Here is a 52,641-nt window from a genome sequence, read left to right on the forward strand (position 1 = left end):
TGACCGTCGCTACGTCCGCAGCGACACGGTCACCCGATCCGTACACCACGCTATTGGACGCAACCGACGGGCTGTGCCGCCCACCGGTTGCTGAGCGAGCGCCAGCGAGCCGAAGCGACCGACATGTGCTGGCCGTCATCTCGACTCGCTCCGCTCGCTCGATAACCGGGGTCGGCTGACGGGCTGTGCCGCCCATCGGTTGCTGAGCGAGCTTGCGAGCCGAAGCGACCGACCTGTGCGGGCCGTCATCTCGACTCGCTCCGCTCGCTCGATAACCGGCGGAGTGGGCACAAGGGCCTGTACCGCCCACCGGTTGCTGAGCGAGCGCCAGCGAGCCGAAGCGACCCACCCGAAGCGGCCCATCCATGCGGGCCGTCATCTCGACTCGCTCCGCTCGCTCGATAACCGGCGGGGTGGGCACAAGGGCCTGTACCGCCCACCGGTTGCTGAGCGAGCGCCAGCGAGCCGAAGCGACCGACCTGTGCGAGTCGGTCATCTCGACTCGCTCCGCTCGCTCGATAACCGGGGCGTGGGCACCGGACCTGCGCCACCCGTGTGTGCGACCAACGCAGCGCGAAGCGCTGCCGCAACGGAGCGTCAGCGACGGTGCCTCGCTCGCGAGGGCGGCCGCTTGCGGCCCCCGAGCGTGCGAGCCGCTGTTTATAAAGACGCCAGCCCGTGCTCGAACGCGAAGACGACGAGCTGCACGCGGTCGCGGAGCGCGAGCTTGGTGAGGATGCGGCTGATGTGCGTCTTGACGGTGGCCTCGCTGAGGAACTCGCGCGCGGCGATCTCCGAGTTGCTGAGCCCGCGGGCGGCGAGCGCGACGATCTCGCGCTCCCGGTCGGTGAGGTCGGCGTAGGCCGGCGGCACGGGCCGGGTTGTCTCGGTGAACTGGGCGAACAGCTCGCGGGTGGCGGACGCGGCGATCACCGACGATCCGGCGTGGACCGTGCGGATCGCGGCGAGCAGGAACTCCGGATCGGCGTCCTTCAGCAGGAACCCGGATGCGCCCTGCCGGATCGCGCGCGCGGCCGCCTCATCCAGGTCGAACGTCGTGAGCATGACGATCTTCGGCGGATCCGGCTGCGTCAGGATCTCGGCGGTCGCGGCGAGGCCGTCCATGACGGGCATCCGGATGTCCATAAGCACGACATCCGGACGGGTCGCGGCGACGACGGCGAGGGCCTCGCGCCCGTCGCCGGCTTCGCCGACGACCTCGAGGTCGGGCTGCGAGGCGACGAGCATGCGGATGCCGGCACGGAAGAGCGACTGGTCGTCTACGAGCGCGACACGGATCATCCTGCGATCCTCGCATCCGCCCGGGGCATGTCCCAGTTGACGCCCGGGGCGCTCATGCCGCGGCCCGGATCGGGATCTCGGCCCGCACGACCCACGCCGGCCCTTCGGCCCGGGCGTCGAGGCGCCCTCCGGTCAGCTGTGCGCGCTCGCGCATGCCGATCAGGCCGTGCCCGCCCGGCTCGGCCGTCCGGCCGTCGCTCCGGATGCCATTGCGCACGTGGAGATCCACGCGATCCGGATGCCACGCGAGGCCCACGTCGACCGGGCCGCCGTCGCCGTGCCGCAGGGCGTTGGTGAGCGCCTCCTGCAGGATCCGGTACACCGCGAGCTGCACGGCGGCGGGAGGCACCCCGGGAGGCGCGGGGTCGACGTCGACGCGCAGGTCGACGCCCGCCGCGCGCACCTGCGCGTAGAGCTGCTCGAGGTCGGCGAGCGTCGGCTGCGGCCCCTCGCTCTGCTGGTGCCGCAGCTGGGTGAGCAGCAGCCGCACGTCGGCGAGCGCGGCGCGGGCGGTCTGGCTGATCGTCCCGAGCGCGGCGGTCGCGGCCTCCGGATCGGCCGCCGCCGCGTAGCGCGCACCGTCCGCCTGCGCGATCACGACGGCGAGCGAGTGGGCGACCACGTCGTGCATGTCGCGGGCGATGCGGCCCCGCTCCTGCTCGGCAGACACCCGCGCCTCGGCCTCGCGCTGCGCACGCCGCGTCTCGCGCCCGCGGCCGATCGAGCGGAACAGCGCGCCGGCCGTCCACGACAGCAGCAGCGCGAACAGCGCCGCGGCGAAGGCGAGCGCTGCCGTGACCGCCGACTCCGACAGGGAGGAGATGCCGAGGCCCATCCACAGCTGCGGCACCACAACGAGGTACGTCGCGATGATCGCCGCGCCGATGAAGGCCGAGGCGAAGCCCGCCCAGAACACGAGCCGCGACCCGTAGGCCGCCGTCGCGAACAGGACGACGAAGATCGCCATGTTCGACGGGCTCGGGGGCTGACCCGTGCCGACCTGCCAGAGGGCCCCCGCCCAGGCGACGGCGAGCCCCAGCGGAGGACTCACGCGGCTGAGCATAAGCGCCGCGATCATGGCGAGCACGGTGATGATGTCGGCCGCCAGCGAGGTCGATCCAGCCGCCCGCATCGAGATGAACGCGAACGCCGTGAACAGCAGTCCGGCGACGGTGTCGATCGCCCACTGCGTCGGGGACACCTCGCGGAACAGCCCGCGAAGGCGCTGCGCCAGGGGGCCGGGTTCGGGGCTGCTGCTGTCGTCCATCCTCTTCACCGTACGGTCCGCGTCGACCGGCCACATCCGCCGACGGATGTATGCGTCCGGCCGACGGATGCACCCGGCGCCCGCCGTAGGCTGATCCGGTGGATCCCCTGCACGATGCGTCCCGCCGTCACTTCGCGTCCGACAACTACGCGGGCGCCCATCCCGAGGTGATCACCGCCCTCGCCGCCGCGAACGGCGGGCACGCGGTCTCGTACGGCGAGGATCCGTACACCGCCCGGCTGCAGCGGCAGTTCGTCGAGCTGCTGGGCGAGGGTGTCGAGGCCTTTCCCGTGTTCAACGGCACCGGCGCCAACGTGGTGGGCCTGCAGGCGATGCTGACGCGGTGGGGCGCGGTGATCACTCCCGCCGTGGCGCACATCAACACCGACGAGGGCGGGGCGCCCGAGAAGGTCGGCGGCTTCAAGCTCGTGGCGGTGCACACGCCGGATGCGAAGCTGACGCCCGACCTCATCCGCTCCGTCGCGGGCTCCCGCGGCGTGCATCAGGCGGTGCCCCAGGTGGTGTCGATCACGCAGTCGACCGAGCTCGGCACGCTGTACTCGGTCGACGAGATCGCCGCCATCGCCGACACCGCGCACGCTCTCGGGCTGACGCTGCACGTGGACGGCGCGCGGATCGCCAACGCCGCGGCCGCGCTCGGCGTGCCGCTGCGCGAGTTCACCCGCGACGCCGGCGTCGACGTCCTGAGCTTCGGCGGCACGAAGAACGGCGCAATCGGGGCCGAGGCGATCGTCGTGCTGAATCCGGATGCCGTGACCGGGATCGACTTCCTCCGCAAGTCGGCGATGCAGCTCGCCTCGAAGATGCGGTTCGTCTCGGCGCAGCTCGTCGCGCTCCTGACCGACGACCTGTGGCTGCGCAGCGGCGCACACGCGAACGCCATGGCGGCCCGCCTGCGCGCGGGCATCGAGGCGGGCCTTGCCGACGGATCCATCACCCGCGTCTCGTTCACGCAGCCGACGCAGACGAACGGCGTGTTCGCCATCCTGCCGCCGGGCGTCGCCGATCGCCTGCGCGAGGACTTCCGCTTCTACGACTGGAACGAGGCGACCGGCGAGGTCCGCTGGCTGACGAGCTGGGACACCACCGAGGCCGACGTCGACGCGTTCATCGCCGCGATCGCCGCGGCGACATCCGCGACCCCTTAACTCCGGCCCCGTCGCGGCACATCCTGCGCCGCGACGGCACAGCGCGGCCGCGACTGCCCATCCCGCACGCAGGGCAGTGACGCCGGAGAGGCACCGCCAAGACGCAGGATGTGCACTCGCCACCCGGATCAGCGCTCTCGCGGCGCGCCCGCGACACGCCCGGGATGCACGATTCCCGCCCGACTCTTGTGCGGAGAACGCTCGTTCCCCTACAGTCATGACCAGACGGAGAACGCACGTTCTCCCCAAGTCGAAGGCAGGGACATCATGGGCTACATCACCGTCGGAACCGAGAACTCCACCCCCATCGAGCTGCACTACAAGGACCAGGGCACCGGCCAGCCGGTCGTGCTGATCCACGGCTACCCCCTCGACGGCGACAGCTGGGAGAAGCAGACCCGCGAGCTGCTCGCCGCCGGCTTCCGCGTCATCACGTACGACCGCCGCGGCTTCGGCGGCTCGTCGAAGGTCGACACCGGCTACGACTACGACACCTTCGCCGCCGACCTGAACACCGTCCTCGAGACGCTCGACCTGCGCGACGTCATCCTCGTCGGCTTCTCGATGGGCACCGGCGAGCTCGCCCGCTACACCCGCCTCTACGGCACCGAGCGCGTGGCGAAGCTCGCGTTCCTCGCCTCGCTCGAGCCCTTCCTCGTCGAGCGCGACGACAACCAGGGCGCCGTGCCGCAGGAGGTGTTCGACGGGATCGTCGCCGCCGCAAAGGGCGACCGCTACGCCTGGTTCACGCAGTTCTACAACGACTTCTACAACCTCGACGAGACGCTCGGATCCCGCATCAGCGAGGAGGTCGTCCGCGCCAACTGGATCACCGCGGTCGGCAGCGCCCCCGTCGCGGCCTACGCGGTCGTCGACGCGTGGCTCGAGGACTTCCGCGAGGACGTCGCGGCGGTGCGGGATGCGGGCCTTCCCACGCTGATCCTTCACGGCACGGCCGACAACATCCTGCCGATCGACGTGACGGGCCGCCGCTTCCACGAGGCCGTCCCCGCCGCCGAGTACGTCGAGATCGAGGGCGCACCCCACGGCCTGCTGTGGACGCACGCCGACGAGGTCAACGCGGCGCTCCTGCCGTTCGTGCAGTCCTGACCCGTTCGCGAAGGACCCGACCGGATCGGAGAACCTCGGTTCTCCGATCCGGTTACGCTGTGGAGGGGAAGGTGGGAGCTGACATGAGCGATACGGATGTGCGCGAGCAGATCGTCCGGGCGGCCGACGGACTGTTCTACAGCCAGGGCATCGGCGCGGTCGGGATGGATGCCGTGCGCGATGCAGCAGGCGTGTCGCTGAAGACCATCTACAAGCAGTTCCCGTCGAAGGAGCAGCTTGTGCTCGGGGTCCTCGCTCACCGCCACCAGCTCTGGACGAGCGGAATCGACGCCGCCGTGGCGCGCGCCGACACCCCGCGCGATCGCCTGCTCGCCGTGTACGACCACCTCGCCAACTGGTTCGACGAGGACGACTTCCGCGGCTGCGGCTTCATCAACACGTTCGGCGAACTCGGCGCGACGAGCCCGGCCGTGGCGCTGGCGGTGCGCGACCACAAGCTCTCGTTCCAGGCCTACGTGGATCGGCTCGTCGCCGACGCCGGCGGGCCGGCCGAGCTCGGGCCGCAGCTGGCCATCCTCGCCGAGGGCGCGCAGACAACGGCCGCCATCCTCGGAACCTCCGAGTCGGCGGGCGTCGCCCGTCAGGCCGCGGCGACCCTCATCGACGCGGCCTTCTAGCGCAGGGCGCCGACGCTGGCCAGGGCGGTGCGGATGAGCGTGCCGCGGCCGCCCTCCATCTCCGCGGCGAGCGCCTCGGACGACGCCTCCTCCGGCGTCAGCCAGGTGACCTCGAGCGCATCCTGACGGGGCTCGCACGTGCCGGTGACGGGCACGACGTACGCGAGCGACACGGCGTGCTGGCGGTCGTCGTGGTACGGGCTCACGCCGGGGATCGGGAAGTACTCGGCGACCGTGAACGGCACGGGCGACGGCGGCAGCAGCGGGAACGCCATGGGGCCGAGGTCGTTCTCAAGGTGGCGGAACAGCGCGTCGCGCACGGTCTCGCCGTATCGCACGCGACCCGACACGATCGTGCGGCTGATCTCGCCGAGCGGCGTCGCGCGCAGCAGGATGCCCACCTGCGTGACCGCGCCGGTCCCATCCGTCCGCACGGGGACCGCCTCGACGTAGATCATCGGCAGGCGGCGCCGGATCTCGGCGAGCTCGATGTCGCTCAGCCACGCGGGGTTCGCCCCGCCCCCGGGAACGCCGCCGAAGCCGGCAGCCCCCACGGCGGAGAAGTCCGCGTCGTCGGAGGGCTGCTCTTCGGGATCCGGATCAGGTGTGCGCACGGCCATGAGTCATTTCTACCGGGCCATGCCCGATCCCTCTGCCCCGTGGAGGAACGTCGCAGGCTCGCGGCAGGATGGACGGGTGTCAGAGAACCCGATCCTCGATCCGGATGTCGTGCTCTGGTCGGACGAGCCGGCCGGCCGTCCGCTGCTTGTGCTGCTGCATGGCTACGGCGCCGACGAGCACGACCTCTTCGCGCTGACGCCGCACCTGCCGGCGGAGTTCGCGGTCGCCGCGGTGCGCGCGCCGCTCGAGCCGCCGTTCCCGACGCCCGGCCGATCCTGGTATCCGATCGAGGGGCTCGAGAGCCGCGATGCGGTGCACACAACGCGCGCCGCGCACGCGCTGCTGACGTGGCTCGACGAGGTGGCGTCCGAGGCGACGAGCATCGGGCTGCTCGGCTTCTCGCAGGGTGCGGCGGTGGCGCTGCAGGCGCTGCGGCTCGATCCCGAGCGCTTCGCGTTCGTCATCAACCTGTCGGGGTACGCCACCCCGGGCGAGCTGCCGGGCGACGCCGACCTCGCGGAGCGCCGCCCGCCGGTGTTCTGGGGGCGCGGCGCGCTCGACGAGGTGATCCCCGCGGCGCTCGTGCTGCACACGACCGACTGGCTTCCCGGTCACAGCGACCTCGTCGGCCGCATCTATCCCGAGCTGCGCCACGCGGTCTCCGAGCACGAGCTCGCCGACGTGCGCGCGTTCCTCGAGAAGCAGCTGGGTCAGCTGGGCTGACCGCCGCTCACGCGATGCGGGCCTGACGCCGCGCGGCGCGCCGCACGAGTTCGTCGGGCGCCGACAGCAGCGTCCGCCGCTCGGGCTTGGCCGCGAGCCACTCGACGAGCATCTCGGTGCGCGCGACGGCGCTCTTCCAGTACGGGCCGAGGTGGTGGCGGCTGACGTCGACCACCTCGACGCCGTCGCGGGTCGCGACCTCCGCCTTGCCGTCGTCGACCGTGACGCCGAGGTCATCCTGCGCGAGCGCGACGGCCGCCGCCCACAGCACTCCCGCGACGGCCCCGGGCCAGGGGAACCACGTCGTCGAGTACCCGAGGCGCACGTTCTCGACGTGCTCCCACGCGAACGTCGCGAGTCGCTTCTCGCCGTCGACGTGATGGATCCCGTCCTCGGCGAGCAGCAGGTGGCGGCGCGTCGGATCGCCGATCCGCACCCCCTGTTCCGTCGCATGCAGCGGGCCGAATCGCTTTCCCATGGGACCATCCTGCCCGCATGTCGGAGGTGCCCGGCAGACTGGACCGGTGGATGTGCTCGATCGGTTCGCGCCCGCGACGCGGGAGTGGTTCCGTGGCGCCTTCAAAGCGCCGACCGATGCGCAGGTGGGCGCGTGGGACGCGATCTCGCAGGGCCGCCACGCGCTTGTCGTGGCGCCGACCGGATCCGGCAAGACCCTGTCGGCGTTCCTCTGGGCGATCGACCGTGTGTTCCGCGAGAAGGATCACGCCGCCCCAGAACGCACGAAGATCCTGTACGTCTCGCCGCTGAAGGCGCTCGGCGTGGATGTCGAGCGCAACCTGCGCTCGCCCCTCGTCGGGATCTCTCAGGCGGCGCGGCGACTCGGCGAGCAGGCGCCCGAGGTGAGCGTGGGCGTGCGGTCGGGCGACACCCCCTCCACCGACCGGCAGCGGCTCGTGCGGCACCCGCCGGACATCCTGATCACGACGCCCGAGTCGCTGTACCTGATGCTCACGAGCCAGGCCCGCGAGACGCTGCGCGAGGTGCACACGGTCATCGTCGACGAGGTGCACGCGGTCGCCGCGACCAAGCGCGGCGCGCACCTGGCCGTGAGTCTCGAGCGCCTCGACGACCTGCTCGAGAAGCCCGCGCAGCGCATCGGCCTGTCGGCCACCGTGCGGCCCATCGACGAGGTCGCCCGGTTCCTGGGCGGCACGGCACCGGTCGACATCGTCGCCCCGCGCGCGTCGAAGACGTTCGAGCTTCGCGTGACGGTGCCGATCGCCGACATGCAGAACCCGCCTCCCGCGGCCGGCGCCACCCCCGCGGCCGAGACGGGCGACGACGGCGAGTGGTTCCAGCCCGAAGCCACCGAGATGACCGGATCGATCTGGCCGCATGTCGAGGAGGCGATCGTCGATCGCATCCTTGCGCACCGGTCGACCATCGTGTTCGCGAACTCGCGGCGCCTCGCCGAGCGGCTGACCGCGCGGCTGAACGAGATCTACAGCGAGCGGCTCGGGCTCGATCTGCCGGAGCCCGCCGTTCCCGCGGCGATGATGGCGCAGGCGGGGTCCACGGCGGGGGCGGATCCCGTGCTCGCGAAGGCGCACCACGGCTCGGTGTCGAAGGAGCAGCGGGCGATCGTCGAGGAGCAGCTGAAGTCGGGCGAGCTGCGCTGCGTCGTGGCGACCAGCAGCCTCGAGCTCGGCATCGACATGGGCGCGGTCGACCTGGTGATCCAGGTCGAGGCTCCGCCCAGCGCGGCGAGCGGCCTGCAGCGCGTCGGCCGCGCCGGGCACCAGGTCGGCGAGATCTCGAAGGCGGCGCTGTTCCCCAAGCACCGCAGCGACGTCCTCCACACCGCGATCGTCACCGAGCGGATGCTCGCCGGCCAGATCGAGTCGATCGCCGTGCCGCAGAACCCGCTCGACATCCTCGCCCAGCAGACGGTCGCGGCGACCGCGCTCGGATCCATCGAGGTCGAGCACTGGTTCGAGACCGTGCGCCGCAGCGCGCCGTTCCGCTCCCTGCCGCGCAGTGCGTACGAGGCGACCCTCGACCTGCTGGCGGGCCGCTATCCGTCCGACGAGTTCGCCGAGCTGCGCCCGCGCCTCGTCTGGGATCGCGATGCCGGCACGATCGAGGGGCGACCGGGCGCGCAGCGGCTCGCGGTCACCAGCGGCGGCACGATCCCCGACCGCGGGCTGTTCGGCGTCTTCATCGCCGGCGAGACCCGCAACGCCCGCGTCGGCGAGCTCGACGAGGAGATGGTCTACGAGTCGCGCGTGAACGACGTCTTCACGCTCGGCACCACCAGCTGGAAGATCGTCGAGATCACGCACGACCGCGTCAACGTGGTGCCGGCGTTCGGCCAGCCGGGCAAGGTGCCGTTCTGGCACGGCGACGGCCTCGGCCGTCCCGCCGAGCTCGGAGAGGCCCTCGGCAGGTTCGCGCGCGAGCTGAGCTCGACCGCGCCCGAGAAGGCCGAGCAACGGCTGATCGAGGCGGGCCTGGATGAGTTCGCGCGCCAGAACCTGCTCGGCTATCTCGCCGAGCAGAAGGAGGCGACGGGCACCCTTCCCACCGACCGCACGCTCACTGTCGAGCGCGGGCGGGACGAGGTCGGCGACTGGCGCATCATCCTGCATTCCCCGTACGGCATGCACGTGCACTCGCCGTGGGCGCTGGCGGTCAACGCCCGCATCCGCGAGCGCCTCGGCGTCGAGGGATCGGCGGTCGCGAGCGACGACGGCATCATCGCCCGCATCCCCGACGCCGAGTCGGAGCCGCCGGGCGCCGAGCTGTTCGTGTTCGATCCGGATGAGCTCGAGCGGATCGTCACCGACGAGGTCGGCGGATCGGCGCTGTTCGCCTCACGGTTCCGCGAGTGCGCCGCGCGCGCCCTGCTCATGCCGCGGCAGAACCCCGGCAAGCGCAGCCCGCTGTGGCAGCAGCGGCAGCGCTCGGCACAGCTGCTGGAGGTCGCACGCCGGCATCCGACCTTCCCGATCATCCTCGAGACGCTGCGCGAGGTGCTGCAGGACGTCTACGACCTCCCCGCGCTGCTGCGCATCGTCCGCAGCATCGGCGAGCGGCGCATCCGGCTCGTCGAGACCGAGCCCTCGCAGCCATCGCCCTACGCGCGCGACCTGCTGTTCGGATACGTCGGTGCGTTCATGTACGAGGGCGACTCGCCCCTCGCCGAGCGTCGCGCCGCGGCCCTGTCGGTCGATCCGTCGCTGCTTTCCGAGCTGCTCGGCAAGGTCGAGATGCGCGAGCTGCTCGACCCCGACGTCATCGCGCAGTTCGAGGCCGAGGCCCAGCGTCTCGCCCCGGATCGCCGCGCCCGCGGCGTCGAGGGCGTGGCCGACCTGCTGCGCGTGCTCGGCCCGCTGTCGGTCGACGAGGTGGCGGAGCGGCTGGAGCCGTCCTCGGGAGTCGAGCGAGGGAGGGACGACCGAGTCGACACGGCCGAAACCGCCGAGGCCTCCACCCCCGGAGACGGTTCCACCGTTTCGACTCGCTCCGCTCGCTCAACGAGCGAGGGGTACCTCGAGGCCCTGGTCGACGCACGCCGTGCGATCCCCGTGAACGTCGCGGGCACTCAGCGGTACGCCGCGATCGAGGACGCGGGGCGGCTGCGCGACGCGCTCGGTGCCGCCCTGCCGGTCGGTGTGCCCGTCGCCTTCCTCGAGCCGCTTCCCGATCCGCTGGGCGACGTCGTCTCGCGCTACGCCCGCACGCACGGCCCGTTCACGACCGCCGCGGTCGCCGAGCGGCTCGGCATCGGCCCGGCCGTCGCTCGCCATGCGCTGCAGCGCCTCGAGGGCCAGGGGCGCCTCGTCAGCGGGTTCTTCCTCGCCGACGCGGGAGTGTCCGACGAGCCGGAGTGGTGCGACGCCGAGGCGCTGCGGCGCATCCGGATGCGTTCGCTCGCGGCGCTGCGGGGAAGCGTCGAACCCGTCTCCCCCGACGCCTACGCGCGGTTCCTTCCCGACTGGCAGCACATCACGCGTCCGCTCGAGGGCATCGACGGCGTGCTGGCGGCGATCGACCAGCTCGCCGGCGTGCCGATCCCCGCGAGCGCCTGGGAGTCGCTCGTGCTGCCCTCCCGCGTGCGCGATTACACCCCGGCGATGCTCGACGAGCTGACGGCGACCGGCGAGGTGGTCTGGTCGGGGCACGGATCGCTGCCCGGCCGCGACGGCTGGATCGCCCTTCACCCGGCGGATGGGGCGCCGCTCACGATCGCGCCGTCCGACATCGAGGTCGCGCCCGACTCGCTCGAGGCGCGCCTCGTGCGCGCCCTCGCCGGGGGCGGGGCGTACTTCGCCGCGCAGCTGCGCGAGCTGGCGCAGGGCGAGACCGAGATCGGCACCGTCGAGGCGCTGTGGAACCTTGTCTGGGCCGGGCGCGTGACGAACGACACGTTCGCGCCGGTCCGGTCGCTCCTCGGTGCCGGATCGCAGGCGCACCGCTCCGCGCGACGCACGCCCCGCGCACGCCTGTACCGCGGCGCCTCGCTCTCGCGGCCGAGCTTCGGCGGCACCTCCCCGACCCCGCCGCGCCCCCAGGCCTCGGGCGGACGCTGGTCGCTGCTCCCCGACGCGGAACCCGACGCCGCCGTGCGGCACACGGCGACCGCGTCGCTGCTGCTCGACCGCTACGGCGTCGTCACGCGCGGGGCCGTGCAGAACGAGGGCGTCCCCGGCGGGTTCGCCCAGGCGTACCGCGTGCTGGCGAGCCTCGAGCAGGCGGGGCACTGCCGCCGCGGCTACCTGATCGAGAAGCTCGGCGCCGCGCAGTTCGCCACCTCCCCCACCATCGACCGGCTGCGGCAGTTCTCGGCCCTGCCCGATCCGGTTCCCCTGCGCGCAGTCACGCTCGCTGCGACGGATCCGGCGAACCCGTACGGTGCCGCGCTCGCCTGGCCGGCGCTCGACGCGGTCAAGCACCGCCCCGGCCGCAAGGCCGGCGGCCTCGTCGTGCTCGTCGACGGCGCGCTCGTGCTGTACCTCGAGCGCGGCGGACGCACCGCCCTCGCGTTCACCGACGACGAGCAGGTGCTGACCGCGGCGGCCGCCGACCTCGCCCGCACCGCCCGCGAGCGGCGCCTCGAGACCCTCACGGTCGAGCAGGTCAACGGCGAGTTCGTCTACGGCACCGCGGTCGGCCGGGCGCTGCGCGAGGCCGGCTTCGTCGAGTCGACGAAGGGCCTCACGTTCCGCAAGGCGACCGCCGGGTCCGCGGCGATCGGCGGGCGACGTGCCTGAGGGCGACACCGTCCACCGGGCGGCGCGGCGGCTGCACGGGGCGCTCGCCGGCCACGAGGTGACGCGCTTCGAGGTGCGGGTGCCCGGCAGCGCCAACGCCGATGTCACGGGGCAGGTGGTGCGCGAGGTCGTCGCCCGCGGCAAGCACCTGCTTCACCGGTTCGACGAGCTGACGCTTCACTCGCACCTCAAGATGGAGGGCGAGTGGCGCGTGTACCGCGCCGGCGAGCGCTGGCGGAAGCCCGCCTACAAGGCCCGAGCGGTGGTCGGCACGCGCGCGTGGGAGACGGTCGGGTTCGAGCTCGCAATGGTCGAGGTGCTCCCCACGCGTGACGAGGCGAGGGTCGTGGGCCATCTCGGTCCCGATCCACTGTCGGACGACTGGGATCCGGCGGAGGCCGCGCGCCGCGTCTCATCCGATCCGCGCGCGATCCACGTCGCCATCCAGGATCAGCGCCACGTCGCCGGCTTCGGCAACGAGTACGCGAGCGAGCTGCTGTTCCTGCGCGGCGTGCACCCCGAGCGCCCGGCGACCAAGGTGGATGTCGCCGCGCTGCTGGATCTGGGGGTGCGGACGATCCGGCGCAACGTCGAGCTGCCCGTGCGGATCTTCACCGGCGACAGCCGCCGCGGGCAGGGCCGCTGGGTCTATGGGCGCGAGCACCGCCCGTGCCGTCGCTGCGGCACGCCCATCCGGCGATCGGCGCTCGGCGCGGATCCGACGAAGGAGCGCGTCGTCTACTGGTGCCCGCGCTGCCAGCCCGCCTGACGCGCTGCCGGCGGAACCGCCTCAGCCGAGGTCGATCTCCACGAAGTGCTCGACGACCGGGAACGGGTCGTAGAACGAGTGCAGCAGCCGCTTCCACTCGAGGTACTCGGGCGAGCCGCGGAAGCCCTCCTCGTGATCGGCGATCGAGTCCCACTCGACGAGCAGCAGGTAGGTGCTCGGCGACTCGGCCGACCGCGAGAGCGAGATCGACCGGAAGCCCGGCTGGCCGGCGATGAGCGGACGCGCCGTGCGGAACGCCGCCTCGAAGTCGTCCTCGCGCCCCGGGCGGACGGGCAGCAGCGCGTGCTCGGTGATCACGCGTCCATCCTGGCATCCGCTGTGTCGGGCTCGAGGACGCGACGCCCGTTTCCGACGGCGGCTGATCGACCCCGCACAGGCTGGGCCGCCCCGGCACAGGCTCGCGCGCCCCAGGCCTTCACTCGCGTCACAGCGAGCCTGTACGCGGGCGCGCTCGCGGCGACCTCGCGCACCGGGGAGGGGTGCCCGGCCCGCGGTCTGTGGCGCCGCGGCATTGCGGGTAGCGTCGAGGCGGGGGGCCGCGCGCACACGCGGGATGGCCCGATTCATCACACGAAAGAGGAGCCATCATGCGCATCCGCAGCAGCAAGCTCATGCTCACCGCCGTCGGAACCGCCGTGCTGACGCTCGGCCTCGCCGGCTGCAGCGCCGGCCAGTCGGTCGCCGACGCGTGCAAGCTCGTGACCGACGGCACCGCCGAGGTCCAGACCACCGCGAACGAGCTGATGACCGGCGCGACCAGCGGCGACACCGCGGCGATCGAAGAGGGCATCGCGACGATCTCGGCGAAGCTCGACGAGATCGGCGGCACGATCACGAACGACGAGGTCAAGCCCGTCTTCGACGACTTCTCCACCGCCTACGCCGGCCTGACCGACCAGATCACCGCGATCAGCGAGATCGACCCGGCGACCGCCGACGCCGAGACCGTCCAGGGCGCGCTCGACGACATGGAGACCGCGACCACGGCGCTGACCGACGCTCAGGCCGAGCTCACCACGGTCTGCACCGCCTGACCCGCAGATCGACGGCAGCGGCGTCGCCGCGGGTGGACACCCGCGCGGCGCCGCTTCGTCGTGTCAGCGGCCGATGTAGCGCCCCTCGCGGTGATTCATCGCGAGGACGACGCTCATCACCACGGCACCGGCGGCGCTCAGGAGCACCGTGGGCCAGGGCAGCACGAGCAGCGAGAAGAGCACAACGAGCACGTCGAGCGTCATCTGGGTCCAGCCGGCGCGGAAGCCGGTGCGCTCCTGCAGCAGAAGCGCGACGATGTTCACGCCGCCGACGCTCGCACCGTGGCGGAACAGGATGAGCAGGCCGACGCCCGCGAGCAGGTTGCCGGCGAAGACGCCGTAGATCGGGTCGAGGTCGTGCATCGGCAGCAGCTGCGCGTTCACGACGGTGAGGCCGGCGACCCCGGCGATGCAGATGCACGTCAGGATCGTGAACCGCACGCCCTTCTTCCACAGGGCGAGCACGGCGAACGGCAGGTTGACGAGCGTGAAGATCAGCCAGAACGGCAGCTCGGTCGCCTGGTCGAGCAGCAGCGCGAGGCCCGCGGTTCCGCCCGTGACTGCGCCGGCGGCCTTCAGCAGCGACAGGCCGAGCGCCGCGACGAAGGTGCCGACGACGATCCCCTGCACGTCCTCGGCCACGGAGTGCCGGGTCTGCTCCCAGTCGAAGACGAGGGATCGTTCGGCGGTGTCGTTCGTCACTCCTCAACGATACGAGAACCGGATGGACCTTTCCTGAAGCACTCTGCTCATCCGATCACGAAACACGCCCGACATCTGGTGCCCCGATCCCGGGAATACTGCTCCTCACCGGGCCGTTGTCGATATTGTCCGGCCTCAACCGGGGCCGCGGAAAGGCATCGTGGGCAAGAACTACGTCGACATCGAGAACGAGCACGGCGAGACACTGCGTTATCGCAAGCACGTGAACGGGCGCGGCCTGGTCGCGCACGGATCGAAGGTGCATCCGGATGCGCGCGTCGAGGTGGGCGCATACGTCGAACCCGGCGCGCAGGTCGCCGCCGGCGCGACGGTGGCGCGCGGCGCGTGGATCGAATCGGATGCTCTGATCGGACCGGGCGCGTACATCGACGCGAACGCGCACGTCGGCCCGAAGGCCGCGATCGGGGCGCGCGCCCACATCGGCGTGCGCACGCGCGTGGGCGCCGGAGCCCGTGTCGCCAAGGACTCGAAGATCGGCGACGACGAGGCGATCCCGCCGGGCGGCACCGTGGTCACGGACGCCCGCGGCGCCCTCCACCTCGCCGCGTAGCTGTCGCTCACGCCGCCTGTCGCTCCGCTCCTTCGAGAGCGTGAGCTGACGGCGCACGAGCGCCTGCACGCTCGCTTCGCTCGCACGGACCACAACCACAGACGCCCAGGCCTCCCGCCTGGGCATCGTGCAGCATGCCGCCGCAATCAGCCGGCCAACGCCCGCTGACCACGACACAACGGCCGATCCCCCACGAGAACCCCACCTTCGCTGTCCCGCACGGCTCAGCGAAGGCGGAGGGGTGCCCTTCGCCGGCGTATCGGGGTGTCCGTCTCAGCGATCCGCTCTGCGGGTCGCTCAGACGGACGGGGCCCCGCTGACGCCGACGAAGGGCGCCCCGCAGCCGAAGCGGACCCCCCCTACCGAAGCCCCTCAGCCACAGCAGCAGTGACTTCGAGCCACGCTTCGCGCGACTCGTCCGACAGCGCCTCGAAGTCGATCACGTCGCCGCGGTCGAGGGCGGTGTCGAACGGCACCGAGACGACCTTGCGCGTGAGCTGGCCCATATGGGCGATCAGGCGGCGCTCGAGGTCGGGGTAGCTCGTCGGCGACGGGTGGCTCATCACGGTGACGGCGTTTCGCAGCTTCGCCTCGTGCCCGTGGGCGACCAGCGTGTCGGCCATGGAGGCGAGCGTGCGGGCGCTGTCCTCCTTGACGATCGTGGTGAGCACGAGCACGTCGGCCTCGGCGACGGCCGACTGCCAGGTGCCGGCCTTCGAGTTGTTGCCGGTGTCGACGATGATGACGCGGTACGAGCGGCTCAGCGTCTCGTGCAGCAGCCCGAACGCCTCCTCGTCGATCACGTCGCTGTCGCCGTCGAGGCTCTGCGAGGCGAGCACGTCGAACTTGTTCTCGCCCTGGGCGCGCACGAAGTCGATGAGGTCGGCCGAGCTGAGCTCGCCGGTGCCGACCGACTGGACGTGGTCGAGCAGGTCGATCGCCGTGTGGTCGTGGTCGGGCGACGGCAGCGAGCGGATGCCGAGCGTGCCCTTGAACTCGTTGTTGTCCCAGGCGAGGACGCTGCCGCCGCGGACGCGGCCGAGGGTGGCGCCGAGCAGGTACGTCGTCGTGGTCTTGCCGACGCCGCCCTTCTCGCCGATGACGGCGATGGTCTTCGTGCCGGAGAACGCGCGCTGGATCGCTTCGCGGCGGTCGCGCTTCGCCTGCTCGGCCTTGCCGGGCTTGAGGCGGAAGCCGAGCTTGTTGACGCCGCCGCGGAAGCCCTCCGTGGCGGGCACGGGCGTGACCGGCTTGGCGGTCTCGGCGAAGTCACGCGCGGTGAGCAGGCGGGCCTCGCGGCGGGTCAGTGCGTCGCCCGTGGGCTCGCCGGGGCGCGACGCGCGGGCCGCGGGGGCCGGCGCGGCAGGCATGGCCGGGGCGGGCGCGGGGGCAGCGGGCGCCGGACGAGCGGGAGCCGCAGGCGCCGGAGCGGCCGGCGCGGCGGCCGCGCGAGCGGGCGCCGCAGGAGCAGGGGCCGCAGGAGCAGGAGCCGCGGGCGCGGGCGCAGCAGGCGCGGGAGCCGACTTGGGCACGCTGGTCACGATCTCGTCCGGGGCGGGGGCCGGAGCCGCGGGGGCCGGAGCAATGGCGGCCGGAGCAATGGCGGCCGGAGCAGCCGAGGCGGGCGGGGCCGGCGTCTCGATTCCCTCTTCGACCGATCCATCCGGTGCGACGATGAGCATCCGGACGCCGTCGCTTCCGCTGGCGGCGACGCGCACGGGGCGGCCGTATTCCATGGCGACCTCGACGACCATCGCCAGCACCGCCTTGCGCGCGCCCGCGGCGTCACGGGCCTTGATCGGTCGGGTGGATCCGTCGACGGTCACCGCGCCGGTGCCGTCCTCGTTCGTCACCGCCGAGATGCGGGGCCGGTCGGGGATGTCTTCGCGATCGGTCACGGTGTCTCCTTGCATGGATGTCGGCTGGTCGATCGTCCACGATCGCCGGTGCCGGTGGAACTCGGTTCAACCGTACCTGCGCGCGCACCCGAGCTCTGCGCGCAGAACGGGGCCGTCCGCCTCGCGGCGCGGCCCCGTCCCGGTCAGCGGATCAGGCGCCGGCCGGAGTCTCCGGCACGACGGACGCGGCCTGCGGCTGGTCGCCGTCGAAGACGTCCTTGACCTTGTCCGTGACGTCGGCGGCGACATCCTGGACCTTCTCGGTCGCGTCCGCGGCGAACTCCTTGACGTTCTCGGTCGCGTCCGCGGCGAACTCCTTGACGTTCTCGGTCGCGTCCGCGGCGAACTCCTTGACGTTGTCGACGGCCTCGGCGGCGACGTCCTTCGCGTTCTCGAACGCGTCCTTCGCCCAGTCAGCGATGCCCATGGTGATCCCTCCCGATCAGTGGTGGAGCGCGGCGCTCCCTGCGGAAACCTTAGCCATCGGCACACCCGAACGGCGGGCTTCCGGGAGGGGAGGATTACCCGCCCGAAGTCGCGTAATAATCTGGCGCCATGGCTCACACCGGACGCGGCGGCGCACGACGCACCGGCACCCGTCAGCGCGCGCCCCGGAAGCAGGCCGCCCCGAAGCGGGATCGGGCCCCTCGGGAGCAGCCTCCGGCGCCCGAACCGCCGCGCACCTTCCGCCTCGGAGTGGTGCCGGGAGCGACGCCCGGCAAGTGGATCGACCGCTGGCGTGAGCGCCTTCCCCACGTGACGCTCGAGCTCGTCCCCCTCGAGGTCGCGACCCAGCGCGTGCCCATCGATGCCGGCGACGTGGACGCGGCGCTCATCCGGCTGCCGATCGACACGCACGACCTGCATGTCATCCGCCTGTACGACGAGACAGCGGTGGTCGTCGCATCGATCGACTCCGCGCTCACGGCGGCCGAGGAGCTGGATCCGGATGACCTCGCCGGCGAGATCGTGATCGTCCCGCGCGACGACGTGCTCGGGCCGATCCCGCTGCCGGGCACCGAGGCTCCGCGCTCCGACCCGCTTGAGACCACCGCCGACGCGATCGCCACGGTCGCCGCCGGCGTGGGAATCGTGGTCGTGCCGATGTCGCTGGCGCGGCTCCATCACCGTCGCGACGTCACGTACCGCCCGCTGCGCGGCGCGCCCGCATCGACCGTCGCGCTCGCGTGGCACGCCGACCGCACGACCCCCGACGTCGACGCATTCGTCGGCATCGTGCGCGGCCGCACGTCGAACTCCTCCCGCTGACCCGGGAGGCCTGCGCCGCAAAGGTGCGGCGAATGCATCCGTGGCGGTACTCAGAGATGCACATGCCGCACCTTTGTCGGGTGCCGCGTCCTAGCCGGTACGCAAAGGTGCGGCGAACGCATGGTCTCCGGCGCTGAGACATGCACACGCCGCACCTTTGCGTCGCGCCCGGGGCGCCGCGCTCAGCCCCCGAGGCGGGTGCGGGCGCGCGCGACCCGCTGCACGATGGCGAGTTCCGCCCCGCGGAGGTCGCGGGCCGTGAAGCGCAGGATCGTCCAGCCCGCCTCCGCCAGGCGCTCAAGCCGGCGCACGTCCTTCTCGAACTGCACCTGCGTGCGGTGCCCGGACCCGTCGTACTCGATCCCGATCCGCAGTTCGGGGCAGGCGAGGTCGAGCGTGGCGATCCACTGCCCCGCGTCATACACGTCGTGATCCTGCGCCGGCTCGGGCAGACCCCCGTCGACGAGGATCAGCCGCAGGGCCGACTCCTTCGGCGAGGAGGATCCGGTGCGAGCGCGCGCGAGCGCTGCCCGCAGCTTCGCGGCCCCGCGCCGCACGCCGATCGCCGCCGCGAGCTGGTCGCGCGTCGCGTACGCGCTCCGGTCCGGGGCCTTGAATCCCCCGGGATGGCGCGGGATCCGGATCAGGTGATCCGCCGCGATGACGAGATCGCGCTCTGACAGCTCCGAGCCCAGCGATGCCCACGTCGCAGGGCCCGCCACCACCGGCAGTCCCTCGGCAGTCGCAAGGGGCGCGAGCTCTGCGCCGATCCTGATCCCGCGGATCCCCGGACGGCGTACAGGCGTGCGCGGCGCGTGCACCCCGACGACGAGCGGGCGCGGCTTGCGAGGTGCGGTGAGAGGCGCGTCGGGGGCGACGGGCTCCCAATAGTGCTCCGGGGGCAGCGGGATCCCCTGGACCACGGCGGACGTGATCCCCGCGAAGAACGCGTGCGACGTCATCACCTGCGCGTACTCGCGCGCGAGCCTCAGCACCCTGGCGCGCTCCCGCGCGGCTTCCGGTTCATCGCCCGGCCCGGGTTCGGCATCCTCTGCGCGCCGCCGCGCTCCGCGGAAGGTGGATCCGAGATCCGCACCGCTCAGCCGCCCACGCCCGACGCCGTGCGCGCGAGCGCGCGCGACCGAGAACACGGGACCGAGCTCCTCCGGCAGGTTCGTATGCCTCATCCCGCCACCCTGCCCCGCCTCGGCGGCCTGCCTTCCGATCTGTCCACAGGCACGCGGCCCGCTGCCGATTTCAAAGGTGCGGCGAATGCATGCCTCGCCGCGTTCAAAGGTGCACTCGCCGCACCTTTAATGAGCCCGGCGCCTGGACCCGGACGCAGAGGTGCGGCGATCGCACCTCAACGCCGGCCGCGAGGTGCACACGCCGCACCTTTGCACGCGGCACCCGGCGCTACGCGCCGCCGGGAGGGTCGAGCAGCAGGTCGATGCGCTCCGACAGGTATGAGGCCAGGGGCATCAAAGCGCCGCCGGGCGCCCAGCGGATCAGCGGCGCGGGCCCGTCGAGCACAAGCGGGCCGTCCGCCGGGAGGTCGAGGTCGAGGCGCCGCCAGCCGATGTGCACCGTCTCCCCCGGGTCGAAGCCGCCGCGCACGGCCATCGCCCGCAGCTCGGCCCGACGCCGCGCCGATTCCGCCGCGTAGCCGCGGCGCCCGGGGTCGACGGCGCGCAGCACCTCGCCCTCCTCGAACACCGCGTCGTCTCCGATGAGCAGCACACCGACGCGCCAGACGGATCCGGCGCGCACGATCCGCGGGCCGGATCCGAGCAGCGCGCGGAGGCGGCCGGGTTCGACGATCTCTCCGAGCGCCTCGCGCGGCGCGCCCGCGAGGCGGGATCGCGCGTCGGCGAGGAGAGCCCGGATGTCGTCCGTCACCCGCTCAACGGTACGCGGAGCAGCTCCGAAAGAAGTTCGGTATTCAGTGTTGCCAAGTACCGGTACTCAGTGATACTTTCTACCGGTAGTCAACATCACTGAGTAGAAGGAGGGAGATCGACATGGGAAATCAGATGACCGAGATGCTCAAGGGCACGCTCGAGGGCATCGTCCTGGCGATCCTGGCCGAACGATCCGCGTACGGCTACGAGATCACCGCCGAGCTCCGCGACCGCGGGTTCTCCGACATCGCGGAGGGCACGATCTACGCCCTCCTCGTGCGCATCGAGCAGAAGGGCCTGGTCGGCGTCGAGAAGGTGCCGTCCGAGAAGGGCCCGCCCCGCAAGGTGTTCTCGCTCAACGCCGCAGGACGCGCGCAGCTCGCCGAGTTCTGGGAGACCTGGAGCGCCCTGGCCGGCCGCATCGAGCAGCTGCCCCACCCCACCACCGACGACACGAACAACAAGTGAGGAACCGACATGGCACTCAAGTGGATCGAGATCCTCACCGGATCGCTCGAGCAGAAGAAGCAGTACAAGCAGAACGTCGCCCGCATGGAGGCGCTGCCGGCGCCCTACGCCGCGGCGGCGAAGGCGATGCACCGGTACTTCCTGTACCAGGGCGGCGTCGAGGACGGCGACACGATGGTCCGGATGCTCGGCGACCTCGTCGACATGTGGGAGCGGGCCGCCGTCGACGGCACGCCGGTGGCCGACATCGTCGGCGACGACCCCGTCGACTTCGCCGAGACCTTCACGCTCGCCTACGGCGGGAAGCGATGGATCGACAAGGAGCGCGCCCGCCTGCAGAAGGCGATGGACGACGCAGCGAAGGAGCAGGGATCATGACCACCGCGACCATCGAACCCGCCATCCGGGTGCAGGGAGTGAAGAAGTCCTTCAAGAACCTGAACGTCCTGCGCGGCGTCGACTTCGACGTGCAGCCCGGCACGATCTTCGCGCTGCTCGGATCGAACGGCGCCGGCAAGACGACGCTCGTGCGCATCCTCTCGACGCTGCTGAAGGCCGACGGCGGCACCGCGACCGTCAGCGGTTTCGACGTCGCCGCCCAGCCCGGCCAGGTGCGCGAGACGATCAGCCTCACCGGGCAGTTCGCCGCGGTCGACGAGGTGCTCACCGGCCGCGAGAACCTCGTGCTCATCGCTCAGCTGCGCCACCTCAAGAACCCCGGCGCGGTCGCGGACGAGCTGCTCGCCCGGTTCTCGCTGACCGAGGCCGGTGGCCGCAAGGCGGGCACCTACTCCGGCGGCATGCGTCGGCGACTCGACATCGCGATGAGCCTGATCGGCAACCCGTCGATCATCTTCCTCGACGAGCCCACCACCGGTCTCGACCCCCAGGCGCGCATCGAGGTGTGGGACACCGTGAAGCAGCTCGCCCAGGGCGGCACCACCGTGCTGCTGACCACGCAGTACCTCGACGAGGCGGAGCAGCTCGCCGACCGGATCGCGATCCTGCACAAGGGGACGATCATCCAGAACGGCACCCTCGCCGAGCTCAAGAAGCTGCTGCCGTCCGGCGGCGAGCCCGTGCTCGTCGAGAAGGAGCCGTCGCTCGAGGACGTCTTCCTCGCCCTCGTCGGGGAGCCCGCCGAGACCGACGCCGCCGAGGCGGCAACGACACGAAAGGCAAGCCGATGACAACCCTCGCCCTCGCCGACACCGGCGTCCTCACCGGCCGCTCCCTGCGGCACATCCTGCGCAGTCCCGACACGATCATCACGACGGCGGTCACGCCCATCGCGCTGATGCTGCTGTTCGTGTACGTGTTCGGCGGCGCGATCAACACGGGAACAGACCAGTCGTACCTCGACTTCATGCTCCCGGGCATCCTGCTCATCACGGTGGCGTCGGGCATCGCCTACACGGCGTACCGGCTCTTCCTCGACATGCAGAGCGGCCTGTTCGAGCGGTTCCAGTCGATGCCGATCTCACGCTCGAGCGTGCTGTGGGCCCACGTGCTCACCTCGCTCGTCGCGAACCTCATCGCCGTGGCCCTGGTGATCGGCGTCGCGCTGCTGATGTGCTTCCGGACGGGCGCCGGTCCGCTCGCCTGGCTCGCCGTGATCGGCATCCTGACGCTGTTCACGCTGGCGCTGACCTGGATCGCCGTGATCGCCGGCCTGTCGGCGAAGACCGTCGACGGGGCGAGCGCGTTCAGCTACCCGCTGATCTTCCTGCCGTTCATCAGCTCCGCGTTCGCGCCGACCGACTCGATGCCGGGCCCGGTGGCCTGGTTCGCCGAGCACCAGCCGGTGACGTCGATCGTGAACACCATCCGCGCGCTGTTCTCGCAGCAGCCCGTCGGCGGTGAGATCTGGATCGCGCTCGCCTGGATGGTCGGCATCCTGATCGCGGCGTACATCGGGGCGATCCTGATCTACCGCACGAAGATCCGCTGAGTTTGGTCCCGCACCATTGCTCGTTGAGCGAGGAGCGAAGCGACGAGTCGAAACGGCCCGGACCCTGACGGCGTAACGCCGCAGGAAGTCCGGGCCGTTTCGACTCGCTTCGCTCGCTCAACGAGCAGGGGGCACTACTTCCACACAGAACCAGCGATCTCCACGACCTCGCGGATCTTCGCCCACTGCTCGTCCTCGGTGAGGACGTTGCCCTCCTCCGTCGACGCGAAGCCGCACTGGGGGCTGAGCGCCAGCTGCTCGAGCGGGGCGAAGGTCGCGGCCTCGTCGATGCGGCGCTTGACCGCGTCGACGTCCTCGAGGGCGCCGCTCTTGGTGGTGACGAGGCCGAGCACAACCGTCTGCTCGCCCTTCGGCAGGAAGCGCAGCGGCTCGAACCCGCCCGAGCGGTCGTCGTCGAACTCGAGGAAGAAGCCGTCGTAGGCGACGCCGAACAGCTGCTCGGCGATCGGCTCGTAGCCGCCCGAGGAGATCCAGGTCGAGCGGAAGTTGCCGCGACAGATGTGCGTCGTCACGGTGAGGTCGTCGGGCTTTCCCTCGAGCACGCGGTTGAGGATCGACGCGTACCGCTCGCCGAGTCCCTCGGTCTGGATGCCGCGCTCGGTGCGGGCCCGCTCCAGCTCCACGTCGCTGCACAGGTACGCCCACGCGGTGTCGTCGAACTGCAGGTAGCGACCCCCGGCGTCGTAGAACGCGCGCACCGCGCCCCGGTACGCCTCGACGAGGTCGTCGACGTACTCGTCGCGGCTGCCGTAGCCGCCGACGATGTTCTGCGGCTCGACGCGGAAGTCGAGCACCGTGGGCGAGGGGATCGTCGCCTTCGCCTGCACGCCCGCCGCTTCGGCCAGCGGCAGCAGCGCGCGGAAGTGGTCGACGTGCGGGTGCTCGCCGAAGCCGATGCGGCCGTTGACCTGCACCGCCTTCTGGCGCGTCTGCACTCCCTGGAACGGCAGGCCGTGGTCGGTGTCGACGATCGACACGCCCTCGAGGCCGTCGAAGAAGTCGAAGTGCCACCACGATCGGCGGAACTCGCCGTCGGTGGCCAGAGCCAGGCCGCTGTCGGCCTGCTTTCGCACGAGCCCGGCGATCTGCGCGTCCTCGACCTCCCGCAGGTCGGTCGCGTCGATGCGGCCCTCGGCGAAGTCGGCGCGTGCGGCCTTGAGGATCTCCGGACGGAGGAAGGAGCCGACGATGTCGGCGCGGTACGGGGGGTTCACGGTCACGGGCGCCAGCCTAGCCGCGGCCCGGTGACCGCCGAAGGGCCGATGTCACACCGCGTTATCCCCGCCGATCGTGGCGACGATCCGGCGCACACTCCCGCCCATTGGGTGTGCCCGGGGCGTATGTGTCAGCCTGTCGCCAGTTATTTTGCGCACGAAAGGTTCCCGGATATCCTCCAGCCATGGGCATCCTTCACTACGGCACCGACTCCACCCCCATCCATATCGCGGATCGCGCACTTGCTCACCTCAAGGTGGTCGTCGTCGCCAAGCTGCGCCGCCAGGAGAGCTTCACCGTCTCGTGGCAGCACCACGCAGAGGACGGCCAGGGCCGCAGCACGATCTGGCTTCACCCGTCGATTCCGGTGCGCTTCGAGTTCGATGAGCCGGTCACGCCCGAGCTCAACCGCGAGTGGATCGAGGAGCTCGCGCACTCCGCCAACGCCCTGGGCGGCATCACGCTCGTCTCCGAGCACGTCGAGTCGTCGGAGGACCGCGGCCAGCAGGTCGAAGAGCCCGCCGCCTGAGCCTGTCCGGCACGAAGAAGTCCCCCTCCACCGCAGCGGAGGGGGACTTCTCCTGCGTCCGGGGTCGTCAGGCGTTCTCGGCCGGCGGCGCCTGCGCGGGGTCCGGCGGCCCCGGCATGACGGTGAGGCCGTTCGGCCCGCTCGCCGCCTTCATGAGCTCATCCAGCCAGGCGCGGTTGATGCGCGGCGCACGCCCACCCGAGAAGTGGAACTGCAGCGGAATCGACGGGTGCAGCCAGAAGCTGCGCCGCCCGATGCCGTCGCCCAGCTTGGTGTCGTACATAAACGGCTCGCCGCGGCGCAGCTTGTTCATCACCACGATGCGCAGATGCGCCAGCGTCCGGTCATCGATGTCGACGGAGTCGGCCGCCGCGCCATAAATGAATCGCCCCACGGTGGCGACGATACCCGAGTCGCGCCACCGTGGAGCACGCCCAGCCCACTCAGAGAGGCGGGCGCCGGACGATCCGATCAAACTGGTGCCGATATCCCCACATATCGACCAGATTGATCTCGATCGTCCCCTTCGCCTCGCGGCGCATCACAGGTCAGGCGACGTCTCCTGCCGTCCGTGGACCTCGCCGCGCCAGTCTCCGGTCTCGATGCCGCGCTCCTCGATGAACTTCTTGAAACGCTGCAGGTCCATCTTCGCCTGCGCGTCGTCGATGCCGACTGCGGCACCCACCTTCTCGATGAAGCCCTCCGGCTCCCACTCCATGCGCAGCTTCACGCGGGTCTGCCCGTCGTGGGGCTCGAACTCGACGCGGCCTGCATGCAGCGCACCGTCCGTGCTCTGCCAAGCGACGTGGCTGTCCGGAACCTGATCCACGATGTCGGCGTAGAAGTCCTCTTCCTTTCCCGCGATGCTGACGGTCCAGTGCGTGCGGACGTCGTCGATCTGCTGCACCGACTTCACTGCGCCCAGATACTCGGGGAACGACTCGAACTGCGTCCACTGGTTGTAGACGGTGGAAACCGGTGCATCCACATCGATCTCAGCGGTCACGGTCGTGGTCATGAGGTCCTCCTCGTCGTCGTTCTCGGCTTGTGTACTTCGACGCTAGGTCGGCACGTCTTCGTCATGAACGGGGTTGACTCGCCGCGAAGCAAGGGTTAGAGCGCGAAGACCCGCCACACGCGACGAGCGAGCGCGTCAAGCCCTTATCCCCCGGCCGGCGCCCTCCCGTATCTTCTCGGCATGGCAGAGACACAGGACAAGACCGAGTCGCAGTCGTTCATCGAGGAGACGGCCGGAATGCGTGCGTCGTTCTGGTCGTGGATGACGATCGTCGTCGGCGGCCTCGCCGTGATGATCGCGATTCCGCTGATGGGAAGGTGACGACGATGCGACGCGCACTCCGAGACAACGGCCTGACGTTCTTCTTCCTGTTCCTGTTCGTCGCCACCGTCGCGCTGCAGGCGGTCGCGGGGCACGCCTACGAGAACGACGAGCTGGTCAGCCACGGCCTCGCCCCGATCTCGTTCGGCGAGTTCGTGACGTCCTCGACGTTCATGGTCGACCTCTCCGAGAACTGGCAGTCGGAGTTCCTGCAGTTCTTCGTGTTCATCCTCGCCACCGTCTGGCTCGTCCAGCGCGGGTCGCCCGAGTCGAAGAAGCCCGGAGACGAGGGACTGGGATCCGACGAGGACCAGATGATCGCCGAGCACTCGCGCAGGGACTCGCCGGCGTGGGCACGCGTGCGCGGCATCCGGCTGTGGCTCTACTCGGACTCGCTGCTGATCGTGATGGGGCTCGTGTTCCTGCTGTCCTGGTTCGCGCAGTCGCTCGCCGGGCACGCCGTGGCGAACGAGGAGGCGGCGCAGCACGGCGAGCTGCCGATCACGTGGGGGGCATACGTGATGGATCCCGAGTTCTGGAACCGGACGCTGCAGAACTGGCAGTCGGAGTTCCTCGCGGTCGGCTGCATGGTCGCGTTCTCGATCTACCTCCGCCAGCGCGGGTCGGCCGAGTCGAAGCCGGTTGGCACCCCGAACGGGGTCTCGGCCCTCGAGTCGGAGTAGGACCCACACGACGAAGGGCTGGTGCGCGATGCACCGGCCCTCCGTCGTGTGGTGGGTCAGACGCCGAGGAGTTCGCGCAGGCGCGTCGAGAGCTCCTCGCTGGTGTGGATCTCCTGGTCGCAGTTGTCCTGGAGGAGCTTGAGCGCATCCGTGGCGCCCATCGCCGTCACCGGCAGGATGAGGCCCTCGTACGCGGCCATCTCGTAGTGCTCGTTGCCGAGCGCCGCCGACAGCGTGATCTGGTCGCGGAGCTCGGGCGCGCTGCGCTGGATGAGCGACTCCGCATGCTTGCTGATGCCCTTGGTGGCGGGCGACGGGGCCGAGGACTCGGGCACCTCGAGCAGCTGGAACACCTTCTTGAGGTTCTCGATCTGCTCACGGGTCTCGTCGGCGTGGTGGCGGAACAGCTTCTTGATGTCGGCCGTCTGCGCGGCCTCGGCGAGCTCGCCGAGCGCTGCCAGCGAGTCCTCCTCCATCGTCATCGCGACGCGCAGCTTGAAGCGCAGCAGGTCTTCGGGAGTCTCGAGGTGGTTCTGACTCATGGGTCCTCCTTGGCTCGGACGTGATCCGACGGTCGGTCGGTGTCCTCGACGCTAGGCAGGGTGCACGTCCGCCGCGAGGGGATTGCGCGGCCCGCTGTTCGCCGCTAATCCGCGCGTCCCGCTCAGCGGCACCACCCGAGAAGCGCTTCTGTCAAGCCGCTCACCCCGCACCTCCGACCTCCTTACTTTTCCGTCAGGGGAGCCACGCGGAGGGAGTGGATCGATGAGACGGATCCGGACAGCGGCTGCCGCGATGATCGCCGGCGGCGCGCTCGTGCTCGGCGGCTGCGCGGTCGGCACGGGCGGTGCCGACGACGGCGGTGCCCAGTACGATCCCGAGGCCGAGCTGGAGGGCGAGCTCAGCGTGATGGGCTTCGGCGGAGTGGACGAGGTGGCCACAACCCGCATGGATCTCGCCAAGGAGGCGCTCGGCGACGGTGTGGACGTGAAGGTCGCCGACGGCGAGCTCGACCTTCAGCAGTTCCTGTCCGCCGCGGCGACGGGCGACCCGCCCGACCTCATCTACGCGAACCGCGACCAGCTCGGCTCGCTGCCGCGCGCGGCGCCATCCTGCCTCTCGAGCGCTGCATCGAGGGAGAAGGGATCGACACCGGCATGTTCGTCGAGTCGGCGCTGGCGCAGGTCACGCTCGACGGCCAGATCTACGGCATCCCCGAGTTCAACGTCGTCCAGGTCACGATGGCGAACTCCGATCTGCTGGATGCGGCGGGGCTGTCCCTGTCGGATGTCGACGGATCGGACTGGGAGGCGATGACCGCCGCGAACGAGGCGCTGACGAAGTCGGAGGGCGGCAAGCTCGGCGTCATCGGCGTCGACAGCAAGCTGCCGGAGTTCTTCCCGCTCTGGGCGAAGGCGAACGGTGTCGACCTGATCAGCGAGGACGGCCGCACGGCGCAGCTCGACGACCCGAAGGCCGTCGAGGCGCTCGAGTGGGCCGTCGGCATCTACGACGCGCAGGGCGGCTTCGGCGACGTGAAGGCGTTCCGCGATTCGGCCGACTTCTTCGGCGAGGGAAACCAGTTCGCGACCGGTGTGCTCGGCGCGATGCCGATGGAGCAGTGGTACATCAACGTGCTCAACGACGTGTCGCCGGATGCGCCGGTCGCGTTCGACACGGTGAAGGATCGCCAGGGCGAGCCGATCGCATTCGCGTCGGGTTCGGCGTGGGCGATCCCGGCCGGCGCGGCGAACCCGGAGGCCGCGTGCCGCTGGGCCCGGGTGATGACCGCCGTCGACTCGTGGGAGGCGGCGGCCAAGGCGCGTGTGGATCTGCGCAACGAGGAGGGGAAGCCCTTCACCGGCCTGCTGACCGGCAACGCCGAGGCCGACGACCTCATCCAGGGAATGGTCACCTCGGGCGGCGAGCCCTGGGACACCGCGGTCGAGGCGATGTACGAGGCGAACGACCACACGTTCGCCCTGCCGGCGAGCCCCGCCGACGCCGAGTTCGAGACCGCGATGCAGGATGCGGTCAACAGCGTCCTGTCGGGCGAGGCGGAGCCGGCCGACGCGCTGGCACAGGCGCAGGAGACCGCGCAGAAGGCGCTGGATGAGGCGTGGCAGAAGATGGGCGAGGAGGGCGAGTGACCGCGCTCGCGTCGACCGGGGAGGCGAGGGGCGTGTCCTCGCCTCCCCCGGTGCCGCGCCGTCGACGCGGGCGCGTGCGGGAGAACCGCGCTGCGGTGCTCTTCCTCGCCCCGTGGCTCATCGGGTTCGCCGTCTTCACCGCGTGGCCGCTCATCTACAGCGCCTACCTCTCGCTCACCGACTACGACGTGATCAACGACCCGTCGTTCGTCGGCTTCGACAACTACGCCGAGCTGTTCGCCGACCCGAAGATCTCGCTCGCGCTCACGAACACGCTGTTCTTCACCGTGGTGCAGGTGCCGCTGTACGTCGCCGTCTCGCTCGCGCTCGCGCTGCTCCTCGCCCGCGCGGGGCGCGCATCCGGGTTCTTCCGCACGGTCTTCTTCCTGCCGAAGATGACGCCCCCGGTCGCCGTGGGCATCCTGTTCCTGCTGCTCTTCAACGGGCAGAGCGGCCTGATCAACTCGGCCCTCGACACCGTCGGCATCGACGGCCCCTCGTGGACGACCGACCCCGCCTGGGTGAAACCGGGACTCGTGATCATGAGCCTGTGGACCGTCGGATCGTCGGTGCTCATCCTGCTCGCCGCCCTCCGCGGGGTGCCGGAGGAGCTGTACGAGTCGGCCACCCTCGACGGCGCGGGCGCCTGGCGCCGGTTCTTCAGCGTGACGCTGCCGATGATCAGCCCGGCGGTGTTCCTCGTCGTGGTGGTCAACACCATCGCGGGCCTGCAGACCTTCGACGAGGCGTACACGGCCTTCTTCGGGGCCGGGAACACGACCTACGGCAACGACGCGGCGCTGTTCTACGTGATCTACCTGTTCCAGCAGGCGTTCCAGTTCCTCAACATGGGGTACGCCTCCGCCATGGCGTGGCTGCTGTTCCTGGTGATCATGGTCGTCACCGCGATCCAGGCGTTCGTGTCGCGGCGCCTCGTGCACTACGAGGGAGGGTCGGGACGATGAGCGCGATGACCGAGCGGCTCACGGGCGTCGTCGAGGCCCCCGCGGTCGCGCGCCAGGAGGCGCCGCTGCCGTCGCGCGGGCGCCGTCGCAGCGTCGGGCGCATCCTGTCGATCGTCGCGCTCTCGCTGATCGCGGTGATCTTCGTCTACCCGTTCGTGTCGCTCGTGAGCGCGTCGTTCAAGCCGCGCGGCGAGGTCTTCGACAACCGGATCATCCCCGAGACGTTCACGCTGGACAACTACGTGCAGGTCTGGCAGGACGCGCCCCTCGCCGTCTGGCTGCTGAACACGGTGGTCGTCACGGCCCTCGCCGCGGGAGCCGTCACGATCTCGAGCGCGATGGTCGCGTGGGCGTTCGCGTTCTACCGCTTCCGCGGCCGCGGGGCGCTGTTCGCCCTGGTACTCGGGTCGATGATGCTGCCGGGCGCGGTCACGATGATCCCGACCTTCCTGATCTGGAACTCCCTCGGGGCGGTGAACACCCTCACCCCGATGTGGGCGCACAACCTGTTCGGCAGCGCGTTCTACATCTTCCTGCTGCGGCAGTTCATGCTGTCGCTGCCCCGCGATCTGTTCGACGCCGCGCGCGTGGACGGCGCCAACCCGTGGCAGGTGTTCTGGCGCGTCACGCTGCCGCTGACGCGGCCGGCTCTCGCCGTGACCGTCGCGTTCGAGGTGCAGGCGGTGTGGACCGACCTGATGCGGGCGCTGATCTACCTGCGGGACTCGGCGACGTTCACGGTGCCCCGCGGGCTGAAGACGCTCGTCGACAACTTCGGCTTCGGCGGCGAGTGGCACTGGGAGATCCTGATCACCGCCAGCGTCATCACGACGATCCCGATGATCATCCTGTTCTTCGTCGCCCAGAAGCACATCATCGAGGGCGTGGTCGCCGGCGGCGTGAAGGGGTGAGGCGGAGGGCTCAGTCCTCCGGCCCGCGCCCGGCCTCGAAGATGGCACGACGAGACGCCTAGTTTTGCCGGAGTTTTGCACTACCCTTACGCGTAAGGCTTACGCAAAACTAGGATGAAACTATGCAGGCAGACGTCCTTGCCGCAATCGACCGGATTGCCGCCGGCGCGAGAGCGGCCGACATCGAGACCTCGACGATCGACTTCAAGGAGCATGGCCGATCTCGTGACGACCTCCTGAAGACCGCCGCCCGTGCGGCCGCGTGCTTCGCAAACGCGAGTGGCGGCGCCGTAGTAGTGGGCGTCGCCGACAAGGTCGCCGGTCCGGAAGCCTTCACGGGTACCGATCTCGACCCTGACGCCACGCGGCTTCGCATTCATCAGTTGACCGAGCCACCATTGCTCGTCGATGTCGAACGATCAGAAACGGCGCACGGCCCTGTCGTAGTCATCAACGTGCCGCGGAGCCTGCAGGTTCACAGCGCGGACGGGAAGGTACCAACCGAGCGCGTGGGCATGAGCTGCGAGCCCATGACCGCCGACCGGATTGCCGTCGTGCTGGATGAGCGCCGCGGCTTGGACTGGAGCGCGGAGAACAGCGGCATCCCCACTTCTGCGGCGGATGCCGTGGCCCTCAGTAACGCAAGGTCCCTCCTCGCTCAGCTTCCCGACGCCACCCGGCGAGCATTCTCCACTGCGACCGATATAGCACTCCTCCGCGCGCTTGGCGTAGTCACTTCCGAGCAAACGCTGACGCGCGGTGGCGCACTGCTCTTCACTGCGGGCGAGACCCCGGCCGAGCGGATCGCTTATACACACCGACGGACACCCTCCGGAGCGATCACCGTGAACGAAATCCTCGGCGGCCCGCTGCTCACAGCGATACTTCGGACGTTCGAGTATGTAGAGGCGCGCAACGACCGCACGCCGGTTTCCCTACGCGGAGGTCAGCAACTCCATATCGCCGATTTGCCCGAGGGCGCACTCCGTGAGGCAATCGTCAACGCGGCGATGCATCGCGAGTATCGGTCCGGCTCGGGAAGGATCTCGGTCGAGCACACCCAGACCCAGCTGGCGGTGACGTCACCCGGGGGTCTGGTGTCGGGCGTGCGGATCGACAATGTCCTCACGACTTCTTCCCGACCGCGCAATAGTAACCTCGCCGGAGCATTGAGATTTCTTGGATTGGCCGAGACAGCCGGAACCGGCGTCGATCGGATGTACGCGGAGATGGCGCGCGTCGGTCATCAGCCCCCGATCTACACGGCCGACCCGGACCACGTCCGAGTGGCGCTTATGGGTGGCGCACCGAATACTGCGCTGACCAAGTATGTGGCAACCCTGCCTGCTCACGAACGTGACGACGCAGACGCGATGCTTGTCCTCTTGACGTTGCTTGCGAAGCGCACCATCAACGCCACGGAAGCCGCCCCGATCCTGCAGAAACCCACGGTGGATGAGGCCCGTGCCGTCCTGGTCCGCCTTGCAACCAGCGATGTCGCAATGCTTGAGCCGACCCGGGAGAGCGCGCGACGGACAGATCAGGTCTTTCGACTCAGAGAAGATGCGCTAGTCGCGTTGGGTGCGGCGGTTTCTTATCGTCGACGCACGACGGACCAGGTGGACCGCAAGATCATCGACTACGTCAAGGAGACCGGCACCATCAACGGGCGGGTCACCCGACTCCTGCTGGACCTCGATACGGTCCAGGCTTCACGTGTCCTCAGCGATCTCGTTGACCGTAATGTCCTCATGAAGACCTCCGAGGCAACGCGCGGACCTAGCGTGACATACGGCCCCGGCACTTCGTTTCCCTCCCAGAAGCACAAGGAGACGGCCGCTTCGCCGCCGGCAACAGAGGAAGCCACACCACTCCCAAGCGAATGGACCCTGTTCGGCGATCATTGGGAGGGCTGACGAGGGGAACGGCTCAGTCCTCCGGCCCGCGCCCGGCCTCGAACCGCTCTTCGTAGCGGGCGATCGCCTCCTCGAGCAGCTCGGGCGAGAGCGCGGCGAGCGGCTCCACCTCCGTCAGCAGCGGCTCGCAGTCGGAGCCGCGCCCGACGGTGCGCCCGTCGAGCACCCAGGCGTAGCGATCCGGGTTCTTCTCTGCCAGCTCGGCGTACTGGCACACCTGGCGTGCGAGCCAGTCCTCGAGGGGCCGCGTCCACCAGGCCTCGGGGTGGAGCGGGTTGACGGACAGACCGGGCAGGTCGAGCCCGCTCTCGGTGTCGCGGCTCTGCTCGGACGCGTCGTGCCGCGGCCCCTCCGAGTACCGCACGTACGACTGCTCGCGCGAGCGGACGAGCTCCGCCAGCTCGGCGAGGGTCGTCAGCGTGCGCAGATCAGTCGACCTGCTCGGACTGGGTCCGGATGAAGTCACGGTCTTCCTCGCTCAGCGACGCGTCGGAGGGGACATCCGATCCGGTGATCTCGGCGATCTCGGCGCGGACGTCGTCGGAGAGCTCGCCACCGCTGTCGCGGAGCGCGTGCTTGCCCCCGATGGAGAGGCGGGGGTACCACTCGTGGATGTCAGGGAGTTCAGCGTTCATACCGGCGACGCTATGCGCGCGGGCACCGCGGTTCAACGGGTTGACACGCGTCGGTCACGGCCGCAGGACGTCGGCGATCCGCTCCAGCGAGCCGGGGACGAGCGCGTAGTACGCCCACGTGCCGCGCTTGCTGCGCGACAGGAACCCGGCCTCGGTCAGGATCTTCAGGTGGTGCGAGACGGTCGGCTGCGCGAGCCCGACCGGCTCGATCAGGTCGCACACGCAGGCCTCCTCGCCCTCCGAGGCGGCGACGATCGACAGCAGCCGCAGCCGGGCCGGGTCGGCGAGCGCCTTCATCACGCGAGCGAGGTCCTCGGCGTCCGAGGCGCCGAGCGGCTCGCGCACGAGCGGGGCGCAGCAGACGGCCGGCTGGATGACCGGAAGGGCGGTGGGCATACATCGATGCTAGTCGATATTGACGAACTTCGATACATGGGGGCAGACTGTCCATCGACGAACATCGATATCCTTCGATGCGATCCGGTTGGAGACACCATGACCCTGCTCGACCTCATGCCCGCGCCCGTCGCGTCGCGGCCCGACGCGCGGCTCACCGCCCTTCCCGTCGCGATCATCGGCGCCGGTCCGATCGGGCTTGCCGCGGCCGCCCACCTCGCCGAGCGCGAGATCCCCTTCGTGATCTACGAGCGCGGCGATGCGGTCGGCGCGGCGATCCGCGAGTGGGGCCACACGCGACTGTTCTCGCCGTGGGAGCACCTCGTCGACGACGCCGCCGCCCGCCTGCTGACCGGCACCGGCTGGAGCGTGCCCCGCCCCACGCGCGCACCGAGCGGCGCCGAGCTCGTCGCCGACTACCTCGAGCCGCTCGCCGCGCACGAGGCGATCGCACCCCACATCCGCCGCGGCGTGGAGGTGCTCGCGGTGACGCGCGAGGGAATGGACCGCACCCGCACCCGCGGCCGCTCGCAGGCGCCGTTCGCCCTGCGCCTGCGCCTCGCCGACGGCACGGTCGTGGATGAGAGCGCGCGCGCGGTCGTCGACGCGTCGGGCACCTGGGGGCAGGCGAATCCGCTCGGCTCCGGCGGGCTCGACCCGCTCGGCTGGGGCGACGTCGCCGACCGCGTGCTGCCGGCGCTGCCCGACGTGCTCGGCCGCGACCGCGCGCGCGTCGCCGGACGCCACGTCACCGTCGTCGGCGCGGGTCACTCCGCGGCGAACACGCTCATCGCCCTGGCGTCGCTCGCCGTCGACGAGCCGGCCACCCGCATCACCTGGCTCATCCGCAACCCGTCGGCGGCGCGGATCTCGTCGGACGGCGACGAGCTCGAGGGCCGCGGCGCGCTGGGGTCGCGTGTGCAGCGCCTCATCGCGGACGGCCGGATCGAGGTCGTCGACCGCTTCGAGACGCTCCGCGCCGAGCGCACCGCCGACGGCCTGCGCCTGCACGGGCGCCGCGGCGGGGAGGCCGCCGCGCACGACACGGACGTCGTCGTCGTCGCGACCGGCTTCCGGCCCGACCTCGGCATGCTGCGCGAGCTGCGCCTGGAGCTCGACGACATCGTCGAGGCACCCCGGCGCCTCGCGCCCCTGATCGACCCGAACGAGCACTCGTGCGGCACCGTCTCGCCCCACGGCTACCGTGAGCTCGCACATCCCGAGTCGGGGTTCTTCCTCGTCGGGATGAAGAGCTACGGCCGCGCGCCGACCTTCCTGCTGAAGACGGGCTACGAGCAGGTGCGGTCGGTCGTCGCCTGGCTCGCGGGCGACGTCGAGTCGGCGGGCCGCGTGGAGCTCGTGCTCCCCGCGACGGGGGCGTGCTCCACCGACGCCGGCGGCTGCGACGCCCCCGCGGGTGCCGCGACGCCGGCGACGGCGGGGAGCTCCTGCTGCGCGTAGCGACCCGGCCCTCCTGGCGCGGGACGCGCACCTCGGGCCCTCCGGTCATAGACTCGGATCTATGGATGCCACCGGATCGCTCGCGACGATCGCGGATCCGACGCGCGCGCGCATCCTGCGACTGATCCTCGGAGCCCCGGGCGGGCGCGCCCGCGTGGGCGAGCTCGCCGAGGAGCTCGGCCTGCGCCAGCCGACCGTGAGCCACCACATGCGGGCGCTCCGGGACGAGGGGCTCGTCGTGCGGGAGCCGGATGGCCGCCGCGCGTGGTTCTCCGTCGCTCCCGATCACATCGACACCGTCGCCTCCCTCGTCGGCGCAACCCCCGCGCGGGCGACGCCCGACCTCGATCGCATCTCGGCGGATCTCGCGCTGCGCTTCCGCGGCACGTTCAGCCCCGAGACGGTCGAGGCGTACGTGCACGAGAGCCACGACCTGCTCTCGCGCGGCGACGCCCCGCTGAAGCAGCTCGCCTCCCGGACCGCCGCGTTCGCCGCCACGCGACTCGAGGCGCTCGCGCGCGCCCAGGGCGAGCGGCCGGAGAAGCCCGAGGTGCTGTTCGTCTGCGTGCAGAACGCGGGGCGTTCGCAGCTGGCCGCGGCCATCCTGCGCCATCTCGCGGGCGATCGGGTCACCGTGCGGACGGCAGGCTCGATGCCCGCCCCCGAGATGCGGTCGACGATCGCGACGGCGCTGGACGAGATCGGCGTTCCCGTGGGGGGCGAGTTCCCGAAGCCGCTCACCGACGAGGCGGTGCGCGCTGCGGACGTCGTGATCACGATGGGCTGCGGCGACGCCTGCCCGATCTACCCTGGTCGCCGCTACCTCGACTGGGAGCTGGACGACCCGGCGGGCCTTCCGCTCGACGGCGTCCGTCCCATCCGCGACGACATCGAGCGCCGCATCCGCGGCCTGCTCGACGAACTGGTCTGACCCGCCCGCTCAGCGTTCCGTGAGCAGGTCGATGGCTGTCGGCCGCTGCGAGATTCACCCCGGAGGATCCATGCCCCCTGTCCTGACGTCGACCGACGGACGGTTCGCGACCTCGGTGCGCGACGCGCTGCGATCGCCGCGGCTGCTGACGCGCGAGGTGCTGGCCGGGCTCGTCGTGGCTCTCGCGCTCATCCCCGAGGCCATCGCGTTCTCGATCATCGCGGGCGTCGACCCCCGCGTCGGGCTGTTCTCGTCGTTCGTGATGGCGGTCGCCATCGCGTTCCTCGGCGGACGGCCGGCGATGATCTCGGCGGCCACGGGCGCCGTCGCGCTCGTGATCGCGCCCGTGATGCGCGACCACGGCCTCGACTACCTGCTCGCGACCGTCATCCTCGGCGGTGTCATCCAGGTCGCGCTCGGCCTGCTCGGCGTCGCGAAGCTGATGCGGTTCATCCCGCGCAGCGTGATGGTCGGCTTCGTGAACGCGCTCGCCGTCCTGATCTTCCTGTCGCAGCTCGAGCAGCTCGTGGACGTTCCCTGGATGGTCTACCCGCTCGTCATCGCCGGCCTGCTGCTGCTGTGGCTGTTCCCCAAGCTGACCCGGGTGATCCCGGCGCCGCTCGTGGCGATCGTCCTGCTCACGGCGGTCGTGGTGGTGTTCGCGATCGACGTGCCGACCGTCGGCGACCAGGGCGCGCTGCCCGAGAGCCTGCCGTTCCTGCTGATCCCGAACGTGCCGCTCACGCTCGAGACGCTCGGGATCATCGGCCCCTACGCGCTCGCGCTCGCCGCCGTCGGTCTGCTCGAGTCGCTCATGACCGCCAAGCTCGTGGACGACATCACCGACACCCGGTCGTCGAAGACGCGCGAGTCGTGGGGGCAGGGAGTGGCGAACGTCCTGTCGGGCCTGTTCGGCGGCATGGGCGGCTGCGCGATGATCGGCCAGACGATGATCAACGTGAAGGCGTCGGGCGCCCGCACCCGCATCTCGACGTTCCTCGCCGGCGTCTTCCTGCTGATCCTGGTCGTCGTGCTGGGAGACGTCGTCGCGATCATCCCGATGGCGGCGCTCGTCGCCGTGATGATCATGGTGTCGGCCCTGACGTTCGACTGGCACAGCATCCTTCCCTCGACGCTCAAGCGGATGCCCAAGAGCGAGACCGCGGTGATGGTCGCCACGGTCGCGCTGACGGTCATCACCCACAACCTCGCGATCGGCGTGATCCTCGGCGTCGTGGTCGCCGCCGTGCTGTTCGCCCGCCGCGTCGCGCACTTCACGACCGTCGAGCGCACCGTCTCAGCGGACGGAACCGAGGCACGCTACACCGTGGTCGGAGAGCTGTTCTTCGCCTCGTCGAACGACCTCACGACGCAGTTCGAGTACGTCGCAGATCCGCCGCGTGTGGTGATCGACATGACGCGCTCCCACGTCTGGGATGCGTCGTCGGTCGCCGCGCTCGACGCGATCACGACGAAGTACGAGCGCCACGGCGCGACCGTCGAGATCATCGGGATGAACGACGCCACCACGCGCTTCCACGGCCGGCTCTCCGGAGGGCTCGGCGCCGGGCACTGACGGGGCCGCCACGGATCGGGATCCGGCATTGCAGAACCCATAGACGGTGGTCTATGCTTTCAGACATGACCAAGCCCACCGTGCTCTTCGTGTGCGTCCACAACGCCGGGCGCTCGCAGATGGCCGCCGGATACCTCGAGGCCCTCGCGGGCGACCGCGTCGAGGTGCTCTCGGCCGGCTCCGAGCCGAAGGACCAGATCAACCCCGTCGCGGTCGAGGTCATGGCCGAGGAGGGCATCGACATCGCGGGGCGCACCCCGAAGGTGCTCACCGTCGACGCCGTGCGCGAGTCGGATGTCGTCATCACGATGGGCTGCGGCGACGCCTGCCCGATCTTCCCCGGCAAGCGGTACGAGGACTGGCAGCTCGACGACCCGGCCGGCCAGGGCACGGAGGCGGTGCGCGCGATCCGCGACGACATCCGCTCCCGCATCGAGGCGCTGATCGCCGAGATCGCGCCCCAGGCCGCCTGAGACCCGGGTCGGGGCCCGATCCCTGACCCGCCTTTGCGGCCCCGCACGGCAACCGTTTCCCGAGTGGCCGTCCGCTGATCTCCCCCCTTTCATCGGACGACCGCTCGCCGTGCGGGGCCCCTTCTTTCCCTCGCGTCATCCCGGGTCGGTACGATCACGTGCCCCCGTACGAAGGAACCGCGATGGATGCCGCCCCCGAGCCCTGGCAGCCGTGGCGCCTCGCCGCGCTCTCGATCGGCCAGGTCATCAGCTGGGGCATCCTCTTCTACGCGATGATCGTCGCCGCGCCCGTCGTGGCGGAGGACACCGGATGGCCGCTGGCCCTCGTCACCTCGCTGTTCTCGGCGGGCCTGATCGCCTCGGCCCTCGCGGGCGTGCCGGTGGGGCGCCGCCTCGACAAGCACGGCCCGCGCGCGATCATGACGCTCGGCAGCGCTGTCGGTTCGGCGGGCCTCGCGATCGTCGCCCTGGCGCCCGACCCCGTGTGGTTCGGGATCGGATGGCTCGTCGCCGGATCGGCGCAGGCGGCAGTGCTGTATCAGGCCGCGTTCACCGTGCTCGCCCGGCGGTATCGCACCCGGCGGCACGGCGCGATGACGGTGCTGACCCTCGCGGGCGGTCTCGCGTCCACCGTGTTCGCACCGATCGTGGCGGCCCTGCTGACGGCGACCGACTGGCGCACCGCCTTTCTCCTCCTCGCCGCGGTGCTCGCGGTCACGACCATCCCGCTTCACTGGTTCACCCTGGAGCCGATCTGGCAGCCGCTGCCGGCGGCCACGGACGACGACCCGGATCATCGGCTCGGCACCGTCGTGCGCACCCGCCGCTTCCTCGCGCTGACCATCTCGACCGTGCTCGTTGCCGCGTCGCTGTACATGGTGACGCTCGCGATCATCCCGCTGTTCCTGGAGAAGGGGCTCGACTACACCCTGTCGGCGTGGGCGCTCGGACTGCTCGGCGCGGGACAGGTGATCGGGCGCCTGATCTACGTCGCGATCCCGCACACCGCGGCGCCGTGGGTGCCGCTGGCCGCGACCGCCGGGCTGTCGGCCGTCGCCCTGGCGCTGCTCGCGGTGATCCCGGGCCCGGCGTGGCTGCTGATCGCCGTCGCGGTCGCCGCCGGCGCGGTGCGCGGCGCGCAGACGCTCGTGCAGGGATCCGCCGTCGCCGAGCGGTGGGGCACCCGCAGCTACGGCGCGATCAACGGCGTCTTCGCCGCCCCGGTCACGGTCGTCGCCGCACTCGGCCCCGCCCTGGGACCCCTCGCCGCGACGGCCGCCGGCGGATACACGGCGATGGCGCTCGCCGCCGCCGTCGTGGCGCTCTGCGCCGCGGGCGCCGCGCGCCTGTCGTGAGCGCGGGGCGCGAGGCCATCCGCTCCCTGTCAATCCCCTCGCGCCGGTCGCGCGGCCGCGCGAGGCTGGATGCACCGAACGGGAGGAGCATCCAATGAACAGCACACCCGAGAACATCGACCCCACGCGCGACGAGCGCGGCCCCGAGGACGACCTCGTCAGCGAGGACCCCGACCTGAGCACGGGCGAGGACCCCACGGTCGACGAAGGCCCCGCGGCCGAGGCACCGGATGAGGACGGCCTCGCCATGGCGGACGCACCCTCCCGCGACCAGGGCGAGCAGAGCGAGCACCCGTCGCAGGCGGAGGGCGAGGATCCGTCCGACCCCGCCGACGCGAGCGTGCTGCCCGACGAGGGCCACCCGTCTCAGGCCGAGGGCTGAGCACCCCACGAGGAGCGCCCGGCGACCCGCGAGGGACGCCGGGCGCCGTCGCGTCCGTCCGGAGGCGTCACTCGATGCGGTGCTCGCCGATCGCCGAACTCAGCGCCGTGCCGTTGAGCTCGAGGTAGAGCTGCCGCTCGGTGACCGAGACCGTCATGGTGTTGCGGCGTGCAAGCGCCGCGACCGCACCGTCGAGGAAACCCGGATCGAACGTGTACAGGACGATGTCGCCGGCGCGGTGGATGCGCTTCCCGGCCCACGACGCCAGCAGCTTCCCCGGCTCGCGGTGCGTGTACACGACCGTCCGGTCGGCGAGCTTGCTGCCGTAGTGGAGGCGCTCGGCGGCGGGCGCCCCGACCTCGATCCACGCCGTGACGCGGCCGGTGCGGTCGCGCACGAGCACGGCGGGCTCATCCGTCGACGAGATCCCCTCGGTGAACGCGATCCCCTCCTCGAACTCGAGGCGGGAGGCGAGCACGCGCAGGATCATGTTCGCGTCGGTCTCCGACGGGTGCCGCGCGACGCGGAGCGTCTCGTCCTCGTACACACCGCGGTCGACATCCGCCAGCTGCACGTCGAACGTGTGGATCACCGCGGAAAGGGCCATGAGGCACGAGCCTACGCGGCGCGCGGGGCCCTACAGATCGCGATACGTCGTGCGTGCGTAGTCGTGGTACGGCGCCGGCGCGACGGTGGCCCCGATGCGCGTCTGGACGTGCGGCTCGACGTTGCGCTTGGCGGAGTTCGGCTCCTCGCCCCACACGACCTCGACGCGCGCACCATCCGGCACGTCCACATCGACCGACGCGAGCGACAGGTAGAGCTGGTCGTAGGCGACGTAGCCGGCGTCGGTGGAGACCCCCACGCGGCGCCCGTCCTGCTGCACCTCGTCGAACTGGTAGAAGCCGTACCGTGCCTTGGGGAACTCGAGGTACTTGGCCGGCGTGCCCGGAGTCAGCTGCGACTCGACGATCTTCGCGACGTCCGCCGCATCCCAGATCAGCGTGACCTTGCGGCGCGCGGGCGCCTCCGCGATCCGCTCCAGCGCCTCGCGGCCGATGAAGTCGTGGTCGAACTTCACCGAGCGACCGAGCCCCAGGTCGTACGGAGTCAGGAGGAAGCCATCGACCGGTCCGGAGAGCGATCCGCCGATCGATCCCGCGCGGGCCAGGGGCAGCCACTCGCGGTACTCGGCGAACAGCGGGTCGTCGCCGAAGATCGCGGGGAACGGCGTGGGCACCCATCCGGACTCGAGCGGCGTGACCGAGTACGCCTTGGCACCGATCCGCACGATGTCGAACTCGGCGCCCGCGTCGAGCAGCGCCTGGCGCACGGTCTCGCCCTCGGCGTACGGGCCGAAGAACTCGAAGCCGGGCTGGCCGGCCATGCCGTGCCGCAGGCCCTGGACGGTCGTGCCGGCGAACGCGAAGTCGTGGATGTGGAAGAACTTCACGTCGGGCACGGGCCCGCCGAGCAGCTTCTCGAGCACGTCGTGCGCGCGGGGCCCCTGCAGCTCGTAGCGGTAGAAGGTCGGATCGCCCTCGCGCATGTTCGAGTTGCCCTCGAGGCGGTGCTGCACGTCCTTTCCCGCCCGCTCGACGTGGAAGCGCACCCAGTCGATCAGCACGTGGTGGCCGATCAGCACGACGCTCTCGCCCTGCGCGGTCGCGTGATTCAGGTTGAACAGGATGCCGTCGCCGATCACCTTCCCCTCGTGGTTCACCGAGATGAGCTGCTTGGCGACGCCGGGACGGAAGTTCGCGAACGTGTTCACCGCGATGGGGCTGAGCACCTCGGCGATGTCGGCGCCCGTGAGGAACAGCTGGGTCATGTGGTGCGACTGATCCATGAGCGCGACCGTCTCGTTCCACGACCGCGACTCGGAGCGCCAGTTCGTGAACTCCGGATGCACGGGGAAGGTGAAGGCCGGGTAGTCGACGTCGCGCAGCAGCTGCACGGGGTCTCCCACACGGGCGAGCGCCTGGGCGAGGGTCTCTGACATCTCGATCTCCTTCGATCGGGGGCGGGTGCCGGAAGCCTAGAAACGATGCCCGACGGCCGGATAGATTGCTTTCCGTTGAAAGGGAGGACGGATGTCCCGCGCGTCGAACGGCACGTCGGCGCTCACGCGCGTCCTGGCGGTGCTCGACGCGTTCGGGGCCGATCAGCCCTTCCTGACGCTCACGCAGATCCACCGCCGCTCCGGCATCCCCGTCTCCTCCGTGCATCGCATCGTCGCCGAGCTCGTCGACCACGGCCTGCTCGAGCCGGCCGCCGGTCGGACCTACCGGCTCGGCAACCGGCTGTGGGAGATCGGCAGCAAGACGCCCGGCGCACTCGGCCTGCGCGAGATCGCCGAGCCCTACCTCCGGCGGCTGCACGACGTCATCGGCCAGCACGTGCAGCTGAGTGTGCGCATCGACACCGACGTGCTCATCCTCGAGCGGATCTCGGCCCCGGACGCCGTGATCAACGGATCCATCGTCGGCGGCCGCATCCCCATCCAGCACTCCTCGAGCGGGCTGGTCTTCCTCGCGTTCGGCGAGCCGGGCCTTCTCGACGCCGTGATAGCGCAGGGGATCCGGCCCCTGACCACCGCGGGCCCGGCGACGGCCGACGCCCTGCGTGCCGCGGTCGACGCCACCCTCGCGCGTGGCTACGCGGTCACCGACGGCTGGATCCATCCCGCCTCGCGCGGGCTGGCGGTGCCGGTGCGCGGATCGGAGGACGTCGTCGTCGGCGCGCTCGGGGCGGTGATCCCCAACGACGGCAAGTCGGTGCATCGCACGGCGGAGCTGCTGCGGGAGACGGCGCACCGGATCGGCGACGCCCTCCTGCGGGCGTACCTGCCGGCGAGCCACCCGCGCGCGCTGCCGGGCGGCAACCTCCGCGCGCTGGTCTCGTCCTCCCCCGACTCGATGCGCTTCCTCGAACGGCGCACTCGGTAGGCGCCCGCCCGAGACACCCGCGGTCTATCCCCGCGTCGCGCGGTGCCGCTACCGTGGCGGCCATGTGGAATCAGCAGATCGATCCCCTCGGCGCGATCGCGCTGTCCGCGCTGACGGCCGCCGTGCCGATCCTGGTCTTCCTGTTGTGCCTCGTCGTCTTCAAGATGAAGGGCGTCACGGCCGGGATCATCGCGACCGTGCTGCAGATCGCGATCGCCGCGTGGCCGTTCGGGATGCCGCTCGGATCGATCGCCGGCGCCTCGCTGTCGGGCATCCTGACCTCACTGTGGCCGATCGCCTACATCATCGTGATGGCCGTCTGGCTGTACCGGCTCACCGTCGCGAGCGGACGGTTCGATGTGATCCGGGCCAGCATCGCGGGCGTCTCGCCCGACCAGCGCGTGCAGGTGCTGCTGATCAGCTTCGCGTTCGGCGCCTTCCTGGAGGGCGCCGCCGGCTTCGGCGTCCCCATCGCGATCTGCGCCGCCCTGCTTGTGCAGCTGGGCTTCGGCCCGGTGAAGGCGGCGATGCTGTCGCTCGTCGCGAACGTCGCCGCCGGCGCATACGGGGCCATCGGCATCCCCGTGATCGTCGGCGCGCAGGTCGGCGGCGTCGAGCTCGCCGACCTGTCGCTGCAGATGGTGATCGTGCTGCAGCTGCTGGCGCTCGTGACCCCGTTCCTGCTGGTGCTGATCCTCGACGGCTGGCGCGGCATCCGCGAGACCCTGCCGATGACGGCCGCGGTCAGCGTCGCCTTCAGCGCCAGCCAGGCGGCGGTGCTGATCTTCCTCGGCCCGGACCTCGCCGACGTCGTCCCGGGCCTGCTGACGATGGTCGTGGTGTTCGCCGTCGGACGCGCCTGGACGCCGCGGCGGATCTACCGGGAGGACGGCGCTCCCGATCCGGGCCGCGCGTCGCAGAGCTTCGGCGACGTGGTCGTCGCGTGGAGCCCGTTCTACATCCTGACTGCGGTGGTGTGCGTGTGGAGCCTGCCGTGGTTCAAGTCGCTCTTCGCGGTCGACGGTCCGCTGTCGGGGCTCGTCGCGCGGGTGCCGATCCCCGGGGTGACCGGCGTGATCGTGCCCTTCGGCAAGGACGAGCCGGTGGCGACCGTCTGGGAGTGGACGCCCGTGAACGCCACGGGCACGGCCATCCTGATCGCCGTCGTCATCACGTTCTTCACCACGCCGCAGCTGCGCTCGGGCGACCTCTGGCGCGAGCTGCGCGAGACGCTGCGCGCGCTCTGGCAGCCGATCGTGCTGATCACCCTGGTGCTGATCGTCGCGAACGTCGCGAACCACTCGGGCGGCTCGACGAGCATCGGCACGGCGATCGCGGGGCTGGGGGCGGTCTTCCCGCTGCTCGCGCCGGTGATCGGCTGGTTCGGCGTCTTCATCACCGGATCGGTCGTGAACAACAACACCCTGTTCGCGGGCCTGCAGACGGTCACCGCGAACCAGATCGGGGTCGACCCGACGCTGCTCGTCGCGGCGAACACCTCGGGCGGCGCGGTCGCGAAGCTCGTGTCGCCCCAGTCGATCGCGATCGCCGCCGGCGCCGTCGGGCTGACCGGCCGGGAGGGCGAGATCCTGCGGGCGGTGATCGGCTGGAGCCTGGCGATGCTCGGCGTCGTGTGCGTGTGGGTGATGCTGCTGTCGCTCGTGATGCCCTACCCGGGTTGACACGCTCGTCCCCTCCGAACGGACGACTGACCAACGGGCATCCGTGCCCCTAGTCTGAGCGCCATGAGCCAGCCCACCGCAGGGATGCCGCTTCGCGACCACCGGATCCATCGCTACGTCAACGCGTTCTGCCCGCGCTGCCACGAGGAGGATCCGGATCGCCCGCTCGCCGAGGTGCAGCGGCTGTCCGGCTGGCTCGCCGACCGCGACGGCACGATCTGGCTCGAGCGCGGCTGCCCCGAGCACGGCCTGGTGCGGACGATGTACGACGAGTCGGCCGACATCCTGCGGTACCTCGAGGAGTGGACCGCCCCCACGAAGATGCACACGCCCGATGTGATCGGCAACTTCAAGCCGGTGCCGTCGGCGTACGAGGACGGCCTGCCGCAGATGCAGACGCAGCACACCTGCATCCTGCTCGAGGACATCACCGACCACTGCAACCTGCGCTGCCCCACGTGCTTCGCCGAGTCGAGCCCCGCGGCGAGCGCGGTCGCTCCCCTGGCCGAGGTGCTGGCATCGGTCGACGCCCGCCTCGCGCGCGAGAACGGCCGCATCGACGTGCTGATGCTCTCGGGCGGCGAGCCGACGCTGTACCCGTGGCTCGAGCAGCTGCTCGAGCATCTCGTGGCCCGCCCCGTGGTGCGCATCCTGATCAACTCCAACGGGCTGCGGATCGCGCAGGACGACGCCTTCGTCGAGGTGCTGAAGAAGCACCGGCAGCGCGTGGAGATCTACCTTCAGTACGACGGCGAGTCGAAGGAGGCGTCGGCGTACCACCGCGGAGCGGACATCCGGCGGTTCAAGGAGCGGGCGCTCGAGCGGCTGTCCGCCGCCGGAGTCTTCACGACGCTCACCATGACCGCGGCGCTCGGCGTGAACGACGACGAGATCGGGGATGTGATCCGCCGCGCGATGGACACGCCCTTCGTGGGCGGCGTGACCATCCAGCCGGTGTTCGGATCGGGCCGCTCGGCCGGGATCGATCCGGATGACCGGCTGACGCACACCGGTGTGCTGGCGCGGCTGGGGCCGCAGACCGGCGACACCGTCACGTGGCGCGACCTCACCGCCCTCCCGTGCAGCCATCCCCACTGCTGCTCGGTCGGCTACCTGCTCAAGGACGATGCCGGCGAGTGGAAGTCGCTCGTCGGGCTGATCGGCCACGACCGGCTCAAGGAGTTCCTCGAGCTCGAGCCGGATCTCCTCGCCAACCGGATCGCCGACTCGGGTGTGAACAAGAAGATCCGCGAGGTCGTGAAGACGTCGCTGCTCGATCTGCTGAGCGAGCAGTCGTCGCTGTCGCACCCGTCGATGGTCGACATCTGGCGCGACATCTGCGCGAGCTGCGACCTCGGCATCGGCACGCTCGCCACCCTCGCCGCGTCGCAGCTTCCCGGCCAGCATCAACGGCTTCGTCGGATGATGGGCGAGCGCGTGAAGCGGATCACCATCAAGCCGTTCATGGACATCAACACGATGATCGAGGAGCGTCTCACCCAGTGCTGCGTGCACGTCGCCACCGTCAACGAGACCACCGACGCGCACCAGTGCGCGCCCTTCTGCGCGGTGCAGGCGTGGGCGCCGCTCGGCCGCACCCGACTGTCGACGGCGACCGGATCGCGCGAGCGCGCCGCGCGGATGAGCGAGGTCCGCGAGACCGGCGGGCGGGCGCAGCTTCCGGTGGTGGCGTCATGACCGCGTACGAGGGGCTCAATCGCTACGACGCGAGCGTCGGCGATCCGGTGCCCGCATTCGATCCGCTCAAGCTCTGCGTCTTCACGACCGTCGCGCTCATCACCTGCGTGTTCGGCCCCGTCGCGCTGCTCGTGTTCAGCGGCGTCGCGATCGCCGGCTACGCGCGGGCGCGGCGCGCGGGGCTGCTGCGATCGAAGTGCTGCCTCGGCGACACCCGCGTTGTGCTGCTGTACCTGTCGGTGATCGCGGTGCTGTCGGCGGCGGCGATCCCGTTCTGGGTGCTGCTGTGGATCAGGGTCTTCGGCGGCTGACATGTTCCCGACGCTGCAGGACCTCGCGAGCCGGCTTCCGCCCATCGACACCCACTCGTTCTTCGTCGCGCTCGGGATGCTCGCGGCGGGAATCGTGTTCCTCGTCGAGAAGCGCCGCCGCGGGGTGAGCGACCACCGGATCTGGTATCTCGTGCTCGGCTCGCTCGCGGGGGCGTCCATCCTGGCGCGGCTCGGCACGTGGGCGCAGCACCTCGATCCGACGAAGAACCTCAGCCTGATAGAGCAGCTCTCGTACGGCAACGCGTCGATGCTGTCGGCGCTGGTGGGCGCGTGGCTGGGCGTCCACGTCGCGAAGCGCATCGTGCGGTACCCGTACCGGACCGGCGACCTGTTCGCGCCGGCCGTGGCGCTCGCGATGGCGGTCGGCCGGATCGGCTGCCTCCTCACCGAGAAGCCGGGAACGCCGACCGGATCCGGATGGGGCATCGTGCTCGACGCCGACGCCGCCGCGTACACCGGATCCGCCGCCGGAGTGCCGCTGCATCCGAGCTTCGTGTACGAGATCGCCTTCCATCTGGTCGCCTTCGCGCTGCTGTGGTTCTGGCTGCGTCACCGGCAGATCGCGCCCGGCGAGACGCTCACGCTCTACGTCGCCGCGTACGGGGTGTTCCGCTTCCTCGTCGAGTTCGTGCGCGGCAACGAGATCGCCTGGATGGGGCTGACCCGCCCGCATCTGTTCCTGCTGGTGACCCTCCCCCTCCTGTTCGCCCGGATCGTCTGGATGATCCGCACCGACCGCTTCCGCGCCGCCGCACCCGCGCCGGCGCTTCCGTCGCGCCCAGAGAGGACGGCACCCAATGAAGAGCACGCCTGAGCAGCCGGGTCAGGAGCCCGATCCCGCACGCCCGGTGCCGCCACCGGGCGGTGGGATGCCGCCGCAGCCGGGGGCGGCGCCCGGCCCGGGACCGCAGGCGCCAGGGGCGCCCGGGCCGGGGGCCGGACCGCAGCCGGGGCAGCAGGTGCCTGGGGCGCCGGGGCCGGGGCAGCAGGGGCCGGGGTACCCGCCCGGGTACGGGCCGCCCGCGGCACCGGGGCAGTACCCGGGGCAGCCGCCGCACCCCGGCTACGGGCCGCCGCCCGGGTACGCTCCGCCGCCCGGGTACGGGCCGCCGCCCGGATATGGCGCACCGCCGGTCGGCCCGCCGCGGCAGCTCGGCGGGCTGCGGTTCGGCGCCTGGGTCTGGATCGGTCTCGCCATCGGACTCGTCGTCATCCTGGGCGCCGGGTTCCTCTGGTTCAGCGGTGGGTTCGGAGGCTTCCCCTTCGGCGGCGGGCTCTTCTGGCTGCTTGTGCTGCTCGCCGGCATCGGCCTGCTGTTCTGGCCGCCGGCGCGCGCGCTCGGCACGGGCCTGCTGATCAGCGCGGCAGCGGCGCCGCTGGTGCTGCTGGGCGTGTGCGTGGTGATGATCGCCACCTACAGCAGCGGCTTCTGACGTCAGCCGCGCAGCAGCGCCCGCAGCGTCTCGATCGTGTCGGCCTCCGACGCGTCCTTGTCGGGGCGATACGCCTTGACCCTGGCGAAGCGCAACGCCACCCCGCCCGGGTAGCGCGACGAGCGCTGCACGCCGTCGATCGCGATCTCGACGACCGTCTCGGGCCGCACGTGCACGGCGTACGCGGAGCGGTGGGTCTCGATCATGGGGAAGTGCTCGGTCTGCCAGCGCAGCGTGGCGTCGGTGAGGCCCTTGAAGGTCTTCCCCACCATGACGAAGCCGCCCGGGTCTCCGAAGGCGCCATCCGGATCCCTCGCGCCGAGATGCAGGTTCGACAGCATGCCCGTGCGTCGCCCCGATCCCCACTCGACCGCGAGCACCACCAGGTCGAAGGTCAGGACGGGCTTCACCTTCAGCCAGCTCTTGCCGCGCCGGCCGGCCGCGTAGGGAGAGCTGATGTCCTTGACCATCACGCCCTCGTGCCCCGCGGCGAGCGCCTCGCGCGAGAACTGCTCGGCGCGCTCCGCGTCGGCCGTGACGATGCCGGGCATACGCAGCGGCCCCACGACGCGCTCGAGGATCTCCAGGCGGGCGCTCAGGGGCTCGTCGATTAGGTCGCGGCCGTCGACGTGGAGGATGTCGAAGAACCACGGGCGCAGGACGATCGCGGCGGCGGTCTCGGATCCGAAGCGTGCCATCGTGTCCTGGAACGCGCGCGGACCGCCGTCCTCGTCGAGCGAGAGCGTCTCGCCATCCAGGATCACGCGCTCGACCGGCAGCGCGCGCACCGCCTCAGCCAGCTCGGGCACGCGGTGGGTGACCTCGGCGAGGCTGCGCGTATAGACGTGGACGTCGTCGCCCTCCGGCCGCGCGCGGTCGAAGTGCACCTGGATGCGCGCGCCGTCGAGCTTGTACTCGACCGACGCCTCGCGCCCGAGCGTGGCGAGCGCCTCGGCGGCCGAGCCCGCGGTCGAGGCGAGCATCGGCATCACCGGGCGCCCCACGCACAGGCCGACCGACTCGAGGTCGTCGAGCGAGCCTCCGAGCGCGATCCGGGCCGTCTCCCCGAGGTCGCCCGACAGCATCGCCGCTCGGCGCACGGCCGCGATGGGCCGGTCGGCCGCCTTCGCGATCGCGTCGAGAAGCACTCCCTCGAGCGCGCCGGTGCGCAGTTCGCCGAGGATAACGCGCGAGACGAAGTCCCATTCCTCGGCCGTGCCGCGCTGCGCGAGAGCGAGGAGCGCCTGCCGCCGGGCATCCACGGATCCGGCTCCCGCCGTCGCGGCGATCCGGTCGAGCGCCGCGTCGACATCGAGCACCGTGAGGCTCGGCGCATCCGCGTGCGCGACGGCGAGGCCCGTCAGTCCGCGCCAACCGACGCCGATACGACCCTGCCGCGGGCTCGCCGTGAGGAATCCGATCGCCGGCCCGATCTCGGCATCGTCGAGCGCGCGCAGAGCCTCGGCGAGCGCGGCGACCTTCTTCAGCCGCGAGGAGGTCGCCGCGACCTCCCGGGTCGCCGCGACGAGCTCGTGCAGCAGCATGCCGTCATTGTCCACCAGGCCGCCGACATCCGCGGGGCTGCGGCGCATCCGAACGCCCGGAGTTCCGGTGCCGACCGGCCCTTCTGCCACGAGTCGAGGGCCGCTCCGCACCCATCCGCACTCGCCCACGCGCCCCGCCTGGCGCATCCCGGTGCCGACCGGCCCTTCCGCCGCGCCAAAACGGCCGGTGCGCACCGATCCGGGCCAAGCCCCAGCCGCCCGCGCTACTCGATCGGCTCGATCCCCGAGAGGCGGATCTCCTCGACGTCGAGTCGCGCCTGGATGCGCCGCGCGACCGCGTCGTCGATGACGCCCTCGCGCGTGAGCCGCACCAGCACCTCGCGCTTGCGCCCGAGCACGGCGAGGCGCAGGCGGGTGTACTCCTCGTTGCGGGCGAGCGGCGATCCGGTGTCGGTGGCGACGATGACCGATCCACTCTCCTGCGCCGCGTCGGCGCCGTCGGCATCGGGAACGCCGATCATCGCGTCGAGGGCCTCGATCTCGTGGTCCACGTGCTCCTGTACGCGGGCGTTCGCGAGTTCGAGGTGCTCGTAGTAGTCGCGCTTGAGGCGCTCGCGCACCTCCTCGCTGATTCCCTCGCCGGCCGCGAGCTCCTCGACGTGCACGAGGGCGGCGCCGGTGATCGACCGTTCCGCGAGGCGCATCTCGTCGTCGGCGCTGGTGTCGACGGGCAGACGCGCCCAGCGCACGACAGCCGGAAGCAGCGGCCCCTGCACAAGAAGCGTCAGCAGGATGACGCCCGCCGTGACGAAGATCACCTCGTCGCGGGCTGGGATGTCCGCCCCGTCGGTCGCGAGCGGGATCGACAGCGCGATCGCGAGCGACACCGCGCCGCGGAAGCCCGCCACCGCGCTCACCACCCGCGCGCGGTGCGACATCCGACGTGCGCGTTGTGAGGGGCGCCGGTCGAGCATCCGGATCAGCATGACCGTCGACGTCTGGAACGTGAACCGCACGATCAGCAGCACGACCCACACCGCCACGGTCACGAGGGTCAGCCAGCCGACGTCGCCGAGGTCGATCGTGCGGACCACCGCCTGCACCTCGAGCCCGATCAGCACAAACAGCGCGCCGTTGAGCAGGTACGAGCCGAGCGGCCACACGGCCTCGGTCTGCCGGCGGGAGGCCGCGGTCGTGACCCGCGGCGACAGGTAGGTGAGGATCAGTCCCGCGACGACGACCGCGAGTACTCCCGAGGCATGGATCAGCTCGGCGACGAGGAACGCGGTGAACGGCGTGAGCAGCAGCGCGATGTTGAGGGTCAGCGCGGTGGTGAGGCGCCGCATCAGCAGGTAGGCGAGCCCGCCGACAACGATGCCCGCCAGGATGCCGCCGCCGTACGACAGCAGCACCATCCCCGTGATGCTCCACGGCGTGTAGTCGCCGCCGATCGCGAGGCCGACCGCGATCGCGTAGATGACGAGCGCCGTGCCGTCGTTCGTGAGGCTCTCGGCCTTGAGGATCATGAAGTTGCGGCGAGGCAGGCTGCGGCCCAGGGCGGCGACGGCCGTCGCGTCGGGCGGGGCGACGGCCGCGCCGAGGATCAGCGCCGCCTCCCACGGCACGCCCAGCGCGTGCGCGATGCCGGCGACCGCGAACGCGCTCGCCACCACGAGGAGCGTGCTCATCAGGACGATGCCGCGGAAGTCGCGCTTGATCGACCGCAGCGACGTGGTGAGGCTCTCCCAGAACAGGATCACCGGCAGGAACAGCAGCAGCACGGTCTCGGGCGGCAGCTCGACGCCTCGCAGCTGCGGGACGAACCCGAGCAGCAGGCCGAGGATCACCAGCAGCAGCGGCGTCGCGATCCGCAGCCGCGGGGCGAGAAGCGCCCCGACCAGCACCGTCGCGCCCAGCAGCACGGTGATCTCGAGTCCGCCCATGTCGCCCCTCCGGCTCCGTCCGCCGGGGTCGCCGACCCCGCACAGATATTCTCCGGCGCGCGGGAGCCCCGAGGGGCGGAGATGACGGATCCGGATCGCGCGCGTCCGCGCCGCGATCGTCCTGAATCACCCCACGGCGAGGATCGCGTCGGACAGCCATCCGCCGAGGTCTCGGAAGCTGAGCTGCTCCCCGTCGCTCTGCTCCCGGCGGGCGCTCGCGAGAAGAGCCGCATCCGGATGGGGCTGATCGTTGATGATCGAGACCAGCTCGAGGTAGCGCCCCTCGGTCGCGTTGTACTCGGTGTCCTGGAGCGCCTCGAGGGTGACGCTGTCGAGATCGCGATAGCGGGCCGCGAGCCGTCCGCGGAGCTCATCGTCGGCCGCGACTCCGAAGGCCTCTGCAAGCGACTCGACCATCCGCGCGGCGAGGGAGACCACCCGGGCATCGTCCGCGGCGAACCCCGCCTGGTGAGCGGCCATCAGCTTCGGCATCACGTCGGCGCCGGTCGAGTGGAAGAACTCCTGCACGTGAGGTGTCGAGATCTCGGAGCCGGGGAACTCCCCATACGTCGCGTGCAGATAGGACCGGGTCGCCGCACGGAAGCGGTCATCCCGCAGCAGTTCCGCCAGGGCGATCCACGCATCGAGCTGTTCCGGGGCCGGGTCGGGCGGCAGCACCGGACGCACCTCGTGGATCCGCCTGATCGCGTCCTCGGGGAGGCCGGCGGTGACCTCGGCGAGGAAGCCGTCGACGAGCCGCTGACGCTCGGCGTCGGACATGGTCACCAGCTTGCGCAGGAGCCTCGCGCGTTCGGCCGTCCCCTCCTGCCGCACGAGCGCGCGGAGCACCGCCCGCTTCGCCTGCATGTCGGTCGCCTGCTTCTCGATGACATCGAGATGCTCGGCGAGGACGTCGCGCAACGAGGTCGTGCCGAGGAGGACGCGGCGCACCTGATCCAGTCCGGTCTCGAGGTCGCGCAGCGTTCGGACGAACTCGAGGCGGGCGATGGCATCCACGTCGTAAAGGCGATGACCGCCATCCGTCGAGTCTGTCGGTTCGACCAGGCCTTCATCGGCGTAGTAGCGGATGGCGCTGACGCTGAGCCCGGTGCGATGCGCGACCTCGCCGATGGAGTAGAGAGTCTTATCTGTGCTGTTCATGCTCCCCACCCTGCGACCTCAAGCGGCTTGAGATGCAAGGAGCAGTCTCATCCACTTTCCGGTGCTTCGGTGTCCGCGGCCCGTGCACATCCGGTGCGGATGGGCCCTTCCGCGGGCGCAAGAGGGCCGCTCGGCACCGGAACGCCCGAGGGCAGGTTCGCGCGCAGTCGCACCCGGGTGCGGATCGGCCCTTTCGCGGGCGCGTGAGGGCCACTCGGCACCCGAACGCGAGGGAGCCGGGCCGTCGGGGAACAGTCCCGCGGAAACGACGAAACCCCCTCGCGAGAGGGTCAAGTCCTGGGACGTGGTGTATCGGTGATCGTGTGATCCTTCGTGTCGTGGTCAGGCTGTGA

54 protein-coding genes are annotated in these 52,641 nt (G+C 70.9%); 32 read left to right on the forward strand and 22 right to left on the reverse strand.

Annotated elements, in window-relative coordinates:
* Positions 1-660: 660 nt before the first annotated feature.
* Together ABD161_RS11805 and ABD161_RS11810 are read right to left on the reverse strand one after the other, a co-directional pair.
* On the reverse strand, positions 661-1,302 hold the full coding sequence (locus ABD161_RS11805) for a response regulator (RefSeq protein WP_344003056.1): 642 nt from the start codon (positions 1,300-1,302) through the stop codon (positions 661-663).
* 52 nt (positions 1,303-1,354) lie between these two features.
* Positions 1,355-2,569, reverse strand: coding sequence for a sensor histidine kinase (locus ABD161_RS11810; protein WP_344003059.1), 1,215 nt, complete (start codon positions 2,567-2,569; stop codon positions 1,355-1,357).
* A gap of 98 nt (positions 2,570-2,667) precedes the next feature.
* Here ABD161_RS11810 and ABD161_RS11815 point away from each other — a divergent pair, with 98 nt between their 5' ends.
* The 3 genes from ABD161_RS11815 (at position 2,668) to ABD161_RS11825 (ending at position 5,486) form a co-directional block, all read left to right on the forward strand.
* Positions 2,668-3,738, forward strand: a complete 1,071-nt coding sequence (locus ABD161_RS11815) for a threonine aldolase family protein (RefSeq protein WP_344003062.1) — start codon at positions 2,668-2,670, stop codon at positions 3,736-3,738.
* A 267-nt stretch (positions 3,739-4,005) separates the two neighbouring features.
* Positions 4,006-4,848 carry an alpha/beta fold hydrolase gene (locus ABD161_RS11820; protein ID WP_344003065.1) on the forward strand — a complete coding sequence of 281 codons (843 nt, stop codon included), beginning with the start codon at positions 4,006-4,008 and terminating at the stop codon, positions 4,846-4,848.
* A gap of 83 nt (positions 4,849-4,931) precedes the next feature.
* Positions 4,932-5,486 (forward strand): TetR/AcrR family transcriptional regulator, encoded by a 555-nt coding sequence (locus tag ABD161_RS11825; protein WP_344003068.1) that lies wholly within the window; start codon positions 4,932-4,934, stop codon positions 5,484-5,486.
* On the opposite strand, the gene ABD161_RS11830 is transcribed toward ABD161_RS11825, so the two are convergent.
* Positions 5,483-6,106 (reverse strand): NUDIX hydrolase family protein, encoded by a 624-nt coding sequence (locus ABD161_RS11830; protein WP_344003071.1) that lies wholly within the window; start codon positions 6,104-6,106, stop codon positions 5,483-5,485. The two genes, ABD161_RS11825 and ABD161_RS11830, sit on opposite strands and share 4 nt — an antisense overlap.
* 76 nt (positions 6,107-6,182) lie before the next feature.
* Here ABD161_RS11830 and ABD161_RS11835 point away from each other — a divergent pair, with 76 nt between their 5' ends.
* On the forward strand, positions 6,183-6,830 hold the full coding sequence (locus ABD161_RS11835; RefSeq protein ID WP_344003074.1) for an alpha/beta hydrolase: 648 nt from the start codon (positions 6,183-6,185) through the stop codon (positions 6,828-6,830).
* 7 nt (positions 6,831-6,837) lie between these two features.
* Here the strand turns inward: ABD161_RS11835 and ABD161_RS11840 are convergent, their stop codons facing one another.
* Positions 6,838-7,308: a hypothetical protein gene (locus ABD161_RS11840; protein WP_344003077.1), complete on the reverse strand. Its 471-nt coding sequence runs from the start codon at positions 7,306-7,308 to the stop codon at positions 6,838-6,840.
* Here ABD161_RS11840 and ABD161_RS11845 point away from each other — a divergent pair.
* Both ABD161_RS11845 and ABD161_RS11850 read left to right on the forward strand, forming a co-directional pair.
* A complete protein-coding gene (locus ABD161_RS11845; protein WP_425560890.1) occupies positions 7,307-12,064 on the forward strand; it encodes an Lhr family ATP-dependent helicase in 4,758 nt (1,585 codons plus the stop codon). The genes ABD161_RS11840 and ABD161_RS11845 overlap by 2 nt on opposite strands.
* A complete protein-coding gene (locus tag ABD161_RS11850; protein WP_344003083.1) occupies positions 12,057-12,833 on the forward strand; it encodes a DNA-formamidopyrimidine glycosylase family protein in 777 nt (258 codons plus the stop codon). Before ABD161_RS11845 ends, ABD161_RS11850 begins: the two co-directional genes overlap by 8 nt.
* Positions 12,834-12,854: 21 nt before the next feature.
* On the opposite strand, the gene ABD161_RS11855 is transcribed toward ABD161_RS11850, so the two are convergent.
* A complete protein-coding gene (locus ABD161_RS11855) occupies positions 12,855-13,151 on the reverse strand; it encodes an antibiotic biosynthesis monooxygenase family protein (protein WP_344003086.1) in 297 nt (98 codons plus the stop codon).
* Positions 13,152-13,441: 290 nt separating this feature from the next.
* On the opposite strand from ABD161_RS11855, the gene ABD161_RS11860 reads away from it, so the two are divergent.
* Positions 13,442-13,888: a hypothetical protein gene (locus ABD161_RS11860; protein WP_344003089.1), complete on the forward strand. Its 447-nt coding sequence runs from the start codon at positions 13,442-13,444 to the stop codon at positions 13,886-13,888.
* A gap of 63 nt (positions 13,889-13,951) precedes the next feature.
* Here the strand turns inward: ABD161_RS11860 and ABD161_RS11865 are convergent, their stop codons facing one another.
* Positions 13,952-14,590 (reverse strand): YitT family protein, encoded by a 639-nt coding sequence (locus tag ABD161_RS11865; RefSeq protein WP_135114374.1) that lies wholly within the window; start codon positions 14,588-14,590, stop codon positions 13,952-13,954.
* Between the two features lie 160 nt (positions 14,591-14,750).
* Here ABD161_RS11865 and ABD161_RS11870 point away from each other — a divergent pair, with 160 nt between their 5' ends.
* Entirely contained in the window at positions 14,751-15,161 is a 411-nt protein-coding gene (locus ABD161_RS11870; RefSeq protein WP_135114373.1) for a transferase, read from the forward strand.
* Positions 15,162-15,520: 359 nt separating this feature from the next.
* Here the strand turns inward: ABD161_RS11870 and ABD161_RS11875 are convergent, their stop codons facing one another.
* Together ABD161_RS11875 and ABD161_RS11880 are read right to left on the reverse strand one after the other, a co-directional pair.
* Positions 15,521-17,059 carry a MinD/ParA family ATP-binding protein gene (locus ABD161_RS11875; RefSeq protein ID WP_344003095.1) on the reverse strand — a complete coding sequence of 513 codons (1,539 nt, stop codon included), beginning with the start codon at positions 17,057-17,059 and terminating at the stop codon, positions 15,521-15,523.
* A 151-nt stretch (positions 17,060-17,210) separates the two neighbouring features.
* Complete coding sequence (locus ABD161_RS11880; RefSeq protein ID WP_135114371.1) at positions 17,211-17,486, reverse strand: hypothetical protein; 276 nt, start codon at positions 17,484-17,486, stop codon at positions 17,211-17,213.
* Between the two features lie 128 nt (positions 17,487-17,614).
* Between ABD161_RS11880 and ABD161_RS11885 the strand changes: the two genes are divergently transcribed.
* Complete coding sequence (locus ABD161_RS11885; RefSeq protein ID WP_344003098.1) at positions 17,615-18,328, forward strand: LysR substrate-binding domain-containing protein; 714 nt, start codon at positions 17,615-17,617, stop codon at positions 18,326-18,328.
* Positions 18,329-18,510: 182 nt separating this feature from the next.
* On the opposite strand, the gene ABD161_RS11890 is transcribed toward ABD161_RS11885, so the two are convergent.
* Positions 18,511-19,515, reverse strand: coding sequence for an endonuclease domain-containing protein (locus ABD161_RS11890; RefSeq protein WP_344003101.1), 1,005 nt, complete (start codon positions 19,513-19,515; stop codon positions 18,511-18,513).
* A gap of 229 nt (positions 19,516-19,744) precedes the next feature.
* Complete coding sequence (locus ABD161_RS11895; protein ID WP_344003104.1) at positions 19,745-20,227, reverse strand: glutaminase; 483 nt, start codon at positions 20,225-20,227, stop codon at positions 19,745-19,747.
* 122 nt (positions 20,228-20,349) lie between these two features.
* Here ABD161_RS11895 and ABD161_RS11900 point away from each other — a divergent pair, with 122 nt between their 5' ends.
* The 4 genes from ABD161_RS11900 to ABD161_RS11915 are packed head-to-tail and all read left to right on the forward strand — an operon-like array spanning position 20,350 to position 22,648.
* Positions 20,350-20,697, forward strand: coding sequence for a PadR family transcriptional regulator (locus ABD161_RS11900; protein WP_344003107.1), 348 nt, complete (start codon positions 20,350-20,352; stop codon positions 20,695-20,697).
* Positions 20,698-20,706: 9 nt separating this feature from the next.
* On the forward strand, positions 20,707-21,075 hold the full coding sequence (locus tag ABD161_RS11905) for a DUF1048 domain-containing protein (protein ID WP_344003110.1): 369 nt from the start codon (positions 20,707-20,709) through the stop codon (positions 21,073-21,075).
* Complete coding sequence (locus tag ABD161_RS11910) at positions 21,072-21,887, forward strand: ABC transporter ATP-binding protein (protein WP_344003113.1); 816 nt, start codon at positions 21,072-21,074, stop codon at positions 21,885-21,887. The genes ABD161_RS11905 and ABD161_RS11910 overlap by 4 nt, the downstream gene beginning before the upstream one ends.
* Positions 21,884-22,648: an ABC transporter permease gene (locus tag ABD161_RS11915; protein WP_344003116.1), complete on the forward strand. Its 765-nt coding sequence runs from the start codon at positions 21,884-21,886 to the stop codon at positions 22,646-22,648. Before ABD161_RS11910 ends, ABD161_RS11915 begins: the two co-directional genes overlap by 4 nt.
* A 134-nt stretch (positions 22,649-22,782) precedes the next feature.
* Here the strand turns inward: ABD161_RS11915 and ABD161_RS11920 are convergent, their stop codons facing one another.
* Positions 22,783-23,889, reverse strand: a complete 1,107-nt coding sequence (locus ABD161_RS11920; RefSeq protein ID WP_344003119.1) for a 5-methyltetrahydropteroyltriglutamate--homocysteine S-methyltransferase — start codon at positions 23,887-23,889, stop codon at positions 22,783-22,785.
* A 179-nt stretch (positions 23,890-24,068) separates the two neighbouring features.
* Between ABD161_RS11920 and ABD161_RS11925 the strand changes: the two genes are divergently transcribed.
* Positions 24,069-24,413, forward strand: a complete 345-nt coding sequence (locus tag ABD161_RS11925) for a DUF7882 family protein (protein WP_135114364.1) — start codon at positions 24,069-24,071, stop codon at positions 24,411-24,413.
* A gap of 67 nt (positions 24,414-24,480) precedes the next feature.
* Here ABD161_RS11925 and ABD161_RS11930 read toward each other — a convergent pair whose 3' ends face one another.
* Together ABD161_RS11930 and ABD161_RS11935 are read right to left on the reverse strand one after the other, a co-directional pair.
* A complete protein-coding gene (locus ABD161_RS11930) occupies positions 24,481-24,807 on the reverse strand; it encodes a DUF7882 family protein (RefSeq protein WP_344003122.1) in 327 nt (108 codons plus the stop codon).
* A 147-nt stretch (positions 24,808-24,954) separates the two neighbouring features.
* Positions 24,955-25,431: an SRPBCC family protein gene (locus ABD161_RS11935; RefSeq protein WP_344003125.1), complete on the reverse strand. Its 477-nt coding sequence runs from the start codon at positions 25,429-25,431 to the stop codon at positions 24,955-24,957.
* A gap of 180 nt (positions 25,432-25,611) precedes the next feature.
* On the opposite strand from ABD161_RS11935, the gene ABD161_RS11940 reads away from it, so the two are divergent.
* Complete coding sequence (locus tag ABD161_RS11940; protein ID WP_167760738.1) at positions 25,612-25,752, forward strand: hypothetical protein; 141 nt, start codon at positions 25,612-25,614, stop codon at positions 25,750-25,752.
* A 5-nt stretch (positions 25,753-25,757) separates the two neighbouring features.
* Positions 25,758-26,435, forward strand: coding sequence for a DUF6766 family protein (locus ABD161_RS11945; RefSeq protein WP_344003129.1), 678 nt, complete (start codon positions 25,758-25,760; stop codon positions 26,433-26,435).
* Positions 26,436-26,491: 56 nt separating this feature from the next.
* Here the strand turns inward: ABD161_RS11945 and ABD161_RS11950 are convergent, their stop codons facing one another.
* The gene (locus ABD161_RS11950) at positions 26,492-26,977 is read right to left on the reverse strand and encodes a YciE/YciF ferroxidase family protein (RefSeq protein WP_344003132.1); all 486 of its coding nucleotides are present in this window, start codon (positions 26,975-26,977) and stop codon (positions 26,492-26,494) included.
* Positions 26,978-27,592: 615 nt separating this feature from the next.
* Here ABD161_RS11950 and ABD161_RS11955 point away from each other — a divergent pair.
* The 4 genes from ABD161_RS11955 (at position 27,593) to ABD161_RS11970 (ending at position 32,377) form a co-directional block, all read left to right on the forward strand.
* The gene (locus ABD161_RS11955) at positions 27,593-28,585 is read left to right on the forward strand and encodes a type 2 periplasmic-binding domain-containing protein (RefSeq protein WP_344003135.1); all 993 of its coding nucleotides are present in this window, start codon (positions 27,593-27,595) and stop codon (positions 28,583-28,585) included.
* A 32-nt stretch (positions 28,586-28,617) separates the two neighbouring features.
* Positions 28,618-29,550 carry a carbohydrate ABC transporter permease gene (locus ABD161_RS11960; protein WP_344003138.1) on the forward strand — a complete coding sequence of 311 codons (933 nt, stop codon included), beginning with the start codon at positions 28,618-28,620 and terminating at the stop codon, positions 29,548-29,550.
* The gene (locus ABD161_RS11965) at positions 29,547-30,461 is read left to right on the forward strand and encodes a carbohydrate ABC transporter permease (RefSeq protein ID WP_344003141.1); all 915 of its coding nucleotides are present in this window, start codon (positions 29,547-29,549) and stop codon (positions 30,459-30,461) included. Before ABD161_RS11960 ends, ABD161_RS11965 begins: the two co-directional genes overlap by 4 nt.
* Positions 30,462-30,583: 122 nt before the next feature.
* Complete coding sequence (locus ABD161_RS11970) at positions 30,584-32,377, forward strand: ATP-binding protein (protein ID WP_344003144.1); 1,794 nt, start codon at positions 30,584-30,586, stop codon at positions 32,375-32,377.
* Between the two features lie 13 nt (positions 32,378-32,390).
* Here ABD161_RS11970 and ABD161_RS11975 read toward each other — a convergent pair whose 3' ends face one another.
* Genes ABD161_RS11975 through ABD161_RS11985 form a run of 3 tightly spaced genes read right to left on the reverse strand, consistent with a single transcriptional unit; the run spans position 32,391 to position 33,408 of the window.
* The gene (locus ABD161_RS11975; RefSeq protein WP_344003147.1) at positions 32,391-32,843 is read right to left on the reverse strand and encodes a DUF6098 family protein; all 453 of its coding nucleotides are present in this window, start codon (positions 32,841-32,843) and stop codon (positions 32,391-32,393) included.
* Positions 32,806-33,012 (reverse strand): hypothetical protein, encoded by a 207-nt coding sequence (locus ABD161_RS11980; protein WP_135114357.1) that lies wholly within the window; start codon positions 33,010-33,012, stop codon positions 32,806-32,808. Before ABD161_RS11980 ends, ABD161_RS11975 begins: the two co-directional genes overlap by 38 nt.
* Positions 33,013-33,066: 54 nt before the next feature.
* Positions 33,067-33,408, reverse strand: a complete 342-nt coding sequence (locus tag ABD161_RS11985; protein ID WP_344003151.1) for a metalloregulator ArsR/SmtB family transcription factor — start codon at positions 33,406-33,408, stop codon at positions 33,067-33,069.
* Between the two features lie 99 nt (positions 33,409-33,507).
* Between ABD161_RS11985 and ABD161_RS11990 the strand changes: the two genes are divergently transcribed.
* The 6 genes from ABD161_RS11990 (at position 33,508) to ABD161_RS12015 (ending at position 39,586) form a co-directional block, all read left to right on the forward strand.
* Positions 33,508-34,869, forward strand: coding sequence for an NAD(P)-binding domain-containing protein (locus tag ABD161_RS11990; RefSeq protein ID WP_344003154.1), 1,362 nt, complete (start codon positions 33,508-33,510; stop codon positions 34,867-34,869).
* A 61-nt stretch (positions 34,870-34,930) separates the two neighbouring features.
* Positions 34,931-35,800, forward strand: coding sequence for a metalloregulator ArsR/SmtB family transcription factor (locus tag ABD161_RS11995; RefSeq protein ID WP_344003157.1), 870 nt, complete (start codon positions 34,931-34,933; stop codon positions 35,798-35,800).
* Between the two features lie 70 nt (positions 35,801-35,870).
* Entirely contained in the window at positions 35,871-37,376 is a 1,506-nt protein-coding gene (locus ABD161_RS12000; protein ID WP_344003161.1) for a SulP family inorganic anion transporter, read from the forward strand.
* Positions 37,377-37,441: 65 nt separating this feature from the next.
* Positions 37,442-37,849 carry an arsenate reductase ArsC gene (locus ABD161_RS12005; RefSeq protein ID WP_344003164.1) on the forward strand — a complete coding sequence of 136 codons (408 nt, stop codon included), beginning with the start codon at positions 37,442-37,444 and terminating at the stop codon, positions 37,847-37,849.
* A gap of 182 nt (positions 37,850-38,031) precedes the next feature.
* Complete coding sequence (locus ABD161_RS12010; protein ID WP_344003167.1) at positions 38,032-39,204, forward strand: MFS transporter; 1,173 nt, start codon at positions 38,032-38,034, stop codon at positions 39,202-39,204.
* 94 nt (positions 39,205-39,298) lie between these two features.
* Positions 39,299-39,586, forward strand: coding sequence for a hypothetical protein (locus tag ABD161_RS12015; RefSeq protein WP_135114350.1), 288 nt, complete (start codon positions 39,299-39,301; stop codon positions 39,584-39,586).
* 67 nt (positions 39,587-39,653) lie between these two features.
* Here ABD161_RS12015 and ABD161_RS12020 read toward each other — a convergent pair whose 3' ends face one another.
* Both ABD161_RS12020 and ABD161_RS12025 read right to left on the reverse strand, forming a co-directional pair.
* Positions 39,654-40,193, reverse strand: a complete 540-nt coding sequence (locus ABD161_RS12020; protein ID WP_344003170.1) for a YaeQ family protein — start codon at positions 40,191-40,193, stop codon at positions 39,654-39,656.
* 30 nt (positions 40,194-40,223) lie between these two features.
* Complete coding sequence (locus tag ABD161_RS12025; protein WP_344003173.1) at positions 40,224-41,588, reverse strand: aminomethyl transferase family protein; 1,365 nt, start codon at positions 41,586-41,588, stop codon at positions 40,224-40,226.
* Between the two features lie 91 nt (positions 41,589-41,679).
* Between ABD161_RS12025 and ABD161_RS12030 the strand changes: the two genes are divergently transcribed.
* The 6 genes from ABD161_RS12030 to ABD161_RS12055 all read left to right on the forward strand — a co-directional run bounded on the left by ABD161_RS12030 (position 41,680) and on the right by ABD161_RS12055 (position 47,679).
* The gene (locus ABD161_RS12030) at positions 41,680-42,534 is read left to right on the forward strand and encodes an IclR family transcriptional regulator (RefSeq protein WP_344003176.1); all 855 of its coding nucleotides are present in this window, start codon (positions 41,680-41,682) and stop codon (positions 42,532-42,534) included.
* Between the two features lie 62 nt (positions 42,535-42,596).
* Positions 42,597-44,216: an L-lactate permease gene (locus ABD161_RS12035; protein WP_344003179.1), complete on the forward strand. Its 1,620-nt coding sequence runs from the start codon at positions 42,597-42,599 to the stop codon at positions 44,214-44,216.
* Between the two features lie 63 nt (positions 44,217-44,279).
* Positions 44,280-45,914: a radical SAM protein gene (locus ABD161_RS12040; RefSeq protein WP_344003182.1), complete on the forward strand. Its 1,635-nt coding sequence runs from the start codon at positions 44,280-44,282 to the stop codon at positions 45,912-45,914.
* On the forward strand, positions 45,911-46,225 hold the full coding sequence (locus tag ABD161_RS12045) for a hypothetical protein (protein ID WP_344003185.1): 315 nt from the start codon (positions 45,911-45,913) through the stop codon (positions 46,223-46,225). Before ABD161_RS12040 ends, ABD161_RS12045 begins: the two co-directional genes overlap by 4 nt.
* A gap of 1 nt (position 46,226) precedes the next feature.
* Positions 46,227-47,060 (forward strand): prolipoprotein diacylglyceryl transferase, encoded by an 834-nt coding sequence (locus ABD161_RS12050; RefSeq protein WP_344003188.1) that lies wholly within the window; start codon positions 46,227-46,229, stop codon positions 47,058-47,060.
* Complete coding sequence (locus ABD161_RS12055; RefSeq protein ID WP_344003191.1) at positions 47,044-47,679, forward strand: hypothetical protein; 636 nt, start codon at positions 47,044-47,046, stop codon at positions 47,677-47,679. Before ABD161_RS12050 ends, ABD161_RS12055 begins: the two co-directional genes overlap by 17 nt.
* 2 nt (positions 47,680-47,681) lie before the next feature.
* Here the strand turns inward: ABD161_RS12055 and ABD161_RS12060 are convergent, their stop codons facing one another.
* The 3 genes from ABD161_RS12060 to ABD161_RS12070 all read right to left on the reverse strand — a co-directional run bounded on the left by ABD161_RS12060 (position 47,682) and on the right by ABD161_RS12070 (position 52,288).
* On the reverse strand, positions 47,682-49,223 hold the full coding sequence (locus ABD161_RS12060; protein ID WP_344003194.1) for an ATP-dependent DNA ligase: 1,542 nt from the start codon (positions 49,221-49,223) through the stop codon (positions 47,682-47,684).
* 224 nt (positions 49,224-49,447) lie between these two features.
* A complete protein-coding gene (locus ABD161_RS12065; protein ID WP_344003197.1) occupies positions 49,448-51,127 on the reverse strand; it encodes a Na+/H+ antiporter in 1,680 nt (559 codons plus the stop codon).
* Positions 51,128-51,253: 126 nt separating this feature from the next.
* Positions 51,254-52,288 carry a helix-turn-helix domain-containing protein gene (locus ABD161_RS12070; protein ID WP_344003200.1) on the reverse strand — a complete coding sequence of 345 codons (1,035 nt, stop codon included), beginning with the start codon at positions 52,286-52,288 and terminating at the stop codon, positions 51,254-51,256.
* Positions 52,289-52,641 lie beyond the last annotated feature (353 nt).

The organism is Microbacterium paludicola (assembly GCF_039529675.1).
GTDB classification, from domain to species: Bacteria; Actinomycetota; Actinomycetes; order Actinomycetales; family Microbacteriaceae; genus Microbacterium; species Microbacterium paludicola.

What these genes read in the sequence shown, in the direction of transcription:
- ABD161_RS11805 (WP_344003056.1), bottom strand. Translation starts at nt 1,302, where the DNA reads ATGATCCGTGTCGCGCTCGTAGACGACCAGTCGCTCTTCCGTGCCGGC.
- ABD161_RS11810 (WP_344003059.1), bottom strand. Translation starts at nt 2,569, where the DNA reads ATGGACGACAGCAGCAGCCCCGAACCCGGCCCCCTGGCGCAGCGCCTT.
- ABD161_RS11820 (WP_344003065.1), top strand. Translation starts at nt 4,006, where the DNA reads ATGGGCTACATCACCGTCGGAACCGAGAACTCCACCCCCATCGAGCTG.
- ABD161_RS11825 (WP_344003068.1), top strand. Translation starts at nt 4,932, where the DNA reads ATGAGCGATACGGATGTGCGCGAGCAGATCGTCCGGGCGGCCGACGGA.
- ABD161_RS11830 (WP_344003071.1), bottom strand. Translation starts at nt 6,106, where the DNA reads ATGGCCGTGCGCACACCTGATCCGGATCCCGAAGAGCAGCCCTCCGAC.
- ABD161_RS11845 (WP_425560890.1), top strand. Translation starts at nt 7,307, where the DNA reads ATGGGACCATCCTGCCCGCATGTCGGAGGTGCCCGGCAGACTGGACCG.
- ABD161_RS11840 (WP_344003077.1), bottom strand. Translation starts at nt 7,308, where the DNA reads ATGGGAAAGCGATTCGGCCCGCTGCATGCGACGGAACAGGGGGTGCGG.
- ABD161_RS11860 (WP_344003089.1), top strand. Translation starts at nt 13,442, where the DNA reads ATGCGCATCCGCAGCAGCAAGCTCATGCTCACCGCCGTCGGAACCGCC.
- ABD161_RS11880 (WP_135114371.1), bottom strand. Translation starts at nt 17,486, where the DNA reads ATGGGCATCGCTGACTGGGCGAAGGACGCGTTCGAGAACGCGAAGGAC.
- ABD161_RS11885 (WP_344003098.1), top strand. Translation starts at nt 17,615, where the DNA reads ATGGCTCACACCGGACGCGGCGGCGCACGACGCACCGGCACCCGTCAG.
- ABD161_RS11890 (WP_344003101.1), bottom strand. Translation starts at nt 19,515, where the DNA reads ATGAGGCATACGAACCTGCCGGAGGAGCTCGGTCCCGTGTTCTCGGTC.
- ABD161_RS11900 (WP_344003107.1), top strand. Translation starts at nt 20,350, where the DNA reads ATGGGAAATCAGATGACCGAGATGCTCAAGGGCACGCTCGAGGGCATC.
- ABD161_RS11905 (WP_344003110.1), top strand. Translation starts at nt 20,707, where the DNA reads ATGGCACTCAAGTGGATCGAGATCCTCACCGGATCGCTCGAGCAGAAG.
- ABD161_RS11910 (WP_344003113.1), top strand. Translation starts at nt 21,072, where the DNA reads ATGACCACCGCGACCATCGAACCCGCCATCCGGGTGCAGGGAGTGAAG.
- ABD161_RS11915 (WP_344003116.1), top strand. Translation starts at nt 21,884, where the DNA reads ATGACAACCCTCGCCCTCGCCGACACCGGCGTCCTCACCGGCCGCTCC.
- ABD161_RS11925 (WP_135114364.1), top strand. Translation starts at nt 24,069, where the DNA reads ATGGGCATCCTTCACTACGGCACCGACTCCACCCCCATCCATATCGCG.
- ABD161_RS11935 (WP_344003125.1), bottom strand. Translation starts at nt 25,431, where the DNA reads ATGACCACGACCGTGACCGCTGAGATCGATGTGGATGCACCGGTTTCC.
- ABD161_RS11940 (WP_167760738.1), top strand. Translation starts at nt 25,612, where the DNA reads ATGGCAGAGACACAGGACAAGACCGAGTCGCAGTCGTTCATCGAGGAG.
- ABD161_RS11945 (WP_344003129.1), top strand. Translation starts at nt 25,758, where the DNA reads ATGCGACGCGCACTCCGAGACAACGGCCTGACGTTCTTCTTCCTGTTC.
- ABD161_RS11950 (WP_344003132.1), bottom strand. Translation starts at nt 26,977, where the DNA reads ATGAGTCAGAACCACCTCGAGACTCCCGAAGACCTGCTGCGCTTCAAG.
- ABD161_RS11955 (WP_344003135.1), top strand. Translation starts at nt 27,593, where the DNA reads ATGTTCGTCGAGTCGGCGCTGGCGCAGGTCACGCTCGACGGCCAGATC.
- ABD161_RS11965 (WP_344003141.1), top strand. Translation starts at nt 29,547, where the DNA reads ATGAGCGCGATGACCGAGCGGCTCACGGGCGTCGTCGAGGCCCCCGCG.
- ABD161_RS11970 (WP_344003144.1), top strand. Translation starts at nt 30,584, where the DNA reads ATGCAGGCAGACGTCCTTGCCGCAATCGACCGGATTGCCGCCGGCGCG.
- ABD161_RS11980 (WP_135114357.1), bottom strand. Translation starts at nt 33,012, where the DNA reads ATGAACGCTGAACTCCCTGACATCCACGAGTGGTACCCCCGCCTCTCC.
- ABD161_RS11985 (WP_344003151.1), bottom strand. Translation starts at nt 33,408, where the DNA reads ATGCCCACCGCCCTTCCGGTCATCCAGCCGGCCGTCTGCTGCGCCCCG.
- ABD161_RS11990 (WP_344003154.1), top strand. Translation starts at nt 33,508, where the DNA reads ATGACCCTGCTCGACCTCATGCCCGCGCCCGTCGCGTCGCGGCCCGAC.
- ABD161_RS11995 (WP_344003157.1), top strand. Translation starts at nt 34,931, where the DNA reads ATGGATGCCACCGGATCGCTCGCGACGATCGCGGATCCGACGCGCGCG.
- ABD161_RS12000 (WP_344003161.1), top strand. Translation starts at nt 35,871, where the DNA reads ATGCCCCCTGTCCTGACGTCGACCGACGGACGGTTCGCGACCTCGGTG.
- ABD161_RS12005 (WP_344003164.1), top strand. Translation starts at nt 37,442, where the DNA reads ATGACCAAGCCCACCGTGCTCTTCGTGTGCGTCCACAACGCCGGGCGC.
- ABD161_RS12010 (WP_344003167.1), top strand. Translation starts at nt 38,032, where the DNA reads ATGGATGCCGCCCCCGAGCCCTGGCAGCCGTGGCGCCTCGCCGCGCTC.
- ABD161_RS12015 (WP_135114350.1), top strand. Translation starts at nt 39,299, where the DNA reads ATGAACAGCACACCCGAGAACATCGACCCCACGCGCGACGAGCGCGGC.
- ABD161_RS12020 (WP_344003170.1), bottom strand. Translation starts at nt 40,193, where the DNA reads ATGGCCCTTTCCGCGGTGATCCACACGTTCGACGTGCAGCTGGCGGAT.
- ABD161_RS12025 (WP_344003173.1), bottom strand. Translation starts at nt 41,588, where the DNA reads ATGTCAGAGACCCTCGCCCAGGCGCTCGCCCGTGTGGGAGACCCCGTG.
- ABD161_RS12030 (WP_344003176.1), top strand. Translation starts at nt 41,680, where the DNA reads ATGTCCCGCGCGTCGAACGGCACGTCGGCGCTCACGCGCGTCCTGGCG.
- ABD161_RS12035 (WP_344003179.1), top strand. Translation starts at nt 42,597, where the DNA reads ATGTGGAATCAGCAGATCGATCCCCTCGGCGCGATCGCGCTGTCCGCG.
- ABD161_RS12040 (WP_344003182.1), top strand. Translation starts at nt 44,280, where the DNA reads ATGAGCCAGCCCACCGCAGGGATGCCGCTTCGCGACCACCGGATCCAT.
- ABD161_RS12045 (WP_344003185.1), top strand. Translation starts at nt 45,911, where the DNA reads ATGACCGCGTACGAGGGGCTCAATCGCTACGACGCGAGCGTCGGCGAT.
- ABD161_RS12050 (WP_344003188.1), top strand. Translation starts at nt 46,227, where the DNA reads ATGTTCCCGACGCTGCAGGACCTCGCGAGCCGGCTTCCGCCCATCGAC.
- ABD161_RS12055 (WP_344003191.1), top strand. Translation starts at nt 47,044, where the DNA reads ATGAAGAGCACGCCTGAGCAGCCGGGTCAGGAGCCCGATCCCGCACGC.
- ABD161_RS12060 (WP_344003194.1), bottom strand. Translation starts at nt 49,223, where the DNA reads ATGCTGCTGCACGAGCTCGTCGCGGCGACCCGGGAGGTCGCGGCGACC.
- ABD161_RS12065 (WP_344003197.1), bottom strand. Translation starts at nt 51,127, where the DNA reads ATGGGCGGACTCGAGATCACCGTGCTGCTGGGCGCGACGGTGCTGGTC.
- ABD161_RS12070 (WP_344003200.1), bottom strand. Translation starts at nt 52,288, where the DNA reads ATGAACAGCACAGATAAGACTCTCTACTCCATCGGCGAGGTCGCGCAT.